This window comes from Nonomuraea soli (genome assembly GCF_013761175.1).
GTDB lineage: Bacteria > Actinomycetota > Actinomycetes > Streptosporangiales > Streptosporangiaceae > Nonomuraea > Nonomuraea soli.
In genome coordinates this window covers 55,225-108,748 of the sequence record NZ_JACDUR010000010.1, presented here as the reverse complement: position 1 = coordinate 108,748, position 53,524 = coordinate 55,225, and the positions used below count along the sequence as shown (strand labels likewise).

Sequence of the window (53,524 nt, the reverse complement as noted above, 5' to 3'; positions counted from 1 at the left end):
GCCAGCGCGCCGCCGAGCAGGTGGCCGCTGGTCCCGGCGGCGACGGGGAAGTTGAGCATCTGCACGGCGAAGACGAACGCGGCCACCAGGCCCGCCATGGGCGCGGTCCGGTCGTCGAGCTCGCGCTTGGCGCCCCGCAGGCAGACCGCCACTCCCGCGGCGGCCACCACACCGGCGGAAACGGATACGGCCGCGTTGAAGAAACCATCGGGTACGTGCACGACCATGCCTCCATGACGGGATTGACTCCCTTACATTAGGACATCGTCTTGCACCTGCAAATGGATGGCAATTAGGCCAGAATCCGCCTGATGATCGTGCGGGGCGTGAGCGCGCGCACGACCGTGCTCAGCCGGCCCTTCCCCGAGGTCGCGTAGGGTCTGACGCTGCGCAGCACGGCACCGTGCCACCACCGTCGCGGCCGCGCGACGTGCTGCGGCACCGTCTCGATGCGGAAGCGCGCGGGCGGGCCGCCCAGCTCCAGTTCGAGGTAGGCGTCCCAGGTGCCGGGCGCCAGCCGCCCGATGGCCGGCCGCGCCGCGAAGCCGCCACCCGGCAGGCCGGTCACCCGATCGACCCGCTCGGTGCCGCTGCTGCGCTCGCGCCACACCAGCCCGCGCACGGCCGAGGCCGCCGGGGCCGCGCCGGTGACGGTGATCTGGCCGTCGAGCACCAGCCGGTGGCCGAAGGCCCAGCGGGTCCTGGTGATCCGGGCGCTGCCCGGCACGCTGAGCACGTGGCCGCCCACGTCGATGCTGAGGTTGCCGCCGACCCTGGTGAAGTAGGGCAGCGTCACCACGTCGCCGACCAGCCTGGGCGTCGGGCAGATCAGGTCACGCTCGCGCAGCGCGCCGAGGCGGGCCTGCCTGAGCACACCTTCCAGCTCCACGGCGACGTTGATGTCCCACACGCCCGAGGGCAGCTCCGCGGGGTTGATCCTGGCCACGAAGCGGCCATCGCCGTCGTGCTCGGCCGGCAGCACCAGCTCCACCGCGGGCTCGTTGCGCGCACGCAGCACCAGGGCGACCCCGTCGTGCTCGGCTCCGCTGCACGCACCGCCCAGCGCGGCCGTACCCGTGACGACCAGGCGCTCGCCCTCCCAGCGCACACCGGTCAGCCGGCGGTGCACGGTGGCCGCCTCGATGTCGGCCAGCCGCACCAGCCGCTCGATGTCGCCGAGCGAGGCCAGGCGCTGGGCGTCGGTGGAGCCGAGCATCGCGCGCACGCCCGGCGTGAGCCACTCGTCGCACAACGCCGCCACCTCGGCCGCGATGTCCTTGCGCCGCACCTCGCCCGCGGCCAGGAAGGCCTCGCCGAGCTGGGCGAAGGCGTCGAGCTTGAAGTGCCGCCTCAACAGGTGGTCGCGCAGCGGCCCCGGCGGCACGTGCGCGGCCATGAGCTCGATCGGGCCGCGGACCATGGCGAGCCAGGCGATCGGGTCGCGGCTGCCCTCACGCTGCATGATGCTGGTGCCGTCGGGCCTGGCCATCAGGTGGTAGCAGTCGTAGTCGGCGACCACCGAGATCGTCTCGGCGTGGCAGTAGGCGTGGACGGTGAACAGCATGTCCTCGCCGACCAGCAGCTTCTCGTCGAAGCGGATGTCGTGGCGCTCGATCAGGTCACGACGGAAGAGCTTGTAGCAGCTCAGACTGTTGTAGACCGAGCTGTCGAGCAGGCTCACCCGCTCGGCGTTGCGGCGGAACATCGAGGCGGGGGCGCGGCGGCCGTGCCCCACGACCTTGCCCAGCACGATGTCGGAGCCGTTGCGGTCGGCCATCGCGACCATGCGCTCCAGTGCCTCGTCGCCGAGGTAGTCGTCGGCGTCGCAGAAGAAGACGTAGCGGCCGGTGGCGTGACGCAGCCCGACGTTGCGCGGTCCTCCCGGACTGCCCGAGTGCTCCTGGTGCACGACCTTGACCACGCCCCTGTGGTAGGTCGCGTACAGGTCCAGCAGTTCGGCCGTGCCGTCGGTGGACCCGTCGTCGACGACGACGATCTCCTTCTTGACCCGCTGGACGAGGGCCGAGGTCAGGCTTCGGTCCAGGTACGCCCGGCAGTCGTGGGCGGGGATGACCACACTGACATCGACCCCGTCATCCACATCTCCCCGGTATTCAGACACAGCACGCCCCGTCACTATGTGCTTCCATCTGATTTCAGTATGTGACGAGACCCTGCCCCGACGCTGGCTTTTGCTAGAACGCCCTTCAGGACGGCTGAACTACCACCCGGGAGGAGAGAACCAACCCGCAGGGAACAGTGCCGTACCCCCTGCCATCCGGCGTGATCCGGCCGCGAGCATGGCGCGTCTACACTCAGACGACCTTGACCGGGGAGGTGTGTCGGAATGAGATCTGATCTCGTGCGTGCTGCCGAGCTCATCGTCTCCTCATCACGACTCAAGGAACTTCAGGAGTGCTCGGCCTTGCTCCGCAAGACACGGCAACGAGCGGAGGAGATCGTCACGCACGCCAAGCGGGTGCTCGCCGACGCCGAACGGGAGGGCGACGTCGAGCGGATCATGACGTGCGCCTCACAGTACGAGCAGGCGCGGGCGGCCTACTGCCGCGTCGTCAACGCCTACATCACCCTCTGCCGGCGCATCAACCAGGAGAGGCAGGAGCTCCTCAGGGATTGTCAGGAGCAACCTGACGGACTAGTGTCAGGGCATGCCTGACCTCACACTGCGCTGTTCCTTCTGCCAGAAGTCCAAGGACGACATCCTCAAGCTGATCGCCGGGCCCGGCGTCTACATCTGCAACGAGTGCGTCGGCCTGTGCAACGACATCCTCGAAGCCGACCTCAAGGCCCAGCTCCCGCTCTGGGAGTCGATGACCGACCAGCAAATCCTCGACCACCTTCCCAAGGTCGTGGCCGTCCAGTCCCAGATCGACAACAACCTCCACGAGTGGGTCGCGGCCCTGCGCGAGCGCAACGTCAGCTGGGAAAGGATTGGCTCCGCGCTCGGCATGACGAGACAATCGGCCTGGGAACGCTTCAGATCCGAGTGAAGGAGAGCGCTCATGTGTATGGCCAAGGGTCCCGCTCCGGCGCTGTAGACCACCTCTGAGTCCAGCTCCGGAAGCGGCACACGGACCCCAGATCCGGCCCTTCACAAGGAGCTCTCCCTTTGCGTGCCAAGATCGGCGCGGAATTCCACAAGCTGTGGGGTGCCAGCGCTGTCTCCAACCTGGGCGACGGTCTCAACCTCGTCGCCGGCCCGTTGCTCGTCGCCACCCTGACCACCGATCCCGTCCTCGTCGCCGGCGCGGGCCTCGTGCAGCAGCTTCCCTGGCTGTTGCTGGCCCTGGTCGGCGGCGCGGTCGCCGACCGCGTCGACCGTCAACGGCTGTTCATCCTCGTCAACCTCTGCCGGGCCGCGGTCCTGGCCGCCCTGGCGCTCTCCGTCGCCACCGGCACGGTCACGGTCGTGCTGCTCTACGCCGTCCTGTTCCTGATGGGCGTGGGCGAGGTCTTCGCCGACTCCGCCTCGGCGGGGCGGCTGGTCGCCGTCGTCGACCACGACCTGCTCCCGGTCGCCAACGCCAGGCTGGGCGCGACCTTCACCGTCATCAACATGTGGGTCGCCAAGCCCCTCGGGGCCTGGCTGTTCACCCTGGGCGCCGCGCTGCCCTTCGGGGTCAACGCGGCCACCATGCTCCTCGCCGCCCTGCTCGTCTTCTGGATGCGGCCCTACTCGGTGGCTCCGGGTGACCCCAAGCCGCTGCTGAGGGAGATCCGCGAGGGCATCGCCTGGCTGTGGCGTCACCGGGCCCTGCGAACCCTGAACGTCACCATGGCGATCATGCAGGTCCCGTTCGCCGCCGCCTTCGCCACCCAGGTGCTCTACGCCACCGAGCACCTGGGCCTGTCAGCCTTCCAGTACGGCCTGCTGCTCACCGCCTACGCCCTGGGCGCGCTCCTCGGTACGGCATGCTCGCCCTGGCTGCAGGGCCGCTTCCGCACGAGCACGCTGCTGCGGGCCGGGCTGCTGGCCGAGACCGTCACCCACCTGGTCCTGGCCGTGACGACCAGCGGATGGCTGGCGGCGGCGATCCTGACGCTCTTCGCCGTGCACGCCATGGTGTGGGGCAACGTGGTCGCGACCACCTGGCAGCGCTCGGTGCCCGACCGGCTGCAGGGCCGGGTCGGCGGGGCCTACCGGCTGGCCGACATGGCGGGCGTCGCGCTGGGCACCGCGCTCGGCGGGTACCTGGCGCGCTGGTTCGGACTGGCCGGTCCGTACTGGATCGCGTTCGCCACGATGGCGCTCATCGCGATTTTCGCGTGGCGGCCGGTAAACCTCTGTGACTCCTGAGGCGTCACTTGATCAGGGAGGCCCAACCATGCACGTCATCGACGGCCTCGCGACGCCCGATCTGGAGGACCTCCGGCTGGAGTTGCTCCTGGTCCTGGCGTTGCATGAGGAGGCAGAGCGGCTAACCGCCGAGTGAGACGGGCTCCGGCTCCCCGAGACGCACCTCGGGGAGCCGGAGCAGGGGGATCAGGGGCCGTCCGATGGTTCGCATAGGCATACGAACCCGGCCATAGGGTTGGTGAGGCAGAATGAGGGCGGCGAGGGATCCACGCCGACTCAGCGGGAGCCCGGTCATGTCCTGCCTGGAGCACGAGAACCTCGCGGCCATGCTCGACGTGCTCGTCTACGAGAACGTCCTGCTCGCCTGGAGTCTCGAGCGGCCCGACGGCTACGAGGTCGTCCTGCACGACGGCGACAGCATGATGATGACCTGCGAGCAGGTCGAGATGTGGGTCCTCGGGGCGTTCGCCACCTATCTGGCCTTCATCGACCACGGGCGCATCACCCCGCGCATCCTCGGCGGCTGACTCCAGGTCTCTTCAGGGTGGCTTCAGGGAGCTCACTCCACTCTTGTCGGCCATGTCCCGAGTTATCGCTCTCTTCGTGATGGCCGCGGTCGCCGGATGCGCCGCCACCACTCCCGAGGCCCAGCCCTCACCCACCGTCGACCCCAAGGTCCAGCAGCAGCGCGTCGAGGCGGCGAAGGCCGACTGCATGAAGCGGAAGGGCTTCACCTACACCGCGTTCGTCTGGCCGGAGCCCACCGAGGACCCGGAGGTCGTCAAGGGACGCAGCGGCGACTACGCCCTGATGAAGACCTACCGCGAGAAGTACGGCTTCGGCGTCTTCTCCATGATCGTGCACCCCGGCATGTTCGGCGCCAAGGCCCGCAGCATCGGCGAGGACTCACCCGACCCCAACCACAAGGTCATGCAGAAGCTCTCCGAGAAGCAGCGCATGGCCTACCAGGACGCCGCCGAGTCCTGCTACGGCCAGGCCGTCAAGCAGGTGCTCGGCAAGGAGGTCAAGGGGGTGTTCGACCACTACGAGAAGACGATGAAGGCCATGGAGGAGCTCAGGAACCGCGAGCTCAACGGCGACGCCAGGCTCGTGGAACTGGCGGCGGCCACGGCCGCCTGCCTGAAGGACAAGGGCTACCGCGTCGACTCCGCCCAGCCCGTCGCCGTCGCCAAGCGCGGGCGCGACGAGTTCGGCAAGGAGATGTCGAAGTTCCAGAAGGAGATGGGCGGCGGCAAGGGCATGGGCAAGGTGATGGCCCTCGAGATCACTCCCGAGCAGGCCAAGCCGCTCCTCGACAAGGAGATCAAGGCCGCCCTCGACGACCTGGAGTGCGGGAGGGCCTTCTACGCCGAGTACCAGCCCAAGTCGCTGGCGCTGCAGACGAGGGTGAAGGGCGAGTACGGCGTGGACGTGCGCGAATGAGGCGTTCCAGGCGGCTGCTGGCACTCGTGGTGGCGGGCGTGCTCGTCATCGCGGGCGCCGGCTGGGCGGTGGGCTCGAAGCTGCGCTCCCCCGCCGACGAACTCGCCTCACGCAAGGCCCCCGACCCGTCGCCGATCACGGCGGAGGTCCGCAGGAAGAAGCTGGTCAGCACGGTCACCGTCAACGGCGAGCTCTCGTACGGCTCGCCGACCCCGCTCACGCTGGCAGGCGTCGTCGGCGGCGCCCCCGGGATCCAGCGGGTGACCAAGGCGCCCAGACGCGGCAAGCTCACCGAGGGCGAGCTGGTGATGGAGGTCAACGGCCGGCCGGTCGTGGTCCTGAAGGGCAAGGAGCCGATGTACCGGGCGCTCACCCCCGGCACCTCCGGCAAGGACGTACGGCAGCTGCAGCAGGCACTGCGGCGGCTCGGGCACGCCGTCCCGGTCACGGGCGTCTTCGACGCGTCCACGATCGCGGCGGTCGAACGCTGGTACGGCAAGCTCGGCTACCGCGCCCAGGAGCCCGACCTGGCGGCCAAGCAGCAGGCGCAGCAGCTCAAGCAGGCCGTGCAGAGCGCCGAGGAGACCCTGCTGACCGACCGCAGGGCCCTGGCCAACGGGCGCGACGTGCTGCCGCTCAAGCTCAAGCTCGACAACGCGCGCCAGGCGCTCGCGGTCGCCGAGGGCAACCTCGAACGGGCCGAGGAGCAGCAGACCACGCCGGAGGACGAGACCATGCTGCGCGACCTGGAGCGTGCCGTACGCTCCGCCGAGCAGGCGGTGCTGGAGGCCGAGGCCGCGCTCGCCGCGGGAAGCACTCCGGCGCTGCAGCTCAAGCTCGACAACGCCCGGCGCGACCTCGACGACGCCAGGGACGCCGTCTCCTCCTTCCTGGAGCAGGCTGCGGCGGCCAGGGACAAGCGCCTGGAGGAGCTGCGCGCCGCCGTCGGCGCCGCCCAGGAGGCGATGGTCTCGGCCGAGCAGGCGTTGCGCCAGGCCAGGCAGCTGTCGCCGCTGGCGAGGAAGGTCTCCAACGGCCGGGCCAACCTGGCCTCCGCCCGCGCCATCCTGGCCGACTACCTGAAGACGTACGGCGTCAGCGTGCCGGCGGGAGAGATCGTCTTCCTGCCCGACCTGCCCGCCCGGCTGGAGAAGGTCATCGCGCAGGCCGGGGCGGTCCTGGCCGACAAGGCCGGCACCGTGACCAGCTCCGGGTACGCCGTGACCGGCGTCGTGGAGGACAAGGAGGCCGCGCTGCTGCGCAAGGGCGCCAAGGCGGTCATGGAGACGTCCGACGGCCGCACCTTCCCCGCCAGGCTCACCTCGATCGGCAAGTCCGTGGTGCTGACGCCCGACGCGTCGAAGGCCCTGGCCAGATTGGTGGGATCGCAGGTCACCGTACGGATCTCGGTGGGCGCCACCGACGGCGAGGTCCTGACCGTGCCGGTCGCGGCCATCATCACCGGCGCCGACGGCAAGGCACGCGTCCGTGTGCAGCGCTCGCCGGGCAAGGTCGAGGAGGTCGAGGTGCGCACCGGCCTGGCCGCCGACGGCGAGGTCGAGGTCGGCGGCGCGCTCGACGAGGGCGACCTGGTGGTGGTCGGCCATGGGTGAACCGGTCATCGCGCTCGACGAGGTCCATCGCTCGTTCGGGCCCGTCATGGCGCTCGCGTCGGTGTCGATGCGCGTCGAGGCAGGCGACTACATGGCGATCGTGGGGCCGTCCGGCTCCGGCAAGTCGACCCTGCTCAACATCCTCGGGCTGCTCGACCGGCCCACCTCCGGCTCCTACCTGCTCGACGGCGTGGAGACCGCGTCGCTGAAGGACGGCGACAGGACCAGGCTGCGCGGCAGGCGCATCGGGTTCGTGTTCCAGTCGTTCCACCTGCTGGCGCACCGGACGGTCGCGGAGAACGTCATGCTCGCCGAGGTGTACGGCAGGCGCTCGCGCTCCGGGCGGCGCGAGCGTGCCGTACAGGCGCTTCGGCGCGTCGGGATGACGCACAGGACCGACTTCTCCCCCGCCACGCTGTCGGGCGGCGAGCGGCAACGCGTCGCCATCGCGCGGGCGCTGATGGGCGAGCCCTCGCTGCTGCTGTGCGACGAGCCCACCGGCAACCTCGACAGCCGCAACACCGGCGCGGTGCTGGAGCTGTTCGACTCGCTGCGTGCCGAAGGGCTGACCATCCTGGTGATCACCCACGAGGACGAGGTCAGCTCGCGTGCGGCGCGGCGCGTCAGGATCGCCGACGGCGCCCTGGTGGAGGAGTGATGGGCCCGCGCGACCTGTGGGAGGAGGCGCTGGCGGGCATGCTGGCCAGGCCCGTGCGCTCGGCGCTGACGACGCTCGGCACCGTCCTCGGCATCGGCACCCTGGTGATCACCCTGGGCATCGCCGCGACCGCCGGCAACCAGATCGTGGGCCGGTTCGACGCCCTGACGGCCACGTCGGTGATCGTCGAGACCCCCGAGGACCGCGTCGGCTGGAACGACGTCGCCGGGCTCGCCCGCCTGAACGGCGTCGAATCGGCGACCGCGCTGGCGCAGTCGGAGAAGAGCTCCAACCAGAGCGTGACCGCCAACGCCGTCATCGACCCCACGCGGGTCTCCGGCCAGACCCTCGCGGTCGTCGCCGCGGGACCCGACCTGCCCAGGACCGTCAAAGGGCGGATCCTGTCGGGCCGGTTCTACGACGGCGGCCACTCCGCCCGCCGTGACCGGGTCGTCGTCCTGGGAGCCGACGCCGCCCAGATGCTCGGCATCACCGACGTACGGCACGCGCCGGCGGTCTTCATCGCCGGCCGGGCCTACACCGTGCTCGGCATCCTCGGCGGCTTCCAGCGCGAGACGTCGCTGGCCACGGCGGTGCTGATCCCGCCCGCGCTCGGCCCCGAGTTCGGCCTGCGCTCGGTCACCCGGGTGCTGATCTCCACCAGGCTCGGCGCGGCCGAGCTGATCGCCCGCCAGGCGCCCCTCATGCTCGACCCGCGCGGCGGCGCCGGCGAGCTGAGGGTCATCGCGCCGCCCTCGCCGACGAGGGCCAAGGACGGGGTGCAGGAGGACGTCAACGGGCTCTTCCTCATCCTCGGGCTGGTCTCGCTGGTCGTGGGCGCGGTCGGCATCGCCAATGTCACCCTGGTCACCGTGATGGAGCGCATCAACGAGATCGGCCTGCGCCGCGCGCTCGGCGCGGGACGGCGGCACATCGCCTACCAGTTCCTCACGGAATCGGGCTTCATCGGCCTGATCGGCGGGATCGTCGGAGCCTGTCTGGGCATCGGCGTGGTCGTGGCGGTCTCGGCGGTCAAGACCTGGACGCCCGTCCTCGACCTGCGGCTGGCCCTCGTCTCGCCGCTCGCGGGGGCGCTCGTGGGGCTGCTGGCGGGTCTGTATCCGGCACTGCGGGCGGCCCGCATGGAGCCAGTCGAGGCGCTGCGGTGAATACTGCGGGGGTGACCTTCAAGCTCTACGCGCCCACCTTGGAAGGCGCCCGGGTGCGCCTGGAGCCCCTCGACCGCCGCCACGCCCCCGACCTGGCCGTGGCGGCCGAGGTGGACCGCGGCTCGTACGCCTTCACGATGGTGCCTCGCGCGGACGAGGTCGAGCCGTACCTGGACCGGCTGCTCGCCATGGCGGCGACAGGCAGGCTCGCCCCCTTCGCCCAGATCGACCGCTCCACCGGCCGGGCCGTGGGCGTCACGTCCTACTGGGAGCCGCGCTTCTGGCTCGACGAGGACACGCTGTCGGCCATCGAGGTCGGCTTCACGTGGCTGGCGGGCGACGTCCAGGGCACCGGGTTCAACACCGAGTCCAAGCTGCTGCTGTTCGGCCATGCCTTCGAGGAGTGGAAGGTGGTGCGCGTCGATCTGAAGACCGACGCGCGCAACCAGCGTTCGCGGGCCGCCATCGCGAAGGCGGGGGCGACGTTCGAGGGCGTGCTGCGCAACTGGTCGCGGTCGTGGGCGCCGGGCGAGGACGGGCGCTACCGCGACTCCGCGATCTTCTCGATCACCGACGCCGAGTGGCCGCAGGTCAGGGCGCGGCTGCTGGAACGGCTCGGACGCTGAACTGTCGGTGCCGTGTGGCACCCTTCGGTGCGTGGCGCAGCCCCTGAAAGAGATGATCAACCGCCGGTCCGTGACCGTCCTGGCCGACGGGCTGGCGGCCGCGTGGCCGGATTTCCCGCACGAACGTTTCGTCGAGTCCGCTCTGTCGGAGCTGGAGCTGAAGGAGCGCATCAGGCGGGTGGCCGAGGCGCTCCACGAGTCGCTGCCGATGCCCTTCCCTTCGGCGGCCCCGCTGCTGCGCTCCGTCGCGGGCCGGCTCGACATGTGGAGCGGCTGGCCCGTCACCGACTACGTCGCCGCCCGCGGGCTCGACCACCTCGACGAGGCCATGCGGACCCTGGCGGTCCTGACCCCCTACTCCAGCGGCGAGTTCGCCGTCCGTCCCTATCTGGAGCGCTACGGCGAGGCCGCGCTCGAGGTCATGCGCGGCTGGGCGAGCTCGCCCGACGAGCACCTGCGCCGCCTGGCCTCCGAGGGCACGCGGGCGCGGCTGCCGTGGGCCACGCGGGTGCGATGGCTCATGGCCCCAGGGCCCACGTATCCGATTCTCGACCTGCTGCGCGACGATCCGAGCGAGTATGTCCGCCGGTCGGTCGCCAACCACGTCAACGACCTGACCAAGGACCATCCCGAGGCCGCCCTCGACCTGCTCGGGCGCTGGCGTTCCGAAGGCGGCTCACACGTCGAGCGGGTGTTGCGCCACGCGCTTCGCGGGCTGCTGCGTTCCGGCCATCCCGGCGCCCTGGCCCTGGTCGGGGCGGCGCCGGGCACCGGGCGCGTCGAGTCGCTGACCGTCGACGAGATCGTGGCCGTGGGCGACAAGCTGCCCTTCACCGTCACGCTCCGTGCCGACGGGCCCGGCCCGCTGGTCCTGCGCTACGCCGTGCGCCGCGACGGCTCGCGCCGCGTCTTCCACCTGGGCGAGCGGGTGGCCACGGCGGCGGGTGAGCTGTTCACCGTGGCCAGGTTCCACTCCTTCCGTCCGGTCACCACGAGGGCCGAGCCGCCCGGCCCCCGCGAGCTCGAGATCGTCGTCAACGGCCAGGTGCGGGCGAGCGCGCCCTTCGTCCTGGTGGAGCGATGACCCTCAGCCGACCCTCCTCATCACGTGGAGCAGATACTCCTTGCGGTCCAGCGGGTTGTGGTCGGTCCTGCGCCGCTCCGGGGGAGCCCCCTTGACCGGCTCGTAGCGCGCGAAGTCGCTCTCCAGCAGCCCCTCGCCACGGGTGAGCGTCGGCAGCTCCAGCTGCAGCGTGTGCACACGCCCGGCGGGGATCTCCCCCTCGACGACCGGCCCGGCGGTGTACGGCACGGCGCTCAGCTTGGCCAGCGCCGGGAGCACCACGCCCAGGGTGTCAGGCGGGAGCTCCAGCCGGAAACGATGCACCGGCTCCAGCACCCGCGTGCCCGCCCGCTTCAGCGCCTCCATCAGCACCAGCGGCGTCAGCCCCCGGAAGTCGGCGCCGGTGCTCGACATGCTCTTGTCGAAGCCGGCGTGCATGGCGCTCTGCTTGGGCGAATAGCCGCAGTGCGTCATGGTCACGACGCAGTCGGCGACCTGCCAGCCGTGCAACCCCTCGCGCAGGGTCTCGTGGACGGTGTCCTCGACCGTCTTGAAGAACGCGTACGGCATGTCGCCCAGGGAGACGCCGAGGCGGAAGGTGACACCGTCGCCCGGCTCGGCCGGTTCGACGCGGAGCCCGACCGTGGCCAGGAAGGGATTGCCGTCCTTGCCGTTGAACTCCACCGCCTCCCCGCTGCCCAGCGGCCGCTCGACACAGAGCGTGGTCGACTCGCGGAAGCCCGCCTCGATGCCGAAGTCGTCGGCCAGGGTCGCCTGGATGACCTCCTTCTGCACCTCGCCGTAGAGCGACAGCGACAACTCCCCGCGCAGGTCGTCCTGGCGGAGGTTGATCAGCGGGTCCTGCTCGGCGAGCTGGATCAGCGCCGCCTGGAGCGCGCCCTTGTCGGGCGACTCCACGACGGTCTCCAGGGTGGGCGGCGCGAAGACGCGTCCGGTGGTGCGGGCGGCTCCCAGCGGGTCGCCGATCCTGGCGTCGTCGAGGCCCCACACCCTGCCGATGTGACCGGCGGGCAGCGAGCTGCCCTTGCCGACGACGTCCTGCACCGCGGTGATCTTCCGCCCGCTCGGCAGCCGGTCGCGCACGTGGAGTGTCCCGGAGAACATCCGCACGTAGGCGATCTTCTCCCCTGCGGCTCCGCGCTCGATCTTGAACACGGTGCCCTCGACAGCGCCGTCGGGGTCGCCCTGCGCCGCGGGCAGCCAGGCCCTGATGCCGCGCATCAGCTCCTGCACTCCCGCGCCGGTGATCGCCGAGCCGTAGAAGACGGGCATGACCTGCCGCGAGCGGGTGACCGTACGCCCGTCGAGATAGGCGGCCAGGGCCTCGTCGTCGTGCTCGGCCAGCAGCTCGGTCAGCTCGGCGGGGCCGTACGGCACGAACGCCGCCCGCCGCGTGCCCGCGTCGCGGATCCGGCCCACGGGCGCCGAGCCCGGGATGCCGAGGTCCGCACGAGCGCCCATGCGGTCGATCTTGTTGACGAAGACGATCGTGGGGATGCGCAGGCGGCGCAGGGCGCGCATCAGCACCCTGGTCTGGGCCTGCACCCCTTCCACGGCGGAGACGACCAGCACCGCCCCGTCGAGCACGCTGAGCACCCGGTCCACCTCGGCGATGAAGTCCGGGTGACCGGGGGTGTCGATCAGGTTGACGGTGAGATCGTCGACGGCGAAGGAGGCGACCGCGGACTTGATGGTGATGCCGCGACGGCGCTCCAGCGCCAGGGAGTCGGTCTGGGTGCTGCCGTCATCGACACTCCCCAGGGAGTCGATGACACCGGCGGCGAACAGCAGCCGCTCGGTCAGGCTGGTCTTACCGGCGTCTACATGCGCCAGGATCCCGAGATTCAGCGATTGCACTAGGCGTCAGGCCCTTGTCGTCGATGGATGAATGTCGCGTCTCTCGCATCGACGTGCGCCTCATGCCCGTGCTCCTTTCCTCGCCGTTCAGTTGAGCAGAGCGATAATTCGAGGGCAACCGGTTTTCCGCTCGCTATCCTCGCCCGCATGAACCGTGGTGTGACGCCCCAGAGTGAGGACTTCTCGGCCTGGTACAACGAGCTGGTCGCCAAGGCGCAGCTCGTCGACCGCGGCCCGGCCAAGGGCACCATGGTCATCCGACCGTACGGCTACCGCCTCTGGGAGCTGCTGCAGGCCGAGCTCGACCGCCGCATCAAGGACACCGGGCACGAGAACGCCTACTTCCCGCTGCTGATCCCCGAGAGCTACCTGCAGCGCGAGGCCGAGCATGTCGAGGGCTTCGCCCCCGAGCTGGCCGTCGTCACCCACGCGGGCGGCAAGGAGCTGGAGGAGCCCCTCGTCGTGCGGCCCACCTCCGAGACCATCATCGGCGAGATGATGGCCAAGTGGATCTCCTCCCACCGCGACCTACCCCTGCTGCTCAACCAGTGGGCCAACGTGGTGCGCTGGGAGATGCGCCCGCGCATGTTCCTGCGCACGACCGAGTTCCTCTGGCAGGAGGGCCACACCGCGCACGCCGACGAGGCCGACGCGATGCGCGAGACCATGCTCGCGCTCGGGTTGTACGAGGAGGTCGCCCGCGACATCGCGGCCATTCCCGTCGTGGCCGGCGAGAAGACCCCCGGCGAGCGCTTCGCCGGAGCCGTGCGCACGTACACGATCGAGGGCATGATGCGCGACGGCAAGGCGCTGCAGTGCGGCACCTCCCACTACATGGGCGCCAACTTCGCCCGCGCCTTCGACATCGGCTACACGGCGGCCTCGGGGCAGCGGCAGCTCTGCCACACCACGTCGTGGGGCATGACGACCCGCATGATCGGCGCGGTGATCATGACGCACGGCGACGACAAGGGGCTGGTGCTGCCGCCCAGGCTCGCGCCGTACCAGGTCGTGATCGTCCCGATCCGCGACACCGCGCCCGCCTGCCACGAGCTGGCCGTACGGCTGCGCGCGGCCGGCGTGCGCGTCCACGTCGACGACCGGCCGCAGCTGTCGCCCGGATTCAGGTTCAACGAGTGGGAGCTGCGCGGCGTGCCGATCCGACTGGAGGTGGGACCGCGCGACCTGGAGTCGGGCACGGCGGTCCTGGCCCGCCGCCTGTCCGACGCGAAGGAGAGCGTGCCGCTCGACTCGCTCCCGTCGGCGCTGCCCGTGATCCTGGAGGAGTTCCAGGAGCTCCTGCTCCGGCGGGCCACCGGGTTCCGCGACGAGCACACGATCACGGTCGGCACGTGGGAGGCCTTCGCCGCGGCCGTCTCGACGGGCTGGGCACTCGCGCTGCACTGCGGGCGGCCGTCGTGCGAAGACGTCATCAAGACGGAGACGGCGGCGACGCCGCGCTGCATCCCCCTGGCCGGTCCCGAGGAGAGCGGCACGTGCGTGCGCTGCGACCAGCCGTCGGCGTACGGCAAGCGGGTGATTTTCGGGCGGGCCTACTGAACGCGGGCGCCTTTCCCGGCTTCACATGAGGAAGCTGGGCAAGGTGCCGTTAGCGGTCATGACGACACAGATGACCGCGAACACCATGAGGAGCAACAGCAGGATCGCCTGGCCGATGCTGAACTTCTTCTGCATGATGCCTCCCGAGATTGATCGTATTCTATCGGACTCCCCTATAGTGACAATTCGATCACTATGGGTAAGCACAGGCCATGAAGGATGACGCGCGGGCACTGCTCACCGACGTGGCCAGGCTGCTGCTGGCGGGCAGCGCCGAGGGCGTCTTCGTCGTGCGCGAATCGGTCAGGCGGGTCGGCGCGGCCCACGGCCTCGACGCCGACCTGCTCGTCCTGCCCGACCAGCTCATCCTGCGCATCGACGACGGCACCACCAGCACCGTCGACGTCATCGAGACCATGCCCGGCCTGTCGCTCAGACGCCTGGAACAGGCCAAGCAACTCGTCACCGAGATGCACGCGGGCCTGTCCCTCGCAGAGGCCAGGCGGCGGCTCGACACGATTCTCGCCGCGCCCCCGCTCTACCCCTGGTGGCTGAGGATCGTCGGCGTCGTCCTCTTCACCGCATGCTTCGCCCCGAGCCTCGTGCCGACCTGGACGGAGCTGCTGACCACGGTGGCGCTCGGGGCGGTCATGGGGGTGCTCTTCGTCGCCTTCACCGGCCGCCGATGGGAGCCGCTACTGCCGCTCATCGGCTCGTTCGTGGTCGGCTGCCTCACGCTCACGGTGTTCGCCGAGGCCGCCTACGCGACCGGCCCTGTGATGCTGATGCTGCCCGCGCTGTTCATCGTGATCCCCGGCGACTACCTGTCGGCCGCCTCCGCGGAACTGGCCGTGGGCCGCATCTCGGCCGGCGCCACCCGGCTGGTGTGGGCGAGCTTCATCCTCGTCCAGATCATCATCGGCGTGGAGCTGGCCGCACAGGCCACCGGGGCCGGACGGCAGGCGCTCTTCGAGGCGTCCCAGCCAGGGACCCTGCCGTTCTGGTTCATCGTGCTGGCCTGGATCCCGTTCACCGTCGGCCTGGCGCTGACCTTCAACGCGAGCCTGCGCAACGTCCCGATCATGGCCGCGCTCACGATGGGCACCTACCTGCTGTACGCCGGCTTCGCCAAGCTCGGCGGCGAGCTCGTCGGCACCCTCGTGGCCGGCGCGGCCCTGGGCGCCGCCGCGACGCTGCTGGCACGATCGCCCGCCCTTCCTCCGCGGCTGGAGCTGGTGGTCGGCGGCTTCTTCACGCTGACCGTCGGCAGTCTCGGGCTGCGCGGGGTCACGGCGTTGATCGGCGGGCATCCGATCGTGGGGGCGCAGGACCTGTTCAGCTTCCTGCTGATCGTGCCGACGGTCGCCCTGGCACTGCTCGCGGGTTTCCTGCTGGTCCGCCAGGGGGCCCTTGACTTGCCCCGGTGAGTCGGGATACTTTCCGGCTAAATATAAAGGAAACTTTCCTAATAGTTTCCTTGCTCCCACCCCCTTCAGCCGGAGCAGAACATGAAACGACAGTTGATCGCCGTCCTCGGGGCCGTCCTGTTACCCCTGGGAACCTCCGTCGCCATCGCGCCCAGCGCCATGAGCGCCGTGCAGATGGCAGCCCCCGCGTGGGCGCCGTACACCACGTATGCGACCGGCGCGGTCGTCTCCTACAACGGAGTCGACTACACCGCCATCCAGGGCCACACCTCCCTGCCCGGCTGGGAGCCGCCGAACGTCCCGGCCCTGTGGCGTGCGGGTGGCGGCGGCGGAGGTGACACGCAGGCGCCCACCGTGCCGGGCAACCTGCGCACCACCGGCAACAGCACCAGCAGCATCGCGCTGGCCTGGAACGCCTCGACCGACAACGTCCAGGTCACCGGGTACGAGCTGTCCCGCGGCGGCACCGTGGTGGCCACCGTCACCGGGACCACCTACAACGACACCGGCCTGGCGGCCGGGACCAGCTACACCTACACCGTCCGGGCACGCGACGCCGCGGGCAACTGGTCGGCACAGTCCAGCCCGCTGAACGCCTCCACCCAGCAGGGCAACGGCGCACCCGGCCAGCCCGGCTCGCCGTCGGTCAGCGGCGTCACCAACACCTCGATCTCCCTGTCGTGGGGCGCCTCCAGCGGCACCGTCACCGGCTACCGCGTCTACGAGGGCAGCACCCAGCGCGCCCAGGTGACCGGCACCAGCGCCACCGTCTCCGGCCTGGCCGCCTGCACCTCCAAGACCTACACGATCAAGGCCTACAACTCCGTCGGCGAGTCGGCCGCCAGCGCCCCCGTCAGCGGCACCACCGCCGGCTGCACCGGCGGCGGCAACAAGCTGCTCGGCTACTTCGTGCAGTGGGGCGTCTACGGGCGCAACTACCACGTCAAGAACATCGACACCAGCGGCTCGGCCAGCAAGCTGACCCACATCAACTACGCCTTCGGCAACGTCCAGGGCGGCCGCTGCACCATCGGCGACTCCTACGCCGACTACGAGAAGGCCTACACCGCCGACCAGAGCGTCGACGGCGTCGCCGACACCTGGGACCAGCCGCTGCGCGGCAACTTCAACCAGCTGCGCAAGCTCAAGGCCAAGTACCCCAACATCAAGATCCTCTTCTCCTTCGGCGGCTGGACCTGGTCCGGCGGCTTCGGCCAGGCCGCACAGAACCCGGCCGCCTTCGCCGAGTCCTGCTACAACCTGGTCGAGGACCCGCGCTGGGCCGACGTCTTCGACGGCATCGACATCGACTGGGAGTACCCGAACGCCTGCGGCCTGACCTGTGACACCAGCGGCCCGGCCGCCTTCAAGAACCTGATGCAGGCGCTGCGCACCCGCTTCGGCTCCAGCAACCTGGTCACCGCCGCCATCACCGCCGACGGCAACAACGGCGGCAAGATCGACGCCGCCGACTACGGAGGCGCCGCGCAGTACATCGACTGGTACAACGTCATGACCTACGACTTCTTCGGCGCCTGGGCCGCCCAGGGCCCGACCGCCCCGCACTCGCCCCTGACCAACTACGCCGGCATCCCGACCCCGGGCTTCTACTCGGACAACGCCATCCAGAAGCTCAAGTCGAAGGGCGTACCGTCCAGCAAGCTGCTGCTCGGCATCGGCTTCTACGGCCGCGGCTGGCAGGGCGTCACCCAGTCCGCCCCCGGCGGCACCGCCACCGGCCCCGCGCCCGGCACCTACGAGCAGGGCAACGAGGACTACAAGGTCCTCAAGACCCGCTGCCCGGCCACCGGGACGATCGCCGGTACGGCTTACGCCCACTGCGGCAACCAGTGGTGGAGCTACGACACCCCCTCGACCATCGGAGGGAAGATGGGGTACTCCAAGCAGCAGGGACTCGGTGGTGCGTTCTTCTGGGAGCTGTCAGGTGACACGACCAACGGAGAGCTCATCAACGCCATGAAGGCGGGCCTCGCCTAAGGGTTCGACTCGTCCGAGCGGGCGCGGTTCCTTCGGGAGCCGCGCTCGTTCTTCGTTTATGCGCCCGCCTATACGTCCGGGCTCGGGGTCTCTATACGGGCTGCTCATACCGTCGAGATCATCCAACGACGAGAGGAGACCCGTATGAACCGGGCCTACGTGTGGGGCACGCCGAGTGTCGACTGGGGCGCACCCAGCCTCGAATGGAACTAGCCATCCCCCGTCTCGAAAGTCACTAGCCACCCCCGGGTGTGCCGGGGGGCTCTGTGCCGGGCGGCTCTGCCGGGCGGCTCTGCCGGGCGGCTCTGCCGGGCGGCTCTGCCGGGCGGCTCTGCCGGGGCGTCTGTGCCGGGGGGCTGTGCCGGGGCGGCTATGCCGGGAGCTGTGCCGGGCCCACCCGCCCGGCACAGCCCTACCCCGGCTCGAGCACGCGCGTCATCCAGACCGAATCGCCGCGCTCGGCATCCTCCGTGACGCGCCCGCTCCGATGGAAACCGACCTTCTCAAGCACGCGGAACGACGGGCGCGTTCCACTCCCGCACCGTCGCCCACAACCGCCGCCGCCCCGTGCGGGCAGCCGCCTCGACCACAGCCCGGGCCGCCTCCGTCGCGTAACCATGCCCGTGAGCGCGCCGCGCCAGTTCGTAGGCGATCTCGGGCTCGTCGAACGACGCCTGGCCGACGATCAGACCGCAATACCCGATGAACTCACCGGTGGCGCGCAACTCGATCGGCATCAGGCCGAGACCGGCCTCCTTCGTCAGGGGGTCGTCGAGAATCCAGGCGCGGAAGTCGTCGACCGTCGGACGTCCATCGGCGCCGATGCGGCGCAGCGCTCGCGGGTCTCGTTCCAGCCACAGGCCGCGATACCCCTCGGCATCGGCCGCCACCCACTGCCGCAACCGCAGCCGCTCGGTCACCAACTCGGTCGGCATCTCCATAAGTCACCACCTCGCCACGGTAGCCACCATCCCTCACCCGCCTCGGCGGAAAGCTCCCCCGGCGGCCCCTGATCTGCGCGCTCCGGCCAGCACAATCCCCGTACCCTGCGCCGGCCCGCGAACGTTGGGCGCGCTCCCAGGCCGTCACCAGCCCGAACGGCTAATCTCGGTGAGTGACCGTATCGGGGGAACGGCACGCCAGCTGGCTTGAGCTCTTCTTCGACCTCGTCGTGGTCGTGGCCGTCGTCCAGCTGGCGCATCGGCTGCACGAGCCGACCTTGGGCAGCGCGATCGTCACGTTCATGCTGTTCTACGCCATCTGGAGCGTGTGGATCTCCTACACGCTGTACGCCAACGTGGTCGCCGACCGGGTGAGAACGCGTTCGGTGCTGGTCGGCATGTTCGGCATGGGTGTCATGGCCGCGGCGGTACCCGGTGTGGACCACCGGCTGCCGGAGGTGCAAGACACCCGCGACTTCGCCTTCGCCCTCGCCTACGTCATCTGCCGGATGGCCGTCGGCGGCACCCTGCGCCGCGCGGGCACGGTGGTCACCTCCTGGCCCGCAGTCCAGCTGGGTCGCGGACTGGCGCTGGGACCGTGGATCGCCTCCCTCTTCCTGGATCCACCGCTGACCTACCAGCTGTGGTTCATCGGCATCGTGTTCGACGTTCTGATCTCAGTACGGCGGAGCCGCCACCCCGACCGCATCATGACGCGCATCCGCAAGAGGGAGCTCCAGCACAAGTCCCGGGAACGGGCCACGCTCGGAGCACTGGACATCAGTCATCTGGAGGAGCGGCTCGGCCTGTTCGTGATCATCGTGCTGGGCGAGGCGGTCATGCAGGTCGTGGTCGGCGCTTCCGCGACGCCATGGGACTTCTCCCTCGGCCTGACCGCCCTTGCCGCCTTCGCCATGGTGGTCGCCCTGTGGTGGCTCGCCTTCCAGTACGGAGTCAGCTCCGCCCCTCTGCCTCCCGGCCACCGGCCAAGACCCGCAGCCCTGCTGCCCGCGCACTTCGTGATGACCGGAGGGATCGCCGCGCTTGCCGCCGGACTCGGGGTGAGCGCGGAACATCCGGACTCACCGCTTCCGGGAGGCGTGTTGACCGTGATGTGCCTCGGGCTCACCGCCACCTTCGCGGCGTCGACGCTGCTGGGCGCCACGGCCGGCGCCGAACGACGTTGGACGTGGGCCTACGCCCTCCCCACCACGCTGCTGCCACTCGTGGTCGGCGTGTTCGGCCTGGGATCTCCCGGCTGGATCGTCGTCACCCTGCTACTGCTCGGACCGCTGTGGCGCATCAGATACCGACCCCGAGCCCTCTCCCCATCCCCTTGAGGCGGATTGCCGACTGCGGGGCAGCATGGCGCGCGGATCAGGCCCCGTGGTCTGGCATCACGAGTAGGTCGCCGCCGCCCTGAGACCACGAAGGCCCTCCCCGGATCACCCGGAAGGGCCTTCGTGCAGCAGAGCCGACTAGGGGAATCGAACCCCTGACCTTCTGTTTACAAGACAGATGCTCTACCGATTGAGCTAAGTCGGCACGGCCTAACAGTCTAGACGCTCACCGGCGCCGCTGACGAGCGACCTCGTACAACGCGATCCCCGCCGCGACCCCCGCGTTCAGCGACTCCGCCGCCGCGAACATGGGGATGCGTGCCACGTAGTCGCACTGCTCCCGCACCAGCCGCGACAGTCCCTTGCCCTCTGAACCGACCACGATGACGAGAGGTTCGCCGAGGAGTGACACCTCGTCGAGGTCCACGGTCGCCTCGCCGTCGAGGCCGACGACGAAGATGCCGGCCTCGCGGTATTCGCGCAGGGCGGCGGTGAGGTTGGCGGCGCGGGCGACGCGCATGGTGGCGAGGGTGCCGGCGGAGGTCTTCCAGGCGCCGCCGGTGACGCCGGCGGAGCGGCGGGACGGGACGAGGAGGCCGTGGGCGCCGAAGGCGGTGGCGGAGCGGGCGATGGCGCCGAGGTTGCGCGGGTCGGTGACGCCGTCGAGGGCGACGATCAGCGGGATCTCGGCGGCGTCCTGGGCGATCTCGATGAGTTCGGACGGGTGCGCGTAGTCGTAGGCCGGGATCTGGAGGGCGATGCCCTGGTGGACGGCGCCCTCGGTGAGGCGGTCGAGCTTGTCGCGGCTGACCTCGAGCAGGGCGATGCCGCGCTCGGCGGCGAGCTTGAGCGAGGCGCGCACGCGGTCGTCGCCGTCGAGGCGCGAGGCGACGTAGAGCGCCGAGGCGGGCACGCCGGCGGCGAGGGCCTCGGCGACCGGGTTGCGGCCGCCGATGTACTCGGGCGCGTCGTCGGACTTGCGCTGGCGCGGCGCGGACGACGGGCGGGAGCCTCCGCCGCGGTCTTCACGCGCGATGCGCTCGGTGCGCGCCTTGTCCTTGTACCAGTGGCGCGCTTCCTTCGGTGGCGTCGCGCCCTTGCCTTCCAGACTGCGACGTACTTTTCCGCCGCTGCCTTTGAGCGGACCCCGTTTCCTCATGGCACCAAGGTTACCCGCGTGACAGCTGCCAACGAGCCCCGTGGGGGGTGTCCTCGACGGTGATGCCCGCGGCGGTGAGGCCGTCGCGGATGGCGTCGGCCGCGGAGTAGTCCTTGCGGGCGCGGGCGGCGGCGCGCTGCTCCAGGGCGACCTTGACGAGCGCGTCGACGACGGGGGTGAGGTCGGAGCTGTCGCCGCGCCACTGGGCGGAGCGCGGGTCGAGGCCGAGGACGTCGAGCATGTTCTGGGTCTCGGCGAGCAGGCGGGCCACGGCCTCCTTGTCGCCGCGGCTCAGGGCCACGTTGCCTTCCCTGACGACCTCGTGGACGACGGCGAGCGCCTGGGGCGTGCCGAGGTCGTCGTCGAGCGCGTCGGCGAAGGCTTGCGGGAGGGGCGCGTGGGCGTCGACGTCGTGGATGACCTCGGCGGCGCGGGTGACGAAGCCCTCGATGCGCTGGTAGGCCGCGGCGGCCTCCAGCAGCGACTCCTCGGAGAAGTCGATGGAGGAGCGGTAGTGCGGCGTGGCCAGGTAGTAGCGCAGCTCGGCGGCGCGCACCTTCTTCAGCAGGTCGGGGATGAGCAGGGAGTTGCCGAGCGACTTGCTCATCTTCTCCGCGCCGATCTTGAGCATGCCGTTGTGCATCCAGTAGCGGGCGAAGCCGTCGCCGGCCGCCTGGGACTGGGCGATCTCGTTCTCGTGGTGCGGGAAGATCAGGTCGAGGCCGCCGCCGTGGATGTCGAACGTCGGCCCGAGGTACTTGGTGGCCATCGCGGAGCACTCGAGGTGCCAGCCGGGACGCCCGGGGCCCCAGGGGGTGGGCCAGGTGGGCTCGCCGGGCTTCTCGCCCTTCCACAGGGCGAAGTCGCGCGGGTCGCGCTTGGCCGAGTCATCGTCGCAGTCGGCCGCGGCACGCATGTTCTCGAGCTTCTGGTTCGACAGCGAGCCGTACTCCGTGGCGTACGACTGCGTGTCGAAGTAGACGTCGCCGGCCGAGGCGTAGGCGTGGCCGCGGTCGATCAGGCGCTGCATCAGCGTGATCATCTCGGGGACGTGGCCGGTGGCGCGCGGCTCGACCGTGGGCGGCAGGCAGCCGAGCTGGTCGTAGGCCCAGGTGAAGGCACGCTGGTTGCGCTCGGCGATCACGAACCACGGCACATCGTCGGCCGCGGCGACCCGGATGATCTTGTCGTCGATGTCGGTGACGTTCCTGCAGAAGGTGACGTCGTAGCCGGAGCGCGTGAGCCATCGGCGCAGCACGTCGAAGTTGACGCCCGAGCGGATGTGACCGATATGCGGCGGAGCCTGCACGGTGGCACCACACAGGTAGATCGACACCCGGCCGGCTTCGACCGGGACGAACTCGCGGACTGTGCGGGTGCTGGTGTCGTAAAGGCGCAGGCTCACAAAGGCAAGGCTAACGCCTCGCGCGACGTCGCATGCTGATTTGTCAGCCCCGTAGCGTCACCTTCTCGGGCGTCACGCGCACGATCACTCTCTCATTGCCCTCCGGCTCCTTCCAGTCCTGTCCCGAGTACTTGCGCGACAGCTCCTGAATGAGCGACCCGGTCGGATCATCCTCCATCGTCACGTTTCCACGCACTTCGACGTATACATAAGGATTGTCGGAATCGATGATCAGAATGCTCGCGCGCGGGTCACGCGCGAAATTGCGGTGCTTGCGACGGCCCTTGACGGTCGAGAACAGGATGTCGTCGCCGTCGGTCCGCACCCAGACCACCGTGGACTGCGGCCCACCGTCGGGATTGATGCTCGTCACGGTCGCGTAGTTGGCCGCGTCGAAGTACTTGCGCGCGCCCGCTGACAGCTCGCCCATGTGATTCCCCCTTGATCGGTTTCCCACCCCATTCTTCTGTAGGCTCGAAATCGCCATGGACGTGACTCCCCCTTCCACGCTGCGCCGCCTGGGTGTCGCCCTCGCCGGGCTCGCCGTCGCCGCACTCGCCGGCACCGCCTGCGCTCTGTCCTTCCACGACCTGCGCGACCTCGCCCTCAGCGGCGGGGCCTCGCCCGACCTGGCCTTCCTCTACCCCGTCGGCTTCTCGGCGCTGCTGCTCGTCGCCCTGCTCGCCGTGCTTTTGCTGAGCGCCGGCGGGCTGCTCGTGCGGGCACAGGCGGGGCTGGTGCTCGTGCTCCTGATCGTGGCCGCCGGCGCGGCCAACGTCGGGGCGGTGGTGGGGTTCCGTTTCGACGTACGGCACGCGGCCGTCGGCGTCGCCGTGGCGCCCTGGGTGATGCTGGCGATCGCGCTGTGGTTGTGGCTGGTGATCATTAAGCACGTGCAGGAGCGCCGCAGCTCGCGGGGCGAGGGTACGGCGGAGCCGGATCTGGTGCCGTTCGAGCAGGGGAAGCGGCAGGCGATTCCGGCGCTGCCCTGGGAGGACGACGGGAGGGAGTCGGCGGCGGTTGCGGGTGCCGCCGAGCCGTTGGGGCGTCAGGTGCCCGAGCCCAGGACGGAGCCGCTGCCGGATCCGGAGCCGGTGCCTGAGCCGATCCCCTTTCCGAGCAGGCCGAAGAGGAAGCGGGAGCCGAAGCCGCTCCCGGAGCCCGAGCCGGTGCCTGTGCCGATTCCGGTGCCGATTCCGGGGCCGGAGCCGGTGCCTGGCCCGGTGGAGCCGGTCGAGCCGCTGCCCGAACCCGAGCCGATGCCCGAACCCGAGCCGATGCCGGAGCCCGAGCCGATGCCGGAGCCCCAGGCGCCGCCGGAGCCCGAGCCTTGGGAGAGGTCGGAGGCTGAGGCGAGGTCAGAGGTCTCCGCCTACGCCGCGCCAGGGCCGAGGGCGGAGGAGGCCGGGCCGAAGGTTGAGGCCGCTGACTACGCCGAGCCAGGGTCGGACGCCGAGCACGGCCATGAGTATGAGCACGCCCATGAGTATGAGCTCCCCCCGCACCTCGAGCAGGGTGCCGAGTCGCGCGCCTTCGACCGCGACGTCGAGCTGCTGCCGGAAACTGCCCCCAGCCCTGAGCTGCTGAGCGAGCCCGAACCGCCGCCCGCCCCTAAAGACGCGCCGCTGCCCGAGCCGGAGTCTCAGCCCGAGCCGGAGCCTGACCCCGAGCCCGAGCCGGAGCCGGAGCCGGAGCCGGAGCCGGAGCCGGAGCCGGAGCCGGAGCCGGAGCCCGTGCGTAAGGCCGTGCGGTGGGGTGATCGGGTGAAGCCCGCCACGACCGACAAGCTCGTCCACCCCGCCGGCCCCGACCCCGACCACGAGCACGACAACCCGGACCCCGAGCACGGCCCCGATGCCGCCGATGAGGTCCCCCGGGCGGCCCGCCGCCCGTTGAACGAGGCGCCCGCCGGGAGGCTGAGGAGCACCCCGCTCCCCCCGGGCGACGAGTAAGGACGCACGCAACAGGCCCGCCCCCACCTCGTCGTGGGAGCGGGCCTGTAGCGCTTATGTCACAGACGACTACCGCGACCGCGCCGGAGTCCGGCCACCAGGCCGACACCGATGACGGCCAGAACCACCTGCATGACGAGCTCGATCCAGTCGATGCCCGCCGTGTTGGACACGTTCATCGCCTGGGCGATGAACGTACCGATCAGCGCCGCGACGATGCCGACGACGATCGTCAGGATCCATCCGATGGCCTGGCGGCCAGGGATGAGCAGACGGCCGATCGCGCCGACGACGGCGCCGATCACGATTGCGCCGAGAATGGATTCGATGGTCATGAAAACCTCCCCGTGAGGGTGACACCTTCACTCCCACGGCCAGCGAGCTACCCGCTCACCACCAGTTATGCATGACCTTCTAAAATCCCCAGGTCAGACGCCTGATTTCCCTCCTGAGCGCGGCATGGCGACGATCAGGATGGCCACGGCGGCGCAGGCGATCTGCAGTGCCCACTGGATCCAGTTGATGCCTCGGGTGTCGGAGACGCCGAACAGGTACGCCAGGAACGTGCCGACGAGCGCACCGACCACGCCCAGGAGCCAGGTCATCGTCAGCGAGATGTTCTGCTTGCCTGGAATGAGCAGCCGCGCGATGGCCCCGATGACGATGCCGAACACGATGGCCCAGATGATCGATCCGATCATTCGTATCCCCCCTCACATGCGGAGATACCCGGATCGGCCAGGAAGTACGCCTGGTTGGGGAGGACGGCGGCCCGTACCGCGCCAGTGACGAACCGCCGCCCCCGAACTCGACGGGCTTCCAGCGCGAAACTGGTCGGCACCGCCCGCCGGGATACCCTCAACGCATCCCGTTAGTTGACGCGCTGTTCGGGCGATTGGTTCACGACGAGTGCGTTGGCGATCGCGCCGAGGCCCTCGCCGCGGCCGGTGAAGCCCAGTCCGTCGGTGGTGGCGGCGCTGAGGCTCACAGGAGCCCCCACAAGCTCTGAGAGCACCTTCTCGGCCTCCTGGCGCCGGGGAGCCAGTTTCGGGCGGTTACCGACGACCTGGACCGCCACGTTGCCGATCAGGAAGCCGGCCTCGCCGACAAGCCTGACGGTCTCGGCCACCAGCGTGGCGCCGGACGCGCCCGCCCAGCGGGGGTCGGACGTGCCGAAGACCGCGCCCAGGTCACCGAGACCGGACGCGGACAGGAGGGCGTTGCAGATCGCGTGGCAGACGACGTCGGCGTCGGAGTGGCCTTCGAGGCCCGTCTCGCCGGGCCAGTGGAGCCCGGCCAGGTGCAACTCGCGCCCAGATGCGAACGGGTGGACGTCGATACCGACGCCCACCCGGGGAAGATTCGCGTTCAGGAGTTGAGAACCTCGTCGAGCAGGGCCTCGGCCTTGTCTTCGTTGGTCTTCTCCGCCAGCGCGAGCTCACTCACCAGTATCTGGCGAGCCTTGGCCAGCATTCGCTTCTCACCCGCGGAAAGGCCGCGCTCGCGGTCCCTCCGCCACAGGTCCCGAACGACTTCGGCGACCTTGTTCACATCTCCAGAAGCGAGCTTCTCAAGATTGGCCTTGTAACGGCGCGACCAGTTGGTCGGCTCTTCCGTGTGCGGCATGCGAAGAACATCGAAAACGCGCTCAAGGCCTTCCTGGCCGACAACGTCGCGCACGCCGACGAGTTCTGCGTTTTCCGCCGGCACCTGGACGGTAAGGTCGCCCTTGTCGACCTTGAGCACCAGGTAGGTCTTCTCCACACCCTTGATGGTCCGGGTTGTGATTTCTTCGATCCTGGCAGCCCCATGGTGGGGGTAGACGACTGTGTCGCCGACCTGGAAAGTCATGTGACAAGTACCCCTTCCGCTGTACTCCAGGGTACCACGCGTCCAGAGTCTCCCGGAACAGTGAAATCACCATAACTGCAGGTCAAAGCCGCATATTTGGGCTTGACATCCCTACAACTCTATGAATCGCAAACCATGACATAGCTAATGACCTGCAGGGGTGCGGGAATGACCATGGAATCGGGTGGATAAGGTGGGCGCTGCCAACTCCTCTCCATGCTAAGGAGACTCCCTCGTGACCAGCCGACGCTGGATTATCGCCGCCGCCGCGCTCCTGGCAGCCCCGGTTCTGGCCGGCTGTTCCGCCGGATTCCATGCCAACACCAACAAGCCGTACATGCCGGTCGAGGGCGCGGCGCTCATCGACCACGCGGCCGACCTGCCGACGTACGGCGGCAAGCAGGGCCTGACCATCCCCCAGGTGTTCATCCTCGGCCCCGACGCCGGCGCGCAGCTGGCCCAGGGCGGCAAGGCCCCGGTGTACCTGAACGCGCTCTCCTACTCGGGCGACGCCCTCCAGGCGGTCACCGCCGAGGGCCTGGGCACGGTCACCCTCACCAGCCCGATCGAGCTTCCCGCCAACCAGCTTGTCAACACCGGCAAGCCGACCCCGCAGGTGATGATCGACGGTCTGGCCAAGCCGCTCCACGGCGGCGAGAGCTTCAAGCTCACCTTCCAGTTCGCCAAGGCCGGCGCCGTGACCCTGGACGTGCCCGTGGTGACCCGTAGCCGCGAATACACGGCCTACCCGATGGCTCCGGGCGCCACCCCCGCCCCGACGCCCTCTGCGAGCCCCACGGAGCACGCAGAAGAGGGCGGGCACTGACACCCTGCCGACAACCCTCCTGGCAACCCCGGCGCGGGCTGGGCGCCGTTAAGAAGACTTCGTCCTCTGGCACAGCGCCGACGCCGAACGAAAGAGCGGCCGGTTCCACGAAGGAACCGGCCGCTCCGCCGTACTCAAAGCGCGATCACTCGTTGGGCTCGAACTTGTACCCCAGCCCGCGCACGGTCAGGATGCACCGCGGGTTCGACGGGTCGGCCTCCACCTTGGCCCGCAGCCGCTTCACGTGCACGTCCAGGGTCTTGGTGTCGCCCACGTAGTCGGCGCCCCACACGCGGTCGATCAGCTGGCCACGCGTCAGCACCCGCCCGGCGTTGCGCAGCAGCACCTCGAGCAGCTCGAACTCCTTCAGGGGCAGCTGCACCTGCGAGCCGCGCACCGACACGATGTGCCGGTCCACGTCCATGCGCACGGGCCCGGCCGCCAGCACGGCGTTGTCGGGCTCGTCGGTGACGTCGCCCTGCCGGCGCAGCACCGCCCTGATCCTGGCCACCAGCTCACGCGAGGAGAAGGGCTTGGTCACGTAGTCGTCGGCGCCCAGTTCGAGGCCGACCACCTTGTCGATCTCACTGTCCTTGGCGGTCAGCATGATGACCGGCACCTTGGAGCGCTGCCGCAGCGAACGGCACACCTCCGTGCCGGGCAGGCCGGGCAGCATCAGGTCGAGCAGCACGAGGTCGGCGCCGCTGCGGTCGAAGATGTCGAGCGCCTCGGGCCCGGTGCCCGCGACGGAGACCTCGAAGCCCTCCTTGCGGAGCATGTAGGACAAGGCGTCGGAGAACGACTCTTCGTCCTCCACAACAAGAACGCGCGTCATAGGGCCGCCTCCAGGGGTTTGGGTACTGCCACCGCGGTGCCGCCGAAGGCGGGCAGCCGCAGCGTGAACGTGGATCCGGAGCCTTCCTTGCTCCAGACCGTCACCTCGCCGCCGTGGGCGGCGGCGACGTGCTTGACGATGGCCAGGCCGAGCCCGGTGCCGCCGGTGGCGCGCGATCGTGCGGCGTCGACGCGGAAGAATCGCTCGAAGATGCGCTCCAGGGCCTCCTCCGGGATGCCGATGCCCTGGTCGCTGACGCTGATCTCGACCGATTCCCCGGCCGGCCTGGTGCTGACGACCACGCGGGTGTGCTCGGGGCTGTAGGCGATGGCGTTGTCGATGAGGTTGCGCAGCGCGGTGGCGAGCAGTTCCTCGTCGCCCCACACGCGCAGGCCCTCCAGCCCGCCCGAGACGAGCGTGATGTCCTTGCCCGCGGCCTTGGTCGTGGAGTAGTCGATGGCCTCGTGCACGACCTCGTCGATCAGCACCTGGCCGGGGGTCGGGATGGGCTCGGCGCCCTGGATGCGCGACAGCGTGATCAGGTCCTGCACCAGGTAGGCGAGGCGGGCGGCCTCGTGCTGCATGCGCCCGGCGAAGCGGGTGACCGCCTCGGGGTCGTCGGCGGCGTCCTGGATGGTCTCGGCCAGCAGGCTCAGCGCGCCCACCGGGGTCTTCAGCTCGTGGCTGACGTTGGCGACGAAGTCGCGGCGTACCGCGTCGACCCGCCGCATCTCGGTCTGGTCCTCGGCCAGCACGAGCACCTGGCCGTGCGAGCCGAGCGGCGCCACCCGTACGGCGAAGCTGGTGGTCTCCTGGCCGAAGCGGTGCCCGGCGACCTCGATCTCGCTCTCGCGGATCTCGCCGTCCCTTCGCACCTGCCTGGCCAGCGCCAGCAGTTCGGCCGCCATCAGCCGGTCGCCCTTGACGAGCCCGAACGCCCGCGCCGCCGAACTCGCCCGCAGCACCCGGTCGTGGGCGTCGAGCACCACGGCCGACGACGGGAGCACCGCCAGCACCGAGGCCACGCCCTGCGGCAGCGCGCCGACCTCCGCGTCGTGCGACGACTCGGTCCGGTTCGGCGTCTCGATCTGGTTGCGGTAGAACAGCACGGCGAACGCGCCCACCACGAATCCGGCCAAGGCGGCCAAGCTCATGGCCATCTCACTCATGTCTTCGATGGTAGGTGGGTATTTCCAGGACACCGACCCATGACCTGGACCCTTCCCGCAAAGTTCACTTAGCGGTTGGGGGTCGTTCATCGCCAGGCACGTACGTTGAGTCCATGCGTGACGCCTACCACGAAGAACTCGACGCCCTCACCGGGCGCCTCGTAGAAATGACCCGCCTGGTGCGCTCGGCCATCTCCCGGGCGACCACAGCCCTGCTCGACGCCGACCTGCAGCTGGCCGAGAGCGTGATCTCCCGTGACGAGGAGGTCAACCGGCTCTTCGCGGAGGTGGAGGCGTCCGTCTTCGAGCTCATGGTGCGCCAGCAGCCCGTCGCCATCGACCTGCGCATGATCATCACCGCGCTCCGCATGGGCACCGACCTGGAGCGTATGGGCGACCTGGCCGAGCACGTCGCCAAGGTCGCGCGCCTGCGTCACCCCGAGTCCGCCATCCCCGCCGACATGCGCCCGACCATCCTGGAGATGGGCCAGATCGCCGAGAACATCGTCAGCAAGGCCGGCAGCTGCATCGCCCGCCGCGACGTCGAATCGGCGCTGGAGCTGGAGCACGACGACGACGCCATGGACAGGCTGCACCGCAAGCTCTTCCGCGAGATCCTCGGCAAGGACTGGAAGCACGGCCTGGAGCCGGCCATCGACATCACGCTGATCGGCCGCTACTACGAGAGGTACGCCGACCACGCGGTGCGCATCGCCCGCGACGTCGTCTACCTCGTGACCGGCTCGCGCCCCTCCTGAACATTCACCCCCCGATCGGCGTCAAAGCGTGCGAGGGGGTGAAGTCATGAAAAGAGTCATCGCGATCCTCGTCGTCGCGGCGGGCCTGCTCGTCGTGGCCCCGGTGGCCGCCCAGGCGGCGCCCACGTTCCCGTACCCGGTCCTGCGGCGCGGCGGCGAGAGCGGCCCGAACGTCCTGATCCTGCAACACCTGCTGCGCGGCCAGCGCGACATGTGGGTGAAGGCGATCCCCGCCGACGGGGTGTACGGCAAGCGCACGGAGGAGTTCGTCAAGGCCTACCAGGGCCTCGTCGGGCTGCCGCAGGACGGCGTGGCGGGCGCGCACACCTGGACGCGCCTGATCGCCGACAACACGCTGCGGCCGGGCGACAGGGGCGAGGAGGTGCGCGCCGTGCAGTGGGGCCTGGTCAAGAACGGCCACCTGATCCGAGAGCAGGTGGACGGCGCCTTCGGCACCAACACCGAGCGCGAGCTGAGGCGCTTCCAGCGTTTCACCGGCACCTCGATCGACGGCATCGTCGGCGTGCAGACCTGGCGCGCGCTGATCACCTGGGGCAACAACGACTAGGAGGGGAAGGGCGCGAGCCGCACCCGGCTCGCGCCCTGTCACCTCTGCTGGTGGTCGTCGCGTGTGATCCCGTAGAGGACCTGGTCGTGCCAGCGCCCCTCGCGCCACTGTGCCTGCCGTACGACGCCCTCGCGGGTGAAGCCGGCCTTCTCCAGCGTGCGCTGCTCGGCCACGTTCGCCACGTCGGTGTTGGCCTGGATGCGCTGCGCCCTGGTGTGGTCGAACAGGTAGGCGACGACCTGGCGGTGCGCCTCGGTGCCGATGCCGCGGCCGCGGAAGCCGGCCAGCACCCGGATGCCGATCGCCCAGCACCATGACGTGCCGGGAGGTCCCCACAGGAGCTTGGACCACTCGATGCGGCCCGCCACCTCGTCGCTGTCGCAGATCGTCAGCACGCCGCCCTCCTCGCCGAGCATGCCGTCCTCGGCCAGGCGCCGGCGGGGTGCGACCGGGTTGCGGTAGCCGAACCACTGGTGGGCGCCGGCGCCGTCCTGACCCTGGAACTCGGCGTCGAAGACGTCGAGGTCGTGCGGCTCGACGGGGCGGAGGGTGACGGTCATCAGCGGCCCTGGTTGGCGACGGCCTCGATGGCGGCCTTGGCCGCGTCGGGGTCGAGGTAGCGACCGCCGGGCGTGACCGGGCGGTAGTCGGCGTCGAGCTCGTAGACGAGCGGGATGCCGGTCGGGATGTTGAGGCCCGCGATGGCCTCGTCGGAGATGCCGTCGAGGTGCTTGACCAGTGCGCGCAGCGAGTTGCCGTGCGCGGCGACCATGACGACCCTGCCGGCGACCATGTCGGTGACGATCTGGTCGTACCAGTACGGCAGGGCCCGGTCGATGACGTCCTTGAGGCACTCGGTGCGCGGCATGAGCTCGGAGGGAAGCGACGCGTAGCGGGCGTCACCCACCTGGGAGTATTCGTCGCCGTCGGCGATGGGGGGCGGCGGCACGTCGAAGGAGCGCCGCCACAGCATGAACTGCTCGTCGCCGAACTCGGCCCTGGTCTGCGCCTTGTCCTTGCCCTGCAGCGCGCCGTAGTGGCGCTCGTTGAGCCGCCAGGAGCGCTTGACCGGCAGCCACTGCAGGTCGGCGGTCTCCAGGGCCAGGTTGGCGGTGCGGATCGCCCGGTTCAGCAGGCTGGTGTGCACCACGTCGGGCCGGATGCCGGCCTCGATCAGCAGCTCACCGGCTCGCCGCGCCTCGGACTCGCCCTTCGCCGACAGCGGGGCGTCGACCCAGCCGGTGAACAGACCCTTGACGTTCCATTCGCTTTCGCCGTGCCGTACCAGCACCAAAGTAGCCATGAAGGCCATCCTAGGGAGCGGCGAAGCGGGCGAAGGCCTGGAGGTTGGCGGTGGACTCGCCGTTCTTGAGCCGCCAGGCCCACTCGCGCCGGATGGAGGAGGCGAAGCCCAGCTCAAGGGCCTTGTCGAAGCCGTCGTCCGCGTACGTGAGCACGCAGCCGAGCAGGCGGTCGATCTCATCAGGCGAGATGGCCGTCAGCGGGACGCGCCCCACCAGGTACACGTCGCCCACGGGGTCGAGGGCGAAGTGCACGCCGTACATGGAGCCGTTCTTGGTCAGCAGCCACTTGTAGAACTCGGCGTGGTTCTCGTCGGGCTGACGGCAGAAGAAGGCCTCGACGTGCAGCGCCTGCTCGCCGACGATGAGCCAGGCCATGGTGGCGAGCTTGTGCTGTCCGGGCAGCCTGACCAGGAAGTGGCCGGGCCGGGGCTCCTCGAACGAGACGTCGAGCCCTTTCAGGATCTCCCTCATACCGCAACCCTAAGAGACGCGTTGGCGACGGCTCCCGCGTACACCTCCATGAGGCGTGCGGCGGTGGCCGACCAGCCGAAGGCGGCGGCGTGGGCGCGTGCTCCCGACGACAGCCCGTCGCGCCAGCGCGGGCTGGTGACGAAGCGGTTGAGCACGGAGGCCCAGTCCTGCGGGTCGTGGCTGTCGACGAGGACGCCGGAGACGCCGTCGCGTACGGCGGTGCGCAGGCCGCCCACGGCGGCGGCGGCGACGGGGGTGCCGCAGGCCTGCGATTCGAGGGCGACGAGGCCGAACGACTCGTTGTAGGACGGTACGACGGTCACGTCGGCGGCGCGGTACCAGTCGGCGAGCTCGTGCTGCGGGGCCGGGGGCACGAGCCGCACGACGTCGGAGATGCCCAGCTCCGTGGCGAGGTCGACGAGCACGTCAGGGCGGGCCAGTCCGTTGCCCGAGGGCCCGCCGACGCAGGCGACGACCAGCCGTTCGCGCAGCGAGGGCTCCTCGATGAGCATGCGGGCGGCGGCGCGCAGCAGCACGTCGGGGGCCTTCAGCGGCTGGATGCGTCCGACGAACAGCAGCACGTGCGCGTTCTGCGGCAGCCCGAGGCGGTGACGGGCGGCGCCCTGCGACGCGGGCTGGAAGACGGTGAGGTTGACGCCGGGGTTCACCACGGCGACGCGGTCCTCGGGGGCGCAGTAGAGCTCGCGCAGTTCGAGCGCCTCGTCGGCGGTGTTGGCGACGAGGCGGTCGGCCACCTCGACGACCTGCTCCTCGCCGAGCACGCGTGCCTGGGGCTCGGGCCTGTCGCCCTTGGCCAGCAGCAGGTTCTTGACCTTGGCCATCGTGTGCATGGTGTGCACGAGCGGCACGCCCCAGCGTTCCTTCGCCAGCCAGCCGACCTGGCCCGACAGCCAGTAGTGGGAGTGGATGACGTCGTAGCGGCCCGGCTCGTACATGGCCTCGGTCCGCAACACGCCCGACAGGAACGCGCACAACTGCGCGGGCATGTCCGCGCGGTCCAGTTCCTCGTACGGCCCCGCGGTCACGTGCCGCACGGAGACGCCGGGCGCGAGCTCGACGACCGGCGGCAGGTCCCGGCCGGTCTGCCGGGTGAAGATCTCGACCTCCACCCCCAGCTGCGCGAGCCGTTTTGCGGATTCGACGATGTAGACGTTCATGCCACCCGCGTCACCCGTGCCGGGCTGATCGAGTGGTGACGTGTGCATGCTGATCGTCGCGACCCGGTTCACGCGTCTGCGCCGCACCGGACATCACCTCCAAAAGGTTGCTAACCATCCAGGTCAACGCGACATTCCCGGCACATTATGGTTGGCCCCATGAAGAAGACGGCTGTGGTGACCGGCGCCAGCAGCGGGATCGGCGAGGCGACCGCCCGCAGGCTGGCCGCTGAGGGATTTCACGTGGTGGCGGCGGCCAGGCGTGGTGACCGCCTGGAGAAGCTTGCGTCCGAAATTTCGGACATAACCCCCTTTGTCCTCGACGTTACGTCACAGGAATCCGTCGACTCCCTGGCGGGGTCCCTGGAGCGCGTCGACGTGCTCGTCAACAACGCCGGGGGCGCGATCGGCCTGGAGTCCGTCGCCGAAGGGCGCATCGACGACTGGCAGCGCATGTACGACATCAACGTGCTCGGCTCCCTGCGCATGACCCAGGCCCTGCTGCCCAAGCTGGTCGCCACGGGCGACGGCGTCCTCGTCATGCTGACGAGCGTCGCCGGACTGGTCTCCTACGAGGGCGGCGGCGGCTACTGCGCCGCCAAGCACGCCCAGACCTCCATGGTCGAGACCCTCCGGCTGGAACTGGTCGGCCAGCCGCTGCGCATCATCGAGATCGCCCCCGGCATGGTCCAGACCGAGGAGTTCTCCCTCACCCGTTTCCGCGGCGACTCCGAGCGCGCCCACAAGGTCTACGAGGGTGTGCCAGGACCGCTGGTCGCCGACGACGTGGCCGACGCCATCGCCTGGACCGTCACGCGGCCCTGGCACGTCAACATCGACCGGCTCGTCATCCGGCCGCGCGCCCAGGCCGCACAGCACAAGGTCCACCGGGAGAATTAGCCGCATGGCCAGACCGGTCGGGACGATCACGCGCGGCACCACGGGTGTCAACCGGCTGCGCCGTGCCGACCGGTGGATCCTGGCCGCCCACGGGCATCTGCTCAGGACCGCCGACCGGCCCCTGATCGTGGACCTGGGCTACGGCGCCTCCCCCGTCACGACGCTGGAGCTCTTCCAGCGCCTGGGAGGCGCGCAGGTCGTCGGCATCGAGATCGACCCTGCCAGGGTCGCCGTCGCCAAGCCGTACGAACGGCCCGGCCTGAGCTTCAGGCTCGGCGGGTTCGAGCTGCCCGTCGACCGGCCGCCGACCCTGATCAGGGCGTTCAACGTGCTCAGGCAGTACGGCGAGGCGGAGGCGTGGTCGTACTGGGAGCTGCTGACCGGCAAACTCGCCTCCGGCGGAGTCCTGGTGGAGGGCACCTGCTCGGAGACCGGCCACCGGGCGGTGTGGGCCGGCCTCGATCGCGAAGGGCCGCGCACGCTCACCTTCTCCGCCCGCTTCGACGCCTTCGAGCGCCCCTCCGACCTGGCCGACCGGCTGCCCAAGACGCTCATCCACCGCAACGTGCCCGGCGAGCGCATCCACACCTTCCTGCGCGACTGGGACCGCGCCTGGGCGCACGCCGCGCCGTACGAGAACCACGGGCGGCGGCAACGATGGCTGCGGGCGACCGGGCTGCTGGCCCAGGACTGGCCGGTCTTCCGCCACCCGCCACTGGGCGGCCGGGCACGATGGCGGCTGGGTGAGCTGAGTGTGCCCTGGAGCTGCGTGGCGCCGTGAGGGCTCCCCGGCGAGTGAGATATGTCTCCCCGCCTGCCTGCTCGACGCTCTGTAGTACTACGCTGGTGAGTGTGAAGGGTCTAGGCGAGCTCGAACGCAGCATCATGGACATCCTCTGGGCGGAGAACACTCCCCTGACGGCCCGGGAGGTCGGCCGCCTCATCGCCGAGCGCGATCTGGCGCCCACCACCGTCATGACCGTCCTGGACCGCCTGACCCGCAAAGGTTTCCTTGAGCGCACCCGCGACGGCCGGGCATGGCGTTACGAACCGGCGGAAAGCCGCGACTCCTACGTCGCCGAGCTTATGCTGGAGGCTCTCGACATGACGGGTGACCGTTCGGCCGCCCTCGCACGCTTCGCCAAGGCCGTTTCGGGCGACGAGGCGGAGATCCTGCGCAAGGCGTTGTTGGAGCTGGAGGAAGAGTGATCACCGCGGCGGTGCTGGCCGCGCTGGCCCTGGGCTGCGCGCTCGGCGCCTGGCGCTTCACTTCCGCGCGGTGGACCTACCGCGCTCCTCGCGTGGCGATCCTCCTGTGGCAGGCGCTCGGCGTCGCCTGGGGGCTGGCCAGCGTGGGCGCCCTGCTGGCCTATGCCGTTCAGCCCTATGACCAGGGCGTGCTCCAAGGCCTGGTCGCCTTCGCCGGCGGCGGCTCGCCGTCGGGCTCGTGGGACCTTCCGCACCTGCTCGCGCTCATCGCCGGACTGTCGCTGCTGGCGGTCCTCATCGCCGTGACCGTCTCCGCCGGGGTCCAGACCCTGCGCGCCCGCCGCCGCCACCGCATGCTGCTGGCTCTCATCGCCCGCGAAGACCCCGAGATCCCCGGCGTGCGCGTGCTCGACCACCCGAGCGCCGCCGCCTACTGCGTGCCCGGCTGGAACTCCGAGGTCGTCGTCAGCGCGGGCACGATGGAGCTGCTGTCGCAGGACGAGCTCGCCGCTGTGCTCGCCCACGAGGCGGCGCACGTGCGCGAGCGCCACGACCTGGTGCTGCTGCCCTTCGGCGCGCTGCGCGCCGCCCTGCCGTGGTCGAAGGTGGTCGCCGAGGCGCAGTCGCAGGTCGAGCTGCTCATCGAGATGGCCGCCGACGACTGGGCCCGCCGCCACGTCTCCCCCCGCCGCCTCGCGACCGCGCTGCTCAGGTTCGGTACGGCAGGCGCGATGCCCGCCCCGCACGGCATGCTCGGGGCGCAGTCGCACGTGATGGCGCGGGTCGACCGGCTGATCAAGCCGGGCCCCGGCCTGTCGCGCGGGATGCGCTATGGAATCCTGACGTTCTGCGTGATTCTCACCACATCTGCGCCGTTTTTGTGGGTAATCCCGCTCTGACCTGCGCTAACTATTGCTAGCACTCCGTTTGCAATTGCAAGCACCGCGAGGCAGACTATGAGGCATGGCACTACCCAAGGTCGGCTCGATCGGTGAATACATCCGTGAGCAACGCCAGCAGGCGAAGATCTCTCTTCGCCAGCTCGCCGAGCAAGCGGGCGTGTCCAATCCGTACCTGAGCCAGATCGAGCGTGGCCTGCGCAAGCCGAGCGCGGAGATCCTGAACCAGATCGCCAAGGGTCTGCACATCTCCGCCCAGGCGCTCTACGTGCAGGCGGGCCTCATCGAGGACCGCGAGCCACCGAGCGACGTGATCGCCGCGATCCGGGCCGACACCTTCATCACCGGGCGCCAGCGCCAGGTGCTGATCGATATCTACGAGTCGTTCCGCAAGGAGAACCGCCCGGCCGGGGGGCCGGACGACCAAGCGGACGACGAGTCGCCATTGCCAGAGGAGCTTCTCTCCGCGATCGAAGCGGTCACCTCGAGCAACGGCACCCGTCACCAGTCCACCCAGGAGGGGTAACACATGACGCTCGCCACCGAGGTCAAGAAGTTCACCGAGTCCAAGCCGTTCTACGCCGTCGCCGGCGCCGGCGACTTCCTGGTCGAGAAGCTCCGCGAGCTGCCCGGCCAGCTGCAGAAGCTCGGCACCCAGGTCAGCACCGGCGACCTGGCCCGCGAGCTTCCCGAGAAGAGCCGCGCGGCCGCCACCAAGGCCGAGGACATCGTCCGCGACCTGCCCAGCAAGGCCCGCGTGTACGCCGACCAGGTCAGCGCCGCCGCGACCGACATCTACGAGGCGTCGGTCACCCGCGGCCGCAAGGTCGTCAGCAAGGCCAGCGGCGAGGCCGCGCTGGAGCTGGAGGAGGTCTCCGTGGCCGCCGAGCCGCCCAAGGCCGCTCCGGTGAAGAAGCCGCGCACCACCGCCAAGCCCACCACCAAGGCCTGACATTTCGCAAGAGCCCGTCCCCCTGGGGACGGGCTCTTCGCGTATAGGCTGGGGTTCGGTCGCAGCGAGGACGAGCGGGAGAGAAGATGGGTCTGATCAACGGCGTATTCAACCTGCTTTTCCTGGTGCTCGCCGCCGTCATCTTCGGCATGTCGATCTACGCCTTCGCCCATGCCGCACGCGTGCAGCCCAACGCCTTCCTGGCGGCGGGCAAGCTCAAGAAGCCGATCTGGCTGCTCATCACCGGCCTGGCCGCCCTCTTCTCCGGGGCCGGCGCCTACAGCTACCTGCTGGCCTTCCTGACCGTCGGCACGCAGCAGTTCATCGGGATCGGCCTGGGCCTGTTCTCCATCGCCGCGGTGATCGCGGCGACCATCTACATCGTCGACGTCAAGCCCGCCGTGAAGGGCATGGGCGGCCGCGGCGGCAACCAGGGCCCCTACGGCCCCTGGTAGCCCTGGTAGCCCTGGTAGGCCGTCAGCTCTTCAGCTTCTCCGCCAGCCACCGTGCCAGTTCGCGGTGGCCAGCGGCCGTCGGATGCACGCCGTCGGGCAGGACGTGTCCCGTCCACCGGCGCCGCATCGGATCGACGAAGTGCACACCCTCCCTCTCGGCCACCTCGGCGAGCGCGTCGCGCACCGCGAACGCCTTGGGCGGGGGCTTGCCCATCCACAGCGGCCCCAGCATGACGATGCGCGTCTCCGGCCACCGGCCGCGCACCGCCCACAGCAGCGACGAGGCCGCCTGCCGCACCTTCAGGGTGGTCCAGCGGCGGTCGTTGTGGCCGCCCGAGAGGACCACCAGGTCGGGGGCGGGGCGCCAGGCCAGCTCGGCCTCGAACGACTCCTGGAAGTTGCGGCCGACGCGCCCGCGGTTGACGTAGCCGGTGCCGCCCGCGCCCGCGATGACCGGCTGCCAGCGCAGCAGCCTGGCGGTCTCCGAGGCGTAGCTTCCCCAGGCGGGCACCGGGCCCGAGCCGACGGTGAAGCTGTCGCCGACGACCATCATCACGGGGGCGGCCTTCTGCATGACGGGCGTGGGCACGGGATCGGCGGCGGATTCGCCGATGGCGTAGGTGCAGCCCGAAATGAGGGCACATATCGTCAACAGTGCGGCGGCCGGTCCCTGCGAACGGCGGGAGACAAGGCCGCGCATGACCACCTCGATAGCTCTAGGCTGCCGACATGAGCTTCGATCTCCACGGACGCACGCAGCGGCTCGAACTGGCCGACCAAGGGTTGCGGACCTTCGAGGCAGTCGTGCTGGACGCGACGCCCGAGGGGATCGTCTTGAGCAGGTCGGCATTCTATCCAGGAGGCGGCGGCCAGCCCGCCGATCACGGAGTTCTCCTGTGGCTGGGCGTGGAAACCCGCATCGTCGGCATACGCAAAGGCGACGATCTCTACCTGATTCCGGCAGAGGGCGACCCCATCCCGCCGGTGGGCACGACCGTCGAGGCGGCGGTGGCCGACGAACGGCGCAGCGCGCTGATGCGCACCCACTCCGGTCTCCACGTGTTGTGCGGGGTCGTCTTCCGCGACTACGGCGCGCTGGTGACAGGCGGCAACATGGAGCCGTTCACGGCGCGGATGGACTTCAACCTGCCCGAGGTGCCGCCCGGCTTCAAGGAGGCCGTCGAGGCGGCGTGCAACGCCGAGATCCAGGCCGACCGGCGCATCGACGTCAAGGTGCTCCCGCGCAAGGAGGCCTTCGAGATCCCCGACATCATCAGGACGGCCACGAACCTGGTCCCCGAGGAGGTCGACGACGTCCGCATCGTCGACATCGTCGGCCTCGACACCCAGGCCGACGGCGGCACCCACGTGGCGTCGACGAAGCAGATCGGCCGCCTGCGCGTCGCCAAGATCGAGAGCAAGGGGCGCGGATTCCGGCGCGTGCGCCTGGAGATCGGCGACTGACCGTGGTGGGTGTGTGAAGGGAAGGCGTGAAACCCACCCCGCGTGATGGCGTCACCACTCTATGCTTCCCTCGGGGCTGCGGCCCGGTCAGGGGGTGATCGGCCGGCAGCCCCCTTTCCGGGGGTGCGCGCAGTCCCACTCCCGCCTTCCTTCCTCACCACGACGGGGGTCCGGTGACAACCTCTTCTTCGACTTCTTCTGTGTGCTCGACGTGCGAGGGCGTCCTGCCCGCCGACCACCCCGAGGCGTTCACGCCGGAGCGGGCGCACCTGATCATGGCCCACGGCTACTGCTCCTGCCGCGCCGACGACGTCGTGCCGGCACAGGCCGATTCGCCACCCGCCGTTGACTCGTTGTCAATCGCCGCTTCGTAACCTGTTCCCCGTGTCTGGCCGTCGCGGTGCGCAGGCCGTCGACGGCCAGACGACCAACCGGCTCGCGGAAAGAAACGTGCCGCAATGGCCTCTACCTTGGCATCATGCGAGCACTGAACCGCACCTACCTGCACCGGCAGCTCCTGCTGGAGCGCCACTCGATGCCCGCGATCGAAGCGGTCAGGCACCTGATCGCCCTCCAGGCCCAGGAGCCCAACTGGCCCTACCTCGGCCTCTGGACCCGCCTGCGCGACTTCCGCCTCGACGAGCTCACCGAGCTGATGGACGGGCGGCAGGCCATGCGCACCACCCTCATCCGCACCACCCAGCACCTGGTCGCCACCGACGACCTGCGCTGGCTGCGCCCGACGGTCCAGCGGGTGCTCGGCCGCACGAGCCTGTCGCCCTACTTCACCGGGGCACTCCAGGGCATCGAGGTCGACGAACTCGTCGAAAAGGCGCGCGAGCTGCTGGACGGCGAGGTCATGACCCGCAAGGAACTGGGGGCGCTCCTCGGCGAGCGGTACCCGGGGCGCGACGAGCGCCTCCTGGCCGCCACGGCCGAGCTCATCCTGCCGATGTACCACCCCTGCTGCACGTGGGGACGCTGGGGCACCCGGCCCGGCCAGACCGTCGCACTGGTCGGCGAGATGCGGGCCCCGGATGTCAGGCGCATGGTCGAGCGTTATCTGGCCGCCTACGGCCCGGCCACGATCATGGACGTCCAGGCCTGGTCGGGGCTGACGAAGCTGCGCGAGGTGATGGACGAGATGCCGCTGGAGCGGTCGGGCGCCCTCTACGACCTGCCCGACATGCCGGAGATCTCGCCGGACGTCCCGGCGCCCGTGCGGTTCGTGCCCGCCTTCGACAACCTCATCCTCGCGCACAAGGACCGCACCAGGATCATCTCCGACGCCGACCGCAAGCGGGTCATCCACGGCGCCGGCATGGTCAGGCCCACCTTCCTGGTCGACGGGTTCGTGCACGGCATGTGGGCGATCAAGGGCAAGGCCCTGCGCGTGCTGCCCTTCAGGCCCGTCCCCGACGAGGACGAGGTGTACGGCGAGGCCACCCGCCTGGCCGCCTTCCTGGGACTGGCCAAGGTGGAGCTCTTGACACCCGACGAGAGCTGACCCGCCACGTCCGATTACTCCAATGGTGTTACGCATGGTCCACCTGAGGTGGGTTGTACCCGGATACGATGTCCGGCCATGAGGGGAACACTCGCTGCTGTACTGGGGGCCTTGCTGGTGTCCCTGACCGCCGTACCCACCCCGGCCTCGGCGGAAGGCGCGCCCATCTCCGTCGAGGTGACGATGGAGCTGCGCAAGGACGGCGTGCTCCACGTCAAGGAGAAGATCACCGGCAGCGGCCCGATCAAGCGGACCATGCTCACCCGCACCCGCTACGACGACGACAACGACCGGCTCTACCAGATCTCCGGCGCCCAGGTGGAGAGCGTCACCGCCCCCACCACGCTGGAGTACGACGTCAAGGGCGCCATCGCCCAGGCGGGCGACATCGAGGAACTGCGCTGGTTCGCCGTCAGCGGCTGGAACGTCCCCGTCGACAAGGCGACGGTCAAGGTCACCGCACCCGCCCAGATCCAGAACCTGTCGTGCTTCGCCGGCGAGATCACCTCCGCCATCGGCTGCACCTCCGCCTCGATGGACCACACCGGGCTCGACGCCGACTTCGAGCAGCAGGGCCTGGCGCCCGGCCAGACCCTGACGATCGTCGTCGGCTACCCCAAGGGCACCACCGGCGCCGCTCCCCTGCTGGAGAAACGTTTCTCGCTGGCCAGCGCCTTCACGCTCAACACCGTCACCGGCGGCGCGCTGGCCGGGCTGCTGATCCTGCTGCTGGGCGGCATCGGCCTCGTCTACTGGACCCGCGGGCGCGACGTGCGCCTGTCGCACTCGGGCGAGGCGGTCAACCCGGTCCAGGACGGGCACTTCTCGCCGCCCGACGGGGTACGGCCCGGCCAGATCGGCACCCTCGTCGACGAGCAGGCCGACGTGATCGACGTGACCGCGACCATCGTGGACCTGGCGGTGCGCGGCTACCTGCGCATCGACGAGCAGCCCAGGGGCGCCTACGACGCGCCGGACTGGATGCTGGTCAAGCGGCCCAACGCCCCGGCCGGCTCGCTACTGCCGTACGAAAGGCTGCTGTTCGAAGCGATCTTCGACGGCCGCGACTCGGTGCTGCTCTCCCAGCTCACCGGAACCTTCGCGCAGAGCATCGGCAAGGTGCGCGACGCGCTCTACCAGGACGTCGTCACCCAGGGCTGGTTCGCCAGGCGTCCCGACACCGAGCGCACCCGCTGGACCACGATCGGGCTCATCGTGCTCGGACTCGGCCTCGCCGCGACGGTGGCGCTGGCCTGGTTCACCACCTACGGGCTGATCGGGCTCGCGCTGATCATCGCGGGCGCGGCCCTGACGATCGGCGGGCAGTACATGCCGGCCAAGACCGCCAAGGGTTCGGCGGCGCTCGCCCACACGATGGCCTTCCGCGAGCACCTGTTCTCCGGCGACCTGTCGGCGGTGCCGCAGCAGCAGCGGGTCGAGCTGTTCTCCCGCTACCTGCCCTACGCGGTGATCTTCGACGGTGTGGAGCACTGGTCGCGCGTGGTCGCCTCGATCACCCAGCAGGGCGACAACCTGTACTGGTACCACGGACCCGCCGAGTGGGACCTGTCGAAGTTCGCCGGATCGATGCGCACCTTCACCACGACCACCTCGGGCGCCATCTCCAGCACCAGGCAGCTGCGCTCGATCTAGAGCCTGATGAGGCCCCGCTCGACGGCCGCCGTGACCGCGGCCGTCCGGGTCTCGACGCCCAGCTTGCCGTACACGTGGTTGAGGTGGGTCTTGACCGTGGCCTCGGTGATGAACAGGGCGCGGGCGATCTCCTTGTTGCCCGCGCCCTTGGACAGCAGCTCCAGGATCTCGATCTCGCGGGCCGTGAGCGCCGGGCCCGGGTCGCGCATGCGGCGCATCATCTTGGCGGCGACCTTGGGCGACAGCACGCTCTCACCCCTGGCCGCGGCGCGGATCGCGGAGAACAGCTCGTCGGGCGGGCTGGCCTTGAGCAGGTAGCCGGTCGCGCCCGCGTCGATCGCCCTGACGATGTCGGCGTCGGTCTCGTACGTCGTCAGCACCAGGATCTGCGGCTTGCGCGGCAGCTCGCGGATGCGGCGGGTGGCCTCGACCCCGTCGGGGCCGTCGCCGAGCTGCAGGTCCATCAGCACCACGTCGGGCTCGCGCAGCGCCACCAGGCGAAGCGCGTCGTCGGCGTTGGCCGCCTCGCCGACGATCTCCATGTCGGGCTCGCCGTCGAGCAGCGCCTTGATCCCCGCGCGCACCACGGGGTGGTCGTCGACCAGGAAGAGCTTCATGCCGGAATTCTGGCAGCCACCGCCGTGCCCTCCCCTGGGACACTCTCGACCACCAGCGTGCCGCCGAGCTCGGCGACCCGGTTGCGCATGGCCTTGAGGCCGTAACCGCGACCGGGCGCGCTCGGCGCGTCGAGGTCGAAGCCGGCGCCGTCGTCGACGACGTCGAGCGACACGGCGTCGGGCAGGTACGACAGCGTGACCACGATCCGTGTCGCGTTCGCGTGCTCGCGCGCGTTGGCCAGCGCGCCTTGCGCGATGCGCAGCAGCGCCGCCTCCGCCGCCGGGTCGATGGGGTACGGCGTGCCTTCCAGGCGGAAGTCGCCGGGATTCAGCTCCGTCAGGGCCTCGGCCAGCGACTGCCCGCCCAGGGCCGCGGGCGCCAGGTCGCGGACGAAGCGCCGGGCTTCCTCCAGGTACTCGCCAGAGGCGCGCTCCGCCTGCCGTACGTAGTCGCGGGCCTTGCCGGGATCGCTGTCCCAGACCAGGTCGGCCGCCTGCAGCAGCATGCGCTGGCTGGTCAGGCCCTGCGCGATCGTGTCGTGGATCTCGCGCGACAGCCGCTCCCGTTCGAGCAGCACGCCGGCGCGGCGGATCTCCAGGAAGACCGCGATGGTCATCGCGGCCACACCGATCGGGGCAAGGATCTGGCTCGGGTCGAACCGGTCGCCCAGGTAGATCTGTACCGCCACCACGACGGCGGTCAGCACGGTCGTGGCCACGATCAGCATCCGCACGCTCAGCAGCCGCATGCACATGAACAGCAGCGGCACCGCGCACCACGAGAACGACGGCGCCACCTCGACCAGGATCAGCCAGCACACCAGGAGGCTGCCCAGCCAGAACAGCCGGACCTTGTGGCTGAGCCGCTGCCAGTAGAGGGTGCCCAGGGTGTAGATGAGGCCCAGCATCGCGGCGATGACCAGCGCGAGCACCGTCTGGCCGTCGAGCGCGTGGCGGAACAGCAGTCGCGAGGCGGACGCGATGAGCAGCAGGTAGAAGCCGGCGTTCATGACCCTGTTCAGCCACACGTTCTCCATCGGTCCCCCTTTCTCCGCGCAGGTTAGGCCAGGTACGGCGGGCGGGCATCAACCGATCGGTTGAGCTCCGCCTCCATCGATTCTCTCCCACAGCTCGATCCGTCTCCCGATGGCGCGGCCGGTCGCGGACGGCATCGTTAGGGGTGTCGAAACGACCTGACCAGGAGGAACACCAATGAAGCTCCGTATCGCCGCCGCTGCCGCCGCCGTCGCCGGTCTCGCTCTCGTGGGTGGCGCCGCCGCCCCGGCCATGGCCGCCCCCGACGCCAAGACCGTCACCCAGCAGAACGTCCTGACCGCCGACGCGGCCATGCGCATCGCCGACGCCGTGCAGAAGGAAGCGGTCAAGCAGAAGCAGCGTGTCACCGTCGCGATCGTGGACCGCTCGGGCGTCACCCGCCTGATCCTCAAGGGCGACGGCTCCGGCCCGCAGACGGAGGAGTCGGCCAAGCGCAAGGCGTTCACCGCCGTGTCCTTCGGCCAGCCCACCAGCAAGCTCGCCTCGAACCAGGCGCTGGCCTCCATCCCCGGCACCCTGCTGCTCGCCGGTGGCGTCCCCGTCGCCGTCGACGGCGCCCCGATCGCGGGCATCGGCGTCGGCGGTGCGCCCAGCGGCGACATCGACGAGGCCATCGCCAACGCCGGCCTCAAGGCCGTCCAGAACGGCCTGGGCTGAGCATGACCCCCTCGGGCCCTCGGCCCAGCCGTCGCGCCCTGCTCCTGGCAGGTCTCCTGCTGGGCGCCGCAACAGCCTGCGGCGCCCAGCAGGAACGCAGGAGCCCGGCTCCTGTGCCGAGCGCTCAGCGAGGGGGGAGCTCGGCCCCCGATCCGACCATGAAAGGATCAACCGTGCTCAACCAACGACTACTGGCCGCCGCCGCGGCCGGAGACGCGGAAGCGGTGCGGTCGGCCGTCAACGAGGGCGCCGACCTCGAGACGCGCAACGCGCAACGTCAGACCGCGCTCCTGCTGGCCGCCGCCGCCGACCACGTGGAGGTGGCCGAGATCCTGGTCGCCGCCGGCGCCGACCCCGACGCGCTCGACTACCGCCACGACACCCCGTGGCTCGTCACCGGCGTGACCGGGAGCGTGGGCATGCTGAAGGCGCTGCTGCCCGCCCGGCCCGACATGACCATCCGCAACCGCTACGGGGGCGTCTCGCTCATCCCCGCGTGCGAGCGGGGGCACGTCGACTACGTGCGCGAGGTGCTCAAGACCGGCATCGACGTCAACCACGTCAACGACCTGGGATGGACCGGGCTGCTCGAAGCGGTCATCCTGGGCGACGGGTCAGGGCCCTACCAGGAGATCGTCCGGCTGCTGCTCGACGGCGGCGCCGATCCCGGCCTGGCCGACAAGGACGGGGTCACCGCCCTGGAGCACGCCAGGACCAAGGGACAGCGAGAGATCGTCGCGATCCTGTCGGCGGCCTGAGATCAGGCGGTGCGCACCCGTACCTCGCCCACCGGGCGCCCGCCGCCCAGCAGCGGCGTGACCGCCAGGGCGTCGAGCTCGGGGGCGTCCAGGCCGAGCGACCGCAGCGCCGCCACGGTGACAGGAGTCCTGGCCCGCTGACCGCCGTCGTCGATCTTCACGGTTCCCGCCCTGCCGTCGGCGAAGACGAAGGCGTCGAACGCCTCCGCGCCCACCTTGGCCATCAATCCGGGCAGCGCGCGCATCAGCTTCGCCTCGGGACGATGCGTCCCCGAGGTCCACTCGGGGAAGGCCGACATCGCCTCGAAGATGCGGCGCTCGTGGCTGCCCCGCTCCGACAGCGGGAAGGCGCGGAAGGCCCGTGTGACACCCACCATGGAGACGAAGAACAGCGGCGCTCCGCAGCCGTCGACGCCCGTCGCCGCCACCCGCTCGCCCGTCAGCTCCTCGACCGTGTCGCGGATGGCGCGCTGGAGCGGGTGCGACGGCTCCAGGTAGGTCTCGGTCGGCCAGCCGTTCAGCACGCAGGTGGCGAGCATGGCGGAGTGCTTGCCCGAGCAGTTCATGAACAGCCGCGACCTGGCGGTGACCGTACGGTCCTCCGGATAGTCCTCGGGGCACCGCAGGGCGCTCTCGTCGAGCCCGGCACCCGCGAGGATCTTCCTGGCCCCGTCGACGTGGAACGGCTCGCCCGAGTGGGAGGCACAGGCCAGCGCGAGCAGCTCGCCTTCGAGGTCGAGGCCGCTGCGCAGCATGCCGAGCGCCTGGAGCGGCTTCATGGACGAGCGCGGCGAGACCAGGGCGTCGACCTCCCCGTGCACCGCCACGGGCCTGCCGTCGGCGTCCACGGTGAGCATCCGGGCCTGGTGGACCGATTCCACGAACCCCGACCGGACAACCTCCACAACCAGCGACATTTCTCGCCCTCCTTCGCCACGAGTCTATGGGTGGGCCAAAATGGGCTCTCATGCGAGCTGTGGTTCAGCGGGTGAGTTCCGCTTCCGTGGTGGTCGACGGCCAGCCAGTGGGCACGATCGACGAAGCCGGTCTGCTGGTCCTGGTGGGGGTCAACCACACCGACACCCGCGCGGAGGCCGCCAAGCTCGCCGCCAAGCTGTGGGGCCTGCGGATCCTGCACGGAGAGAAGTCGTGCTCGGACGTGGGGGCGCCGCTGCTCGTGGTCAGTCAGTTCACGCTGTACGGCGACACGCGCAAGGGCCGCCGGCCGACGTGGCAGGCGGCCGCTCCAGGACCCGTCGCCGAGCCTTTGGTGGAGGCGGTGGTCGAGGAACTACGCGGTCTCGGCGCGCACGTCGAGACCGGCTCGTTCGGGGCGGACATGAAGGTGTCGCTGGTCAACGACGGGCCGATCACCCTGGTCATCGACCTGTAGGAGCCTGCTAGCGGATGCGGCGGCGCAGCGACGGGTCGATCTGCACGTTGCGGCCGGCGTCCGGCGGCACGATGACCTCCTGCGCCGCCGCCACGCCCCCGGCCAGCAACTGCGCGTCGACCGGAACCGTGCGCTTGACCACCGCCAGCGCGATGGGCCCGAGCTCGTGGTGCCTGGCCGCCGACCCGACCTCCCCCACCTGCTGCCCGTCGAGCTCCACGGGCGCGCCGTGAGCGGGCAGCGTGTCGACGCTCCCGTCGAGGTGCAGGAAGACCAGCCGCCGCGGCGGGTGTCCGAGGTTGTGCACCCGGGCGACCGTCTCCTGCCCCCGGTAGCAGCCCTTGGTGAGGTGGACGGCGGAGCCGATCCAGCCGACCTCGTGCGGGATCGTCTTGTGATCGGTGTCGAGCCCCTGCCGCGGCCGGTGCCCCTCGATGCGCAGCGCCTCGTAGGCCCACAACCCGGCCAGCGGCTTGCCCAGGTGGTCGGCCAGCTCGGCGCGAGGCACCAGGAAGTCTTCGTCGGCGCCGGAGAGCACGACCAGGTCGGGCTGCGCGGACACCTCGACGCGGAGCATGAACCGCATCCGGTCGAGATAGTCGACGAGAGCCGCGGAGCCGCCCGGCTCGACGTGGGCCAGCACGGCCTCGCCGTCGTCGATCATCGTCAGGTGGTGCTCGACCCGTCCCTGCGCGTCGAGGATGAGCGTCTGGGTCCAGGTGCCGGGCTGGAGGTTGTCGACCTTCTGGGAGCTCAGGTCGTTGAGCCACTTGAGCCGGTCGGCCCCGGCGACGCGGACGACCTCGCGGTTGCTGCGGTCGACGATCGCCTCGCCCTTGGCCAGGGCACGCTGCTCGGCGAACAGGTCGCCGTAGTGGGCCGCCACGTCGGCGTCGGGGGCGTTGGCCGCGACGGCGCCTGGGAGATCGAGCAGTGGGCTGCGCATGCCTTCCAGGTTATCGGCACTCCCGGCACTGCCCGAAGACGGTCAGGTGACGGGCGTCGGCGGCGAAGCCCGCCGACTCCTCCAGCCCCTTGACCAGCCCGTCCGCGGCCGACAACGGCACCTCGCCGACCGATCCGCACGAGCGGCAGACCAGGTGGACGTGGTTGGCCTCGGAGGCCAGGTGGTAGGTGGGCGCGCCGTGGCTGAGGTGGGTGTGGGTGACCATGCCGAGCTCTTCGAGAAGCTCCAGGGTGCGGTAGACGGTGGAGATGTTCACCCCGCGCGCGGTCTCGCGGACCTTGGTGCAGATCTCTTCCGGTGTGGCGTGCTCCAGCTCCTTGACGGCCTCGAGGACCAGTTGGCGCTGGGGAGTGACACGGTAGCCCTTGGCGCGAAGTTCCTCGTGCCACGTCGTCTCAGCCATGCCCAGAGAATAATCGCTTGCCGCTCCTCGAACGCTTCGCATAGCTTCGGGGGTACGCGGAAAGGAGGTGGTCCTAACAATGGTGATTCATAGTTGGGCTAGCGAGGTGGCCGTCCGCTAAGGGCGCGAGTCGTCTCGCGCCTCTGAGGCGAAATCGAGACAGCCACCGGAGCCCCGGGTAGCTGGAGGACGGCGACGCAATGCCGTTCATGGTCCATCCAGCCCGTCCATCCACGGACGGAGAGAGCCCGGGGCTCTTCATATGTGTGCCGGACGCTCAGTGCTCGCCTTCGCCGCGAGCGGCGACGCCCAGCTTGTCGCAGGCCTCCTGGTAGAGACGGACGACCGCGACCCGCACCTGCGGCCGCTCCGTGATCGTCTCGCCCCACGGCACCCGCACCTGCTCGCCGTCGGCGACGAAGTAGATCGCCTCGGCGTCGGCGTCGCTCATCACCACCTCGGCGGCCTCGGGCCTGCCGCCCAGGCCGCGCACGATGATGCGGGAGTCGTCGGTGTGGTCGTCGTTCATGTGCCGCTTGATCTGGTCGACCACCGCGGGCGTGAAGAGAGTGCTCATCCGACCTTCTTCAGTTCACCGGACATGTGAGAGGTCAGCGGGTGACCCACGGCGGCCATGTCGTAGGCCCACATGAGGTTGCCGTTGACCAGACCATACAGTCGATGTCCTGCTGTGTACTCTTTCGCGGTCTGGGTGCGGGCGACCACGTCGGTGCGCAGCTCGATCTTGTGGAAGACCACCTCGCCCACGTAGATCTCGACCACGCCGGTCGGGTGCGCGAGCACGACCTCGAGCTGGCGCTCCGGCTGCGCGCGCCAGAAGCCGGTCTCCGTGGCCAGCGGCCTGACCTTGCCGCCCGCCTCGTCGAGCAGCCAGGTGCGGCTGGTGTAGGCCAGGAACGGCTTGCCGTTGTGGGTGAACTCGATCTCCTGGCCGAAGTTGAAGCTCTCGATCGTCGGGTATCCGCCCACTCCAGCGCCCTCCCAGCGGCCGATGAGGAAGGCGATGTGCTCGAGATCGGGATGTACTTCCATGGTGCCCAAGCCTAGCGTTCGGCTCCGGGCGTTAGGGTTTACGGCATGGCACGATCACTGGTGATCAAAGTGACAGCCGGAGCCGACGCCCCGGAACGCTGCAACCAGGCCTTCACCGTGGCCGCCTCCGCGCTGGCCAGCGGCGTCGCCGTCTCGCTGTGGCTCACTGGGGAGGCGTCGTGGTTCGCCGTCCCCGGCAAGGCCAAGGAGTTCAGCCTGCCCCATGCCGCCCCGCTGGCCGACCTGCTCGACGCCGTGCTGGCCGCGGGCCGGGTCACGGTGTGCACGCAGTGCGCGGCGCGTCGCGACATCACGGTCGACGACCTGCTGCCGGGCGTCAGGATCGCGGGCGCCCCGGCGTTCGTGGAAGAGGTCGTGGCGGAGGGCGTGCAGGCGCTCGTCTACTGAGCGAGCGCCCGTCCGCTGAGCGTTTACGCGCGTCCCCAGAAGTCGTACGGGTTCGGTCCCGGGCGGAAGCCGAGCGCGCGGGCCATCTCGGCCGCCTCGCGGAAGCCGCGGGCCAGCGCCGAGGGCTCGTGCGCGTCGCTGCCGAACGTCACCGCCTGGCCGCCCTCCTCGCGCCACCACCGCACGATGTCCGCGTGCATCGGCAGCCGCGTGTTGATCTCCAGCGCCCGCCCCGACCCGGCGGTGACCCGGAGCGCGTGCCGATACTCCTCCTCGAACACGGTCAGGTCGAACGGCCCGGCCTGCTCCGGCCAGTAACGCAGCGGATAGTCGATGTGGGTCAGCACGGAGAACACCTCGCTGCCCGCGACAAGGCTGGGGATCTCGGCGAGGTAGGCCCGCACGACCTCCGTGGCCGCCCTGCGGGAGTACAACGCGGGCGGCTCGGTGAACCCGCCGTCGCCGTTCGGCAGGCAGTGGAGCGAGCCGATCACCCGGTCGAACGGCCCGGCCTCGAGCAACTTGGCGACGGCGTCGGCGTGCCAGTGGGGTTCGCCCACCTCCAGGCCGCTCAGGATCCGCAATCCGGGGAACAAGGACCGGCAGCGCTCGATCTCCGCCAGGTAGCCGGCAGGGTCGAACCGGGGAGGGATCAGGTGGCCGTCGGGGGTGCACAAGGAGGACAGGTAGCCGTCGGCGTCGAACTCACCCGGCTCGACGCTCCACACCGTGTGGTCGACGTGCTCGGTGAAGGCCAGCGCCGGCAGGCCGATCTCCACGGCCCTGGCGCAGGTGGCCTCCATCGAACCGGTGCGGGTGTCCCACGACCACTCGCTGTGCACATGACTGTCAGCAGGCAACATTCACCGAACATAGCGGGTGGCCGGGGCGGGGAGGTTACCGCGAGGCGACCGCCGTCAGCCGCTCCTGCCGCAGCGCCTCGTAGCGTGAGTCGTCGAGCGGCGCCAGCTCCGAGCCGACCGCCCACCGCAGCAGCAGGTCGGCCAGGGCCGGGTTGCGGGCCAGGGCGGGGCCGTGGAGGTAGGTGCCCACGACGTGACCGGCGTGGCAGCCTTCGAAGCCGTCGCCGTTGCCCACCCCGGTGACCACCTTGGCGAGCGGCTTGACGCCCGGGCCGAGGCGGGTGACGCCCATGTGGTTCTCGAACCCGGTGAGGGTCGGCAGGTTGAGCGCGCTGTCGACCTCGGCGACCAGCTCGCCGACGCCGCGGACCGAGCCGCGGCCGCTGGAGATGTCGAGCAGGCCGAGCCCCTGGACCGGCTGGCCCTCCTCGCCGCCGAAGGTGGAGCCCATGATCTGGTAGCCCGCGCACACGGCGAGCATGGCCGCTCCCCTGGCCAGGGCGCGGTGCAGGCCGCCGTCCTTGCGCAGGCGCTCGGCGGCCAGGATCTGCGGACGGTCCTCGCCGCCGCCGATCAGGTAGATGTCGCCCGTCTCGGGCACCGGATCGGCCGAGCGCACGCGGATCGACTCGAACGGGATGCCGCGCCGGGCGGCCCGCTGCTCCAGGACGAGCAGGTTGCCCTGGTCGCCGTAGGTGGACAGCAGGTCGGGATAGATCCAGACGATGCGGACTGCGCTGTCAGACGGCACGGCCGAACTCCTGTCGGATCTGCTGGAAGGCGGTGTAGTTGGCGATCACGTCGACGTGGCCGGGAGGCTGCATGGCCAGGGCCGCGGAGAACGAGTCGCACAGGACGAAGGGGACGTCGGCGACGTCGAGCCGCAGGGCCAGGTCGAGGCGGCGCTCGCCGGTGACGAAGACGTTCCGCCCGCGCAGGATCCGGTAGTCGACGTCCCAGAGCCAGGAGGTGTCGCGCCCGTCGGGGCCCTGGGCGTTGACCGACAGGATGACGGGCGACACGCGGACGGGCGGCAGGCCCGCGGCGGCCGGGTCGGGGCCGTCGGAGGCGCCGAGGGCCACGTCGAAGGCCTCCAGCCAGCCGGCGGGGTTCTTGGCCAGCAGCAGGCGGGCGTCGCGTCCGTCGCGGGAGACGGTGGTGTAGCGGCCGGCGACCGACTTGACCTCGCGCAGGCGCGGCAGGGCCCGCTCGACCGGCAGGCCGAAGGCCTCGGCGACGGCCAGCGCCATGACGGCGTTGGAGCGGTTGGCCAGGCCGGGCAGCTGGATGTCGAGCTGCCAGCGCCGCCCGTGGCGGTCGACGGCGAAGGTGTCGTCGAGCACCCAGTGGGGCTCGGGCCGGTGGAAGGTGCACTCGCGGCACGCCCAGTCGGTGTCCTTACGATCGAGCGGACCGCCACACTCGGGACAACACCAGGAGTCTTCCTTCCAGCGCTGCCCGCCCGCCACCCAGGTGACCGAGGCGGCGGTGGAGGCGCCCCAGGTGACCAGGGGGTCGTCGCAGTTGGCCACGACGTGGGTGGGCTTGCCCGACAGGGCCCTGCGCCACTTCTGGGCCAGCAGCCAGATCTCGGCCGCGCGGTCCATCTGGTCGCGGCTGAGGTTCATCAGGCAGAGCACCCCGGCGCCCGTGGTGTCGAGGACCTCGGGGAGGTACTTCTCGTCGACCTCCAGCACGCCGTACGGGGCCTCCTTGCCCTGCGAGAGCGCCGAGACGTGCCCGGCGGGCATGTTGGCGCCGAAGGCGTTGGTGGCGACCTCGCCCATCTCCAGCAACGCGGAGACGATCAGGCGGGTGGTCGTGGTCTTGCCGTTGGTGGCGCTGACGAGGGCCAGCTTCTTGTCGCGGGCCAGCTGGCGGAGCAGGTCGGGCTCGAGCATGAGGCCGACCCGGCCGCCGATCACCGAGCCGTCACCGCGCCCGGTGAGACGGGACAGGGTGGCGGCGCTGCGGCCCAACGCGCTGGCGAGTTGAGCCCGCAGGGGAAGCTGCGTCATGCTCATCGAGCATAGTCGCCGCGGGGCCCTCCGACGTGGTCAGCTGACCCTCGGAGTGTGAACGGGTGGTTGCGGATTCGGACAGGAGCCCCATAGGCCGCGCCTCGCCCGCTGGGCGGCGGCCGCGGCGTCGGCGAACGCCTTCTCGTATTTCACGTTCGGCCAGATGCGCAGCACGAAGGCGTTGCCCTGGGCGAGTTGCTCGGTGTTGACCAGCTTGCCCGAGGCGTTCCAGGCGTATCGCAGCTGCCTGCCGTAGTCGTCGACCTTGCGGGCGTCGAAGGCCAGCTTCACGGTCGATCCGCGCGGGAGGAGCCTGAGCAGCGCGGCCGTCGACTCGCGTGCCCAGCACTGCGGGGCCGGGTGCGTCTCGGGGGCGTCGAGGCCGATGAGCCTGATGCGCTGCTCCTGCCCCTTGTACGGCCCGGCGACAGGTCTGACGACGATCGTGTCGCCGTCGCTCACCCACACGACCCGCGCGGCCTCCTCCGGCCCCGACGGGGAGAGCGGGACGGGTGACGGGGCGCCCGCCGTAGGGCCGGCGGGCTGCTCGGGCAGCACCCTCGTCCGGTAGAAGGCCGTGCCCGCCACGGTCAGCAGGACGATGTACACCACAACGAGCACGGTCGGTCGCACACCGTAACGATTACACCGTCGGCACGAAAGCGATCTCCGGCTCGCCGTCGTGGTCGAAGGGCAGCACGAACCGGCGCGGCCACGACAGCACGCTCTCCAGCCACCCCGCTCCCATGGTCTGCCCCACGTGCCGGATCCTGGCCGTG

At 70.2% G+C, this 53,524-nt stretch carries 62 protein-coding genes and 1 tRNA gene (2 of these 63 running past the window's edge); 32 read left to right on the top strand and 31 right to left on the bottom strand.

Translation table 11 applies throughout. The features are described from left to right. Together HNR30_RS41935 and HNR30_RS41930 are read right to left on the bottom strand one after the other, a co-directional pair. Window positions 1–221: the start of an energy-coupling factor ABC transporter permease gene (locus tag HNR30_RS41935; RefSeq protein WP_181616009.1), read on the bottom strand. Its footprint begins 775 nt before the window's first position; only the first 221 of its 996 coding nucleotides appear in the window; it begins with the start codon at window positions 219–221; its stop codon lies beyond the left edge, outside the window. A 71-nt stretch (window positions 222–292) separates the two neighbouring features. Beyond that, window positions 293–2,101: a glycosyltransferase family 2 protein gene (locus HNR30_RS41930; RefSeq protein WP_181615785.1), complete on the bottom strand. Its 1,809-nt coding sequence runs from the start codon at window positions 2,099–2,101 to the stop codon at window positions 293–295. A gap of 246 nt (window positions 2,102–2,347) precedes the next feature. On the opposite strand from HNR30_RS41930, the gene HNR30_RS41925 reads away from it, so the two are divergent. The 10 genes from HNR30_RS41925 (at window position 2,348) to HNR30_RS41880 (ending at window position 10,911) form a co-directional block, all read left to right on the top strand. Beyond that, entirely contained in the window at window positions 2,348–2,677 is a 330-nt protein-coding gene (locus HNR30_RS41925; protein WP_181615784.1) for a hypothetical protein, read from the top strand. Next, on the top strand, window positions 2,670–3,011 hold the full coding sequence (locus HNR30_RS50715) for a ClpX C4-type zinc finger protein (protein ID WP_181615783.1): 342 nt from the start codon (window positions 2,670–2,672) through the stop codon (window positions 3,009–3,011). Before HNR30_RS41925 ends, HNR30_RS50715 begins: the two co-directional genes overlap by 8 nt. Before the next feature lie 119 nt (window positions 3,012–3,130). After that, window positions 3,131–4,318, top strand: a complete 1,188-nt coding sequence (locus HNR30_RS41915; protein WP_181615782.1) for an MFS transporter — start codon at window positions 3,131–3,133, stop codon at window positions 4,316–4,318. 293 nt (window positions 4,319–4,611) lie between these two features. After that, a complete protein-coding gene (locus tag HNR30_RS41910; RefSeq protein ID WP_181615781.1) occupies window positions 4,612–4,845 on the top strand; it encodes a hypothetical protein in 234 nt (77 codons plus the stop codon). 52 nt (window positions 4,846–4,897) lie between these two features. Further along, on the top strand, window positions 4,898–5,761 hold the full coding sequence (locus HNR30_RS41905) for a hypothetical protein (RefSeq protein WP_181615780.1): 864 nt from the start codon (window positions 4,898–4,900) through the stop codon (window positions 5,759–5,761). Beyond that, on the top strand, window positions 5,758–7,374 hold the full coding sequence (locus HNR30_RS41900; protein ID WP_181615779.1) for a peptidoglycan-binding protein: 1,617 nt from the start codon (window positions 5,758–5,760) through the stop codon (window positions 7,372–7,374). The genes HNR30_RS41905 and HNR30_RS41900 overlap by 4 nt, the downstream gene beginning before the upstream one ends. Continuing rightward, window positions 7,367–8,032: an ABC transporter ATP-binding protein gene (locus tag HNR30_RS41895; RefSeq protein ID WP_181615778.1), complete on the top strand. Its 666-nt coding sequence runs from the start codon at window positions 7,367–7,369 to the stop codon at window positions 8,030–8,032. The genes HNR30_RS41900 and HNR30_RS41895 overlap by 8 nt, the downstream gene beginning before the upstream one ends. Next, window positions 8,032–9,201 (top strand): ABC transporter permease, encoded by a 1,170-nt coding sequence (locus HNR30_RS41890; protein ID WP_181615777.1) that lies wholly within the window; start codon window positions 8,032–8,034, stop codon window positions 9,199–9,201. Before HNR30_RS41895 ends, HNR30_RS41890 begins: the two co-directional genes overlap by 1 nt. 11 nt (window positions 9,202–9,212) lie before the next feature. Beyond that, entirely contained in the window at window positions 9,213–9,827 is a 615-nt protein-coding gene (locus HNR30_RS41885; protein ID WP_181615776.1) for a GNAT family N-acetyltransferase, read from the top strand. Window positions 9,828–9,858: 31 nt separating this feature from the next. Then, complete coding sequence (locus tag HNR30_RS41880) at window positions 9,859–10,911, top strand: YhaZ family DNA alkylation repair protein (RefSeq protein WP_181615775.1); 1,053 nt, start codon at window positions 9,859–9,861, stop codon at window positions 10,909–10,911. 3 nt (window positions 10,912–10,914) lie between these two features. On the opposite strand, the gene HNR30_RS41875 is transcribed toward HNR30_RS41880, so the two are convergent. Further along, window positions 10,915–12,768 carry an elongation factor G gene (locus HNR30_RS41875; RefSeq protein WP_181615774.1) on the bottom strand — a complete coding sequence of 618 codons (1,854 nt, stop codon included), beginning with the start codon at window positions 12,766–12,768 and terminating at the stop codon, window positions 10,915–10,917. 147 nt (window positions 12,769–12,915) lie between these two features. Here HNR30_RS41875 and proS point away from each other — a divergent pair, with 147 nt between their 5' ends. From proS to HNR30_RS41860, 3 genes are all read left to right on the top strand, one after another. After that, on the top strand, window positions 12,916–14,328 hold the full coding sequence (gene proS, locus HNR30_RS41870) for a proline--tRNA ligase (protein ID WP_181615773.1): 1,413 nt from the start codon (window positions 12,916–12,918) through the stop codon (window positions 14,326–14,328). Between the two features lie 212 nt (window positions 14,329–14,540). Beyond that, window positions 14,541–15,755 carry a threonine/serine exporter family protein gene (locus HNR30_RS41865; protein ID WP_181615772.1) on the top strand — a complete coding sequence of 405 codons (1,215 nt, stop codon included), beginning with the start codon at window positions 14,541–14,543 and terminating at the stop codon, window positions 15,753–15,755. Window positions 15,756–15,836: 81 nt separating this feature from the next. Further along, a complete protein-coding gene (locus HNR30_RS41860) occupies window positions 15,837–17,753 on the top strand; it encodes a glycosyl hydrolase family 18 protein (protein WP_181615771.1) in 1,917 nt (638 codons plus the stop codon). 503 nt (window positions 17,754–18,256) lie between these two features. Here HNR30_RS41860 and HNR30_RS41855 read toward each other — a convergent pair. Further along, entirely contained in the window at window positions 18,257–18,694 is a 438-nt protein-coding gene (locus tag HNR30_RS41855; RefSeq protein ID WP_246380197.1) for a GNAT family N-acetyltransferase, read from the bottom strand. 173 nt (window positions 18,695–18,867) lie between these two features. On the opposite strand from HNR30_RS41855, the gene HNR30_RS41850 reads away from it, so the two are divergent. After that, window positions 18,868–20,034, top strand: a complete 1,167-nt coding sequence (locus HNR30_RS41850; protein WP_181615770.1) for a low temperature requirement protein A — start codon at window positions 18,868–18,870, stop codon at window positions 20,032–20,034. Window positions 20,035–20,166: 132 nt separating this feature from the next. Here the strand turns inward: HNR30_RS41850 and HNR30_RS41845 are convergent. The 4 genes from HNR30_RS41845 to HNR30_RS41830 form a co-directional block, all read right to left on the bottom strand. Beyond that, a tRNA-Thr gene (locus tag HNR30_RS41845) sits at window positions 20,167–20,239 on the bottom strand. A gap of 21 nt (window positions 20,240–20,260) precedes the next feature. Then, on the bottom strand, window positions 20,261–21,193 hold the full coding sequence (gene rlmB, locus HNR30_RS41840) for a 23S rRNA (guanosine(2251)-2'-O)-methyltransferase RlmB (protein ID WP_181615769.1): 933 nt from the start codon (window positions 21,191–21,193) through the stop codon (window positions 20,261–20,263). Between the two features lie 10 nt (window positions 21,194–21,203). Further along, window positions 21,204–22,598, bottom strand: a complete 1,395-nt coding sequence (gene cysS, locus HNR30_RS41835; RefSeq protein ID WP_181615768.1) for a cysteine--tRNA ligase — start codon at window positions 22,596–22,598, stop codon at window positions 21,204–21,206. Window positions 22,599–22,641: 43 nt separating this feature from the next. Beyond that, window positions 22,642–23,028 (bottom strand): PPOX class F420-dependent oxidoreductase, encoded by a 387-nt coding sequence (locus tag HNR30_RS41830; protein ID WP_181615767.1) that lies wholly within the window; start codon window positions 23,026–23,028, stop codon window positions 22,642–22,644. Between the two features lie 55 nt (window positions 23,029–23,083). Here HNR30_RS41830 and HNR30_RS41825 point away from each other — a divergent pair, with 55 nt between their 5' ends. Then, window positions 23,084–24,550 carry a DUF2637 domain-containing protein gene (locus tag HNR30_RS41825; RefSeq protein WP_181615766.1) on the top strand — a complete coding sequence of 489 codons (1,467 nt, stop codon included), beginning with the start codon at window positions 23,084–23,086 and terminating at the stop codon, window positions 24,548–24,550. Between the two features lie 59 nt (window positions 24,551–24,609). On the opposite strand, the gene HNR30_RS41820 is transcribed toward HNR30_RS41825, so the two are convergent. From HNR30_RS41820 to HNR30_RS41805, 4 genes are all read right to left on the bottom strand, one after another. After that, window positions 24,610–24,885: a GlsB/YeaQ/YmgE family stress response membrane protein gene (locus tag HNR30_RS41820; protein ID WP_181615765.1), complete on the bottom strand. Its 276-nt coding sequence runs from the start codon at window positions 24,883–24,885 to the stop codon at window positions 24,610–24,612. A gap of 93 nt (window positions 24,886–24,978) precedes the next feature. Beyond that, window positions 24,979–25,251, bottom strand: a complete 273-nt coding sequence (locus HNR30_RS41815; RefSeq protein ID WP_181615764.1) for a GlsB/YeaQ/YmgE family stress response membrane protein — start codon at window positions 25,249–25,251, stop codon at window positions 24,979–24,981. 170 nt (window positions 25,252–25,421) lie between these two features. After that, window positions 25,422–25,901: a 2-C-methyl-D-erythritol 2,4-cyclodiphosphate synthase gene (ispF, locus tag HNR30_RS41810; RefSeq protein WP_181615763.1), complete on the bottom strand. Its 480-nt coding sequence runs from the start codon at window positions 25,899–25,901 to the stop codon at window positions 25,422–25,424. Between the two features lie 17 nt (window positions 25,902–25,918). Continuing rightward, window positions 25,919–26,401 carry a CarD family transcriptional regulator gene (locus HNR30_RS41805; protein WP_181615762.1) on the bottom strand — a complete coding sequence of 161 codons (483 nt, stop codon included), beginning with the start codon at window positions 26,399–26,401 and terminating at the stop codon, window positions 25,919–25,921. A gap of 235 nt (window positions 26,402–26,636) precedes the next feature. On the opposite strand from HNR30_RS41805, the gene HNR30_RS41800 reads away from it, so the two are divergent. Next, on the top strand, window positions 26,637–27,227 hold the full coding sequence (locus HNR30_RS41800; RefSeq protein WP_312895025.1) for a copper chaperone PCu(A)C domain-containing protein: 591 nt from the start codon (window positions 26,637–26,639) through the stop codon (window positions 27,225–27,227). A gap of 145 nt (window positions 27,228–27,372) precedes the next feature. Here the strand turns inward: HNR30_RS41800 and HNR30_RS41795 are convergent, their stop codons facing one another. Then, complete coding sequence (locus tag HNR30_RS41795) at window positions 27,373–28,062, bottom strand: response regulator (RefSeq protein ID WP_181615761.1); 690 nt, start codon at window positions 28,060–28,062, stop codon at window positions 27,373–27,375. After that, a complete protein-coding gene (locus HNR30_RS41790) occupies window positions 28,059–29,231 on the bottom strand; it encodes a sensor histidine kinase (protein WP_181615760.1) in 1,173 nt (390 codons plus the stop codon). Before HNR30_RS41790 ends, HNR30_RS41795 begins: the two co-directional genes overlap by 4 nt. 113 nt (window positions 29,232–29,344) lie before the next feature. Between HNR30_RS41790 and phoU the strand changes: the two genes are divergently transcribed. Both phoU and HNR30_RS41780 read left to right on the top strand, forming a co-directional pair. Next, window positions 29,345–29,989: a phosphate signaling complex protein PhoU gene (gene phoU / locus HNR30_RS41785; RefSeq protein ID WP_181615759.1), complete on the top strand. Its 645-nt coding sequence runs from the start codon at window positions 29,345–29,347 to the stop codon at window positions 29,987–29,989. Between the two features lie 46 nt (window positions 29,990–30,035). After that, complete coding sequence (locus HNR30_RS41780) at window positions 30,036–30,557, top strand: peptidoglycan-binding domain-containing protein (RefSeq protein WP_181615758.1); 522 nt, start codon at window positions 30,036–30,038, stop codon at window positions 30,555–30,557. Between the two features lie 38 nt (window positions 30,558–30,595). Here HNR30_RS41780 and HNR30_RS41775 read toward each other — a convergent pair whose 3' ends face one another. The 4 genes from HNR30_RS41775 to mshA are packed head-to-tail and all read right to left on the bottom strand — an operon-like array spanning window position 30,596 to window position 33,597. Then, entirely contained in the window at window positions 30,596–31,117 is a 522-nt protein-coding gene (locus tag HNR30_RS41775) for a GNAT family N-acetyltransferase (protein WP_246380196.1), read from the bottom strand. Continuing rightward, window positions 31,117–31,860, bottom strand: a complete 744-nt coding sequence (locus HNR30_RS41770; protein WP_181615757.1) for a phosphoglyceromutase — start codon at window positions 31,858–31,860, stop codon at window positions 31,117–31,119. The genes HNR30_RS41775 and HNR30_RS41770 overlap by 1 nt, the downstream gene beginning before the upstream one ends. 10 nt (window positions 31,861–31,870) lie before the next feature. Beyond that, the gene (locus HNR30_RS41765) at window positions 31,871–32,332 is read right to left on the bottom strand and encodes a type III secretion system chaperone family protein (protein WP_181615756.1); all 462 of its coding nucleotides are present in this window, start codon (window positions 32,330–32,332) and stop codon (window positions 31,871–31,873) included. Continuing rightward, window positions 32,329–33,597: a D-inositol-3-phosphate glycosyltransferase gene (gene mshA, locus HNR30_RS41760; RefSeq protein WP_312895024.1), complete on the bottom strand. Its 1,269-nt coding sequence runs from the start codon at window positions 33,595–33,597 to the stop codon at window positions 32,329–32,331. Before mshA ends, HNR30_RS41765 begins: the two co-directional genes overlap by 4 nt. A 72-nt stretch (window positions 33,598–33,669) precedes the next feature. On the opposite strand from mshA, the gene HNR30_RS41755 reads away from it, so the two are divergent. From HNR30_RS41755 to HNR30_RS41725, 7 genes are all read left to right on the top strand, one after another. Next, window positions 33,670–34,410 carry an SDR family NAD(P)-dependent oxidoreductase gene (locus HNR30_RS41755; protein ID WP_181615755.1) on the top strand — a complete coding sequence of 247 codons (741 nt, stop codon included), beginning with the start codon at window positions 33,670–33,672 and terminating at the stop codon, window positions 34,408–34,410. 4 nt (window positions 34,411–34,414) lie between these two features. Next, the gene (locus HNR30_RS41750) at window positions 34,415–35,191 is read left to right on the top strand and encodes a class I SAM-dependent methyltransferase (protein WP_181615754.1); all 777 of its coding nucleotides are present in this window, start codon (window positions 34,415–34,417) and stop codon (window positions 35,189–35,191) included. Between the two features lie 71 nt (window positions 35,192–35,262). Beyond that, the gene (locus tag HNR30_RS41745) at window positions 35,263–35,619 is read left to right on the top strand and encodes a BlaI/MecI/CopY family transcriptional regulator (RefSeq protein WP_181615753.1); all 357 of its coding nucleotides are present in this window, start codon (window positions 35,263–35,265) and stop codon (window positions 35,617–35,619) included. After that, window positions 35,616–36,518 (top strand): M56 family metallopeptidase, encoded by a 903-nt coding sequence (locus tag HNR30_RS41740; RefSeq protein ID WP_181615752.1) that lies wholly within the window; start codon window positions 35,616–35,618, stop codon window positions 36,516–36,518. Before HNR30_RS41745 ends, HNR30_RS41740 begins: the two co-directional genes overlap by 4 nt. Before the next feature lie 64 nt (window positions 36,519–36,582). Continuing rightward, window positions 36,583–37,044 (top strand): helix-turn-helix domain-containing protein, encoded by a 462-nt coding sequence (locus HNR30_RS41735; protein WP_181615751.1) that lies wholly within the window; start codon window positions 36,583–36,585, stop codon window positions 37,042–37,044. A 3-nt stretch (window positions 37,045–37,047) separates the two neighbouring features. Next, window positions 37,048–37,470, top strand: coding sequence for a hypothetical protein (locus tag HNR30_RS41730; RefSeq protein ID WP_181615750.1), 423 nt, complete (start codon window positions 37,048–37,050; stop codon window positions 37,468–37,470). A gap of 86 nt (window positions 37,471–37,556) precedes the next feature. Further along, window positions 37,557–37,925: a DUF2516 family protein gene (locus tag HNR30_RS41725; protein ID WP_181615749.1), complete on the top strand. Its 369-nt coding sequence runs from the start codon at window positions 37,557–37,559 to the stop codon at window positions 37,923–37,925. A gap of 22 nt (window positions 37,926–37,947) precedes the next feature. Here HNR30_RS41725 and HNR30_RS41720 read toward each other — a convergent pair whose 3' ends face one another. Beyond that, window positions 37,948–38,625 (bottom strand): SGNH/GDSL hydrolase family protein, encoded by a 678-nt coding sequence (locus tag HNR30_RS41720; RefSeq protein ID WP_181615748.1) that lies wholly within the window; start codon window positions 38,623–38,625, stop codon window positions 37,948–37,950. 29 nt (window positions 38,626–38,654) lie between these two features. Here HNR30_RS41720 and HNR30_RS41715 point away from each other — a divergent pair, with 29 nt between their 5' ends. The 3 genes from HNR30_RS41715 (at window position 38,655) to HNR30_RS41700 (ending at window position 42,549) form a co-directional block, all read left to right on the top strand. Then, on the top strand, window positions 38,655–39,389 hold the full coding sequence (locus HNR30_RS41715) for an alanyl-tRNA editing protein (RefSeq protein WP_181615747.1): 735 nt from the start codon (window positions 38,655–38,657) through the stop codon (window positions 39,387–39,389). 478 nt (window positions 39,390–39,867) lie between these two features. Further along, the gene (locus tag HNR30_RS41705) at window positions 39,868–40,896 is read left to right on the top strand and encodes a winged helix DNA-binding domain-containing protein (protein WP_181615745.1); all 1,029 of its coding nucleotides are present in this window, start codon (window positions 39,868–39,870) and stop codon (window positions 40,894–40,896) included. A 78-nt stretch (window positions 40,897–40,974) separates the two neighbouring features. After that, window positions 40,975–42,549 (top strand): DUF2207 domain-containing protein, encoded by a 1,575-nt coding sequence (locus tag HNR30_RS41700; RefSeq protein ID WP_181615744.1) that lies wholly within the window; start codon window positions 40,975–40,977, stop codon window positions 42,547–42,549. On the opposite strand, the gene HNR30_RS41695 is transcribed toward HNR30_RS41700, so the two are convergent. Beyond that, window positions 42,546–43,166: a response regulator gene (locus HNR30_RS41695; RefSeq protein ID WP_181615743.1), complete on the bottom strand. Its 621-nt coding sequence runs from the start codon at window positions 43,164–43,166 to the stop codon at window positions 42,546–42,548. The genes HNR30_RS41700 and HNR30_RS41695 overlap by 4 nt on opposite strands. Continuing rightward, the gene (locus tag HNR30_RS41690; RefSeq protein ID WP_181615742.1) at window positions 43,163–44,203 is read right to left on the bottom strand and encodes a sensor histidine kinase; all 1,041 of its coding nucleotides are present in this window, start codon (window positions 44,201–44,203) and stop codon (window positions 43,163–43,165) included. Before HNR30_RS41690 ends, HNR30_RS41695 begins: the two co-directional genes overlap by 4 nt. A gap of 175 nt (window positions 44,204–44,378) precedes the next feature. Here HNR30_RS41690 and HNR30_RS41685 point away from each other — a divergent pair, with 175 nt between their 5' ends. Both HNR30_RS41685 and HNR30_RS41680 read left to right on the top strand, forming a co-directional pair. Continuing rightward, the gene (locus HNR30_RS41685) at window positions 44,379–44,879 is read left to right on the top strand and encodes a GlcG/HbpS family heme-binding protein (protein ID WP_181615741.1); all 501 of its coding nucleotides are present in this window, start codon (window positions 44,379–44,381) and stop codon (window positions 44,877–44,879) included. A 173-nt stretch (window positions 44,880–45,052) separates the two neighbouring features. Continuing rightward, on the top strand, window positions 45,053–45,637 hold the full coding sequence (locus HNR30_RS41680; RefSeq protein ID WP_312895021.1) for an ankyrin repeat domain-containing protein: 585 nt from the start codon (window positions 45,053–45,055) through the stop codon (window positions 45,635–45,637). A gap of 2 nt (window positions 45,638–45,639) precedes the next feature. Here HNR30_RS41680 and HNR30_RS41675 read toward each other — a convergent pair whose 3' ends face one another. Next, complete coding sequence (locus tag HNR30_RS41675; protein ID WP_181615739.1) at window positions 45,640–46,554, bottom strand: asparaginase; 915 nt, start codon at window positions 46,552–46,554, stop codon at window positions 45,640–45,642. 50 nt (window positions 46,555–46,604) lie between these two features. On the opposite strand from HNR30_RS41675, the gene dtd reads away from it, so the two are divergent. Continuing rightward, window positions 46,605–47,030: a D-aminoacyl-tRNA deacylase gene (gene dtd, locus HNR30_RS41670; protein WP_181615738.1), complete on the top strand. Its 426-nt coding sequence runs from the start codon at window positions 46,605–46,607 to the stop codon at window positions 47,028–47,030. Between the two features lie 7 nt (window positions 47,031–47,037). Here the strand turns inward: dtd and ygfZ are convergent, their stop codons facing one another. The 4 genes from ygfZ to HNR30_RS41650 all read right to left on the bottom strand — a co-directional run bounded on the left by ygfZ (window position 47,038) and on the right by HNR30_RS41650 (window position 49,453). Then, window positions 47,038–47,976: a CAF17-like 4Fe-4S cluster assembly/insertion protein YgfZ gene (ygfZ, locus tag HNR30_RS41665; protein ID WP_181615737.1), complete on the bottom strand. Its 939-nt coding sequence runs from the start codon at window positions 47,974–47,976 to the stop codon at window positions 47,038–47,040. Window positions 47,977–47,986: 10 nt separating this feature from the next. Beyond that, window positions 47,987–48,400, bottom strand: a complete 414-nt coding sequence (locus tag HNR30_RS41660) for a Fur family transcriptional regulator (protein ID WP_181615736.1) — start codon at window positions 48,398–48,400, stop codon at window positions 47,987–47,989. 277 nt (window positions 48,401–48,677) lie between these two features. Further along, complete coding sequence (locus tag HNR30_RS41655; RefSeq protein WP_181615735.1) at window positions 48,678–48,977, bottom strand: DUF2470 domain-containing protein; 300 nt, start codon at window positions 48,975–48,977, stop codon at window positions 48,678–48,680. Beyond that, window positions 48,974–49,453, bottom strand: a complete 480-nt coding sequence (locus HNR30_RS41650; RefSeq protein ID WP_181615734.1) for a heme-binding beta-barrel domain-containing protein — start codon at window positions 49,451–49,453, stop codon at window positions 48,974–48,976. The genes HNR30_RS41655 and HNR30_RS41650 overlap by 4 nt, the downstream gene beginning before the upstream one ends. A 45-nt stretch (window positions 49,454–49,498) precedes the next feature. Between HNR30_RS41650 and HNR30_RS41645 the strand changes: the two genes are divergently transcribed. Next, entirely contained in the window at window positions 49,499–49,861 is a 363-nt protein-coding gene (locus tag HNR30_RS41645; RefSeq protein ID WP_181615733.1) for a DsrE family protein, read from the top strand. Between the two features lie 23 nt (window positions 49,862–49,884). Here HNR30_RS41645 and HNR30_RS41640 read toward each other — a convergent pair whose 3' ends face one another. The 5 genes in view from HNR30_RS41640 to HNR30_RS41620 are tightly spaced (at most 39 nt apart) and all read right to left on the bottom strand, a layout consistent with a single transcriptional unit that may run on beyond the window. After that, on the bottom strand, window positions 49,885–50,724 hold the full coding sequence (locus tag HNR30_RS41640; protein ID WP_181615732.1) for a PHP domain-containing protein: 840 nt from the start codon (window positions 50,722–50,724) through the stop codon (window positions 49,885–49,887). A 34-nt stretch (window positions 50,725–50,758) separates the two neighbouring features. Beyond that, on the bottom strand, window positions 50,759–51,475 hold the full coding sequence (locus tag HNR30_RS41635; protein ID WP_181615731.1) for a type 1 glutamine amidotransferase: 717 nt from the start codon (window positions 51,473–51,475) through the stop codon (window positions 50,759–50,761). Then, complete coding sequence (locus tag HNR30_RS41630) at window positions 51,465–52,742, bottom strand: MurT ligase domain-containing protein (protein WP_181615730.1); 1,278 nt, start codon at window positions 52,740–52,742, stop codon at window positions 51,465–51,467. Before HNR30_RS41630 ends, HNR30_RS41635 begins: the two co-directional genes overlap by 11 nt. A gap of 39 nt (window positions 52,743–52,781) precedes the next feature. Then, a complete protein-coding gene (locus tag HNR30_RS41625; protein WP_181615729.1) occupies window positions 52,782–53,366 on the bottom strand; it encodes a thermonuclease family protein in 585 nt (194 codons plus the stop codon). 22 nt (window positions 53,367–53,388) lie between these two features. Then, window positions 53,389–53,524, bottom strand: partial view of an ATP-binding protein gene (locus HNR30_RS41620; RefSeq protein WP_181615728.1) — the end only. The gene runs 2,741 nt beyond the window's last position; 136 of the gene's 2,877 nt are visible here — the last part of the coding sequence; its start codon lies beyond the right edge, outside the window; it ends in the stop codon at window positions 53,389–53,391.

What these genes read in the sequence shown, in the direction of transcription:
- HNR30_RS41925 (WP_181615784.1), top strand. Translation starts at nt 2,348, where the DNA reads ATGAGATCTGATCTCGTGCGTGCTGCCGAGCTCATCGTCTCCTCATCA.
- HNR30_RS50715 (WP_181615783.1), top strand. Translation starts at nt 2,670, where the DNA reads ATGCCTGACCTCACACTGCGCTGTTCCTTCTGCCAGAAGTCCAAGGAC.
- HNR30_RS41910 (WP_181615781.1), top strand. Translation starts at nt 4,612, where the DNA reads ATGTCCTGCCTGGAGCACGAGAACCTCGCGGCCATGCTCGACGTGCTC.
- HNR30_RS41905 (WP_181615780.1), top strand. Translation starts at nt 4,898, where the DNA reads ATGTCCCGAGTTATCGCTCTCTTCGTGATGGCCGCGGTCGCCGGATGC.
- HNR30_RS41900 (WP_181615779.1), top strand. Translation starts at nt 5,758, where the DNA reads ATGAGGCGTTCCAGGCGGCTGCTGGCACTCGTGGTGGCGGGCGTGCTC.
- HNR30_RS41895 (WP_181615778.1), top strand. Translation starts at nt 7,367, where the DNA reads ATGGGTGAACCGGTCATCGCGCTCGACGAGGTCCATCGCTCGTTCGGG.
- HNR30_RS41890 (WP_181615777.1), top strand. Translation starts at nt 8,032, where the DNA reads ATGGGCCCGCGCGACCTGTGGGAGGAGGCGCTGGCGGGCATGCTGGCC.
- proS (WP_181615773.1), top strand. Translation starts at nt 12,916, where the DNA reads ATGAACCGTGGTGTGACGCCCCAGAGTGAGGACTTCTCGGCCTGGTAC.
- HNR30_RS41865 (WP_181615772.1), top strand. Translation starts at nt 14,541, where the DNA reads ATGAAGGATGACGCGCGGGCACTGCTCACCGACGTGGCCAGGCTGCTG.
- HNR30_RS41860 (WP_181615771.1), top strand. Translation starts at nt 15,837, where the DNA reads ATGAAACGACAGTTGATCGCCGTCCTCGGGGCCGTCCTGTTACCCCTG.
- HNR30_RS41855 (WP_246380197.1), bottom strand. Translation starts at nt 18,694, where the DNA reads ATGGAGATGCCGACCGAGTTGGTGACCGAGCGGCTGCGGTTGCGGCAG.
- rlmB (WP_181615769.1), bottom strand. Translation starts at nt 21,193, where the DNA reads ATGAGGAAACGGGGTCCGCTCAAAGGCAGCGGCGGAAAAGTACGTCGC.
- HNR30_RS41830 (WP_181615767.1), bottom strand. Translation starts at nt 23,028, where the DNA reads ATGGGCGAGCTGTCAGCGGGCGCGCGCAAGTACTTCGACGCGGCCAAC.
- HNR30_RS41825 (WP_181615766.1), top strand. Translation starts at nt 23,084, where the DNA reads ATGGACGTGACTCCCCCTTCCACGCTGCGCCGCCTGGGTGTCGCCCTC.
- HNR30_RS41820 (WP_181615765.1), bottom strand. Translation starts at nt 24,885, where the DNA reads ATGACCATCGAATCCATTCTCGGCGCAATCGTGATCGGCGCCGTCGTC.
- HNR30_RS41815 (WP_181615764.1), bottom strand. Translation starts at nt 25,251, where the DNA reads ATGATCGGATCGATCATCTGGGCCATCGTGTTCGGCATCGTCATCGGG.
- HNR30_RS41805 (WP_181615762.1), bottom strand. Translation starts at nt 26,401, where the DNA reads ATGACTTTCCAGGTCGGCGACACAGTCGTCTACCCCCACCATGGGGCT.
- HNR30_RS41795 (WP_181615761.1), bottom strand. Translation starts at nt 28,062, where the DNA reads ATGACGCGCGTTCTTGTTGTGGAGGACGAAGAGTCGTTCTCCGACGCC.
- HNR30_RS41790 (WP_181615760.1), bottom strand. Translation starts at nt 29,231, where the DNA reads ATGAGTGAGATGGCCATGAGCTTGGCCGCCTTGGCCGGATTCGTGGTG.
- phoU (WP_181615759.1), top strand. Translation starts at nt 29,345, where the DNA reads ATGCGTGACGCCTACCACGAAGAACTCGACGCCCTCACCGGGCGCCTC.
- HNR30_RS41780 (WP_181615758.1), top strand. Translation starts at nt 30,036, where the DNA reads ATGAAAAGAGTCATCGCGATCCTCGTCGTCGCGGCGGGCCTGCTCGTC.
- HNR30_RS41775 (WP_246380196.1), bottom strand. Translation starts at nt 31,117, where the DNA reads ATGACCGTCACCCTCCGCCCCGTCGAGCCGCACGACCTCGACGTCTTC.
- HNR30_RS41770 (WP_181615757.1), bottom strand. Translation starts at nt 31,860, where the DNA reads ATGGCTACTTTGGTGCTGGTACGGCACGGCGAAAGCGAATGGAACGTC.
- HNR30_RS41765 (WP_181615756.1), bottom strand. Translation starts at nt 32,332, where the DNA reads ATGAGGGAGATCCTGAAAGGGCTCGACGTCTCGTTCGAGGAGCCCCGG.
- HNR30_RS41755 (WP_181615755.1), top strand. Translation starts at nt 33,670, where the DNA reads ATGAAGAAGACGGCTGTGGTGACCGGCGCCAGCAGCGGGATCGGCGAG.
- HNR30_RS41750 (WP_181615754.1), top strand. Translation starts at nt 34,415, where the DNA reads ATGGCCAGACCGGTCGGGACGATCACGCGCGGCACCACGGGTGTCAAC.
- HNR30_RS41735 (WP_181615751.1), top strand. Translation starts at nt 36,583, where the DNA reads ATGGCACTACCCAAGGTCGGCTCGATCGGTGAATACATCCGTGAGCAA.
- HNR30_RS41730 (WP_181615750.1), top strand. Translation starts at nt 37,048, where the DNA reads ATGACGCTCGCCACCGAGGTCAAGAAGTTCACCGAGTCCAAGCCGTTC.
- HNR30_RS41725 (WP_181615749.1), top strand. Translation starts at nt 37,557, where the DNA reads ATGGGTCTGATCAACGGCGTATTCAACCTGCTTTTCCTGGTGCTCGCC.
- HNR30_RS41720 (WP_181615748.1), bottom strand. Translation starts at nt 38,625, where the DNA reads ATGCGCGGCCTTGTCTCCCGCCGTTCGCAGGGACCGGCCGCCGCACTG.
- HNR30_RS41715 (WP_181615747.1), top strand. Translation starts at nt 38,655, where the DNA reads ATGAGCTTCGATCTCCACGGACGCACGCAGCGGCTCGAACTGGCCGAC.
- HNR30_RS41705 (WP_181615745.1), top strand. Translation starts at nt 39,868, where the DNA reads ATGCGAGCACTGAACCGCACCTACCTGCACCGGCAGCTCCTGCTGGAG.
- HNR30_RS41700 (WP_181615744.1), top strand. Translation starts at nt 40,975, where the DNA reads ATGAGGGGAACACTCGCTGCTGTACTGGGGGCCTTGCTGGTGTCCCTG.
- HNR30_RS41695 (WP_181615743.1), bottom strand. Translation starts at nt 43,166, where the DNA reads ATGAAGCTCTTCCTGGTCGACGACCACCCCGTGGTGCGCGCGGGGATC.
- HNR30_RS41690 (WP_181615742.1), bottom strand. Translation starts at nt 44,203, where the DNA reads ATGGAGAACGTGTGGCTGAACAGGGTCATGAACGCCGGCTTCTACCTG.
- HNR30_RS41685 (WP_181615741.1), top strand. Translation starts at nt 44,379, where the DNA reads ATGAAGCTCCGTATCGCCGCCGCTGCCGCCGCCGTCGCCGGTCTCGCT.
- HNR30_RS41675 (WP_181615739.1), bottom strand. Translation starts at nt 46,554, where the DNA reads ATGTCGCTGGTTGTGGAGGTTGTCCGGTCGGGGTTCGTGGAATCGGTC.
- dtd (WP_181615738.1), top strand. Translation starts at nt 46,605, where the DNA reads ATGCGAGCTGTGGTTCAGCGGGTGAGTTCCGCTTCCGTGGTGGTCGAC.
- ygfZ (WP_181615737.1), bottom strand. Translation starts at nt 47,976, where the DNA reads ATGCGCAGCCCACTGCTCGATCTCCCAGGCGCCGTCGCGGCCAACGCC.
- HNR30_RS41660 (WP_181615736.1), bottom strand. Translation starts at nt 48,400, where the DNA reads ATGGCTGAGACGACGTGGCACGAGGAACTTCGCGCCAAGGGCTACCGT.
- HNR30_RS41655 (WP_181615735.1), bottom strand. Translation starts at nt 48,977, where the DNA reads ATGAGCACTCTCTTCACGCCCGCGGTGGTCGACCAGATCAAGCGGCAC.
- HNR30_RS41650 (WP_181615734.1), bottom strand. Translation starts at nt 49,453, where the DNA reads ATGGAAGTACATCCCGATCTCGAGCACATCGCCTTCCTCATCGGCCGC.
- HNR30_RS41645 (WP_181615733.1), top strand. Translation starts at nt 49,499, where the DNA reads ATGGCACGATCACTGGTGATCAAAGTGACAGCCGGAGCCGACGCCCCG.
- HNR30_RS41640 (WP_181615732.1), bottom strand. Translation starts at nt 50,724, where the DNA reads ATGTTGCCTGCTGACAGTCATGTGCACAGCGAGTGGTCGTGGGACACC.
- HNR30_RS41630 (WP_181615730.1), bottom strand. Translation starts at nt 52,742, where the DNA reads ATGACGCAGCTTCCCCTGCGGGCTCAACTCGCCAGCGCGTTGGGCCGC.